At 41.8% G+C, this 46,677-nt stretch carries 41 protein-coding genes and 1 pseudogene; 14 read left to right on the forward strand and 28 right to left on the reverse strand.

The window, feature by feature from the left end:
- Nucleotides 1-35: 35 nt before the first annotated feature.
- Nucleotides 36-458, reverse strand: coding sequence for a hypothetical protein (locus IQ246_RS11190; RefSeq protein WP_194002954.1), 423 nt, complete (start codon nucleotides 456-458; stop codon nucleotides 36-38).
- A 167-nt stretch (nucleotides 459-625) separates the two neighbouring features.
- Nucleotides 626-2,227 carry a CTP synthase gene (locus IQ246_RS11195; protein ID WP_194002956.1) on the reverse strand — a complete coding sequence of 534 codons (1,602 nt, stop codon included), beginning with the start codon at nucleotides 2,225-2,227 and terminating at the stop codon, nucleotides 626-628.
- A gap of 86 nt (nucleotides 2,228-2,313) precedes the next feature.
- Between IQ246_RS11195 and IQ246_RS11200 the strand changes: the two genes are divergently transcribed.
- Nucleotides 2,314-4,131 carry an N-acetylmuramoyl-L-alanine amidase gene (locus IQ246_RS11200; RefSeq protein WP_194002958.1) on the forward strand — a complete coding sequence of 606 codons (1,818 nt, stop codon included), beginning with the start codon at nucleotides 2,314-2,316 and terminating at the stop codon, nucleotides 4,129-4,131.
- 148 nt (nucleotides 4,132-4,279) lie between these two features.
- Here the strand turns inward: IQ246_RS11200 and IQ246_RS11205 are convergent, their stop codons facing one another.
- The 10 genes from IQ246_RS11205 to IQ246_RS11250 all read right to left on the reverse strand — a co-directional run bounded on the left by IQ246_RS11205 (nucleotide 4,280) and on the right by IQ246_RS11250 (nucleotide 19,457).
- Entirely contained in the window at nucleotides 4,280-5,119 is an 840-nt protein-coding gene (locus tag IQ246_RS11205) for an Rpn family recombination-promoting nuclease/putative transposase (RefSeq protein ID WP_194002960.1), read from the reverse strand.
- Nucleotides 5,109-5,624, reverse strand: a complete 516-nt coding sequence (locus IQ246_RS11210) for a DUF2085 domain-containing protein (RefSeq protein ID WP_194002962.1) — start codon at nucleotides 5,622-5,624, stop codon at nucleotides 5,109-5,111. Before IQ246_RS11210 ends, IQ246_RS11205 begins: the two co-directional genes overlap by 11 nt.
- 398 nt (nucleotides 5,625-6,022) lie before the next feature.
- Nucleotides 6,023-8,134 carry a TIGR00300 family protein gene (locus IQ246_RS11215; protein WP_194002964.1) on the reverse strand — a complete coding sequence of 704 codons (2,112 nt, stop codon included), beginning with the start codon at nucleotides 8,132-8,134 and terminating at the stop codon, nucleotides 6,023-6,025.
- A gap of 916 nt (nucleotides 8,135-9,050) precedes the next feature.
- On the reverse strand, nucleotides 9,051-9,410 hold the full coding sequence (locus tag IQ246_RS11220) for a hypothetical protein (protein WP_194002966.1): 360 nt from the start codon (nucleotides 9,408-9,410) through the stop codon (nucleotides 9,051-9,053).
- Nucleotides 9,410-9,559: a DUF5674 family protein gene (locus IQ246_RS11225; protein ID WP_194003026.1), complete on the reverse strand. Its 150-nt coding sequence runs from the start codon at nucleotides 9,557-9,559 to the stop codon at nucleotides 9,410-9,412. Before IQ246_RS11225 ends, IQ246_RS11220 begins: the two co-directional genes overlap by 1 nt.
- A gap of 23 nt (nucleotides 9,560-9,582) precedes the next feature.
- Nucleotides 9,583-10,869, reverse strand: a complete 1,287-nt coding sequence (locus IQ246_RS11230; protein ID WP_244141993.1) for a condensation domain-containing protein — start codon at nucleotides 10,867-10,869, stop codon at nucleotides 9,583-9,585.
- A 468-nt stretch (nucleotides 10,870-11,337) separates the two neighbouring features.
- Nucleotides 11,338-11,889 (reverse strand): hypothetical protein, encoded by a 552-nt coding sequence (locus IQ246_RS11235; RefSeq protein WP_194002968.1) that lies wholly within the window; start codon nucleotides 11,887-11,889, stop codon nucleotides 11,338-11,340.
- A gap of 131 nt (nucleotides 11,890-12,020) precedes the next feature.
- Nucleotides 12,021-17,105 carry a hypothetical protein gene (locus IQ246_RS11240; protein ID WP_194002970.1) on the reverse strand — a complete coding sequence of 1,695 codons (5,085 nt, stop codon included), beginning with the start codon at nucleotides 17,103-17,105 and terminating at the stop codon, nucleotides 12,021-12,023.
- Nucleotides 17,075-18,412 carry a P-loop NTPase fold protein gene (locus IQ246_RS11245; protein WP_194002972.1) on the reverse strand — a complete coding sequence of 446 codons (1,338 nt, stop codon included), beginning with the start codon at nucleotides 18,410-18,412 and terminating at the stop codon, nucleotides 17,075-17,077. Before IQ246_RS11245 ends, IQ246_RS11240 begins: the two co-directional genes overlap by 31 nt.
- 817 nt (nucleotides 18,413-19,229) lie before the next feature.
- On the reverse strand, nucleotides 19,230-19,457 hold the full coding sequence (locus IQ246_RS11250) for a hypothetical protein (protein ID WP_194002974.1): 228 nt from the start codon (nucleotides 19,455-19,457) through the stop codon (nucleotides 19,230-19,232).
- Nucleotides 19,458-19,782: 325 nt separating this feature from the next.
- Here IQ246_RS11250 and tatC point away from each other — a divergent pair, with 325 nt between their 5' ends.
- Nucleotides 19,783-20,577, forward strand: coding sequence for a twin-arginine translocase subunit TatC (gene tatC / locus IQ246_RS11255; RefSeq protein WP_194002976.1), 795 nt, complete (start codon nucleotides 19,783-19,785; stop codon nucleotides 20,575-20,577).
- A 145-nt stretch (nucleotides 20,578-20,722) separates the two neighbouring features.
- Here the strand turns inward: tatC and IQ246_RS11260 are convergent, their stop codons facing one another.
- Nucleotides 20,723-21,031, reverse strand: a complete 309-nt coding sequence (locus IQ246_RS11260) for a DUF3067 family protein (RefSeq protein WP_194002978.1) — start codon at nucleotides 21,029-21,031, stop codon at nucleotides 20,723-20,725.
- A 229-nt stretch (nucleotides 21,032-21,260) separates the two neighbouring features.
- On the opposite strand from IQ246_RS11260, the gene petC reads away from it, so the two are divergent.
- Nucleotides 21,261-21,800 (forward strand): cytochrome b6-f complex iron-sulfur subunit, encoded by a 540-nt coding sequence (gene petC / locus IQ246_RS11265; RefSeq protein WP_194002980.1) that lies wholly within the window; start codon nucleotides 21,261-21,263, stop codon nucleotides 21,798-21,800.
- A gap of 148 nt (nucleotides 21,801-21,948) precedes the next feature.
- The gene (gene petA, locus IQ246_RS11270) at nucleotides 21,949-22,950 is read left to right on the forward strand and encodes a cytochrome f (RefSeq protein WP_194003024.1); all 1,002 of its coding nucleotides are present in this window, start codon (nucleotides 21,949-21,951) and stop codon (nucleotides 22,948-22,950) included.
- A 774-nt stretch (nucleotides 22,951-23,724) separates the two neighbouring features.
- Here petA and IQ246_RS11275 read toward each other — a convergent pair.
- The 3 genes from IQ246_RS11275 to IQ246_RS11285 form a co-directional block, all read right to left on the reverse strand.
- On the reverse strand, nucleotides 23,725-24,642 hold the full coding sequence (locus tag IQ246_RS11275; RefSeq protein WP_194002982.1) for an NAD(+) kinase: 918 nt from the start codon (nucleotides 24,640-24,642) through the stop codon (nucleotides 23,725-23,727).
- A gap of 88 nt (nucleotides 24,643-24,730) precedes the next feature.
- On the reverse strand, nucleotides 24,731-25,714 hold the full coding sequence (locus IQ246_RS11280; protein ID WP_194002984.1) for an SDR family oxidoreductase: 984 nt from the start codon (nucleotides 25,712-25,714) through the stop codon (nucleotides 24,731-24,733).
- 189 nt (nucleotides 25,715-25,903) lie between these two features.
- On the reverse strand, nucleotides 25,904-26,008 hold the full coding sequence (locus IQ246_RS11285) for a PetM family cytochrome b6-f complex subunit 7 (protein ID WP_194002986.1): 105 nt from the start codon (nucleotides 26,006-26,008) through the stop codon (nucleotides 25,904-25,906).
- A 295-nt stretch (nucleotides 26,009-26,303) separates the two neighbouring features.
- Between IQ246_RS11285 and pdxA the strand changes: the two genes are divergently transcribed.
- Entirely contained in the window at nucleotides 26,304-27,386 is a 1,083-nt protein-coding gene (gene pdxA, locus IQ246_RS11290) for a 4-hydroxythreonine-4-phosphate dehydrogenase PdxA (protein ID WP_194002988.1), read from the forward strand.
- Nucleotides 27,387-27,628: 242 nt separating this feature from the next.
- Here pdxA and IQ246_RS11295 read toward each other — a convergent pair whose 3' ends face one another.
- Nucleotides 27,629-28,351, reverse strand: coding sequence for a response regulator transcription factor (locus IQ246_RS11295; RefSeq protein WP_194002990.1), 723 nt, complete (start codon nucleotides 28,349-28,351; stop codon nucleotides 27,629-27,631).
- A gap of 391 nt (nucleotides 28,352-28,742) precedes the next feature.
- Here IQ246_RS11295 and IQ246_RS11300 point away from each other — a divergent pair, with 391 nt between their 5' ends.
- Together IQ246_RS11300 and IQ246_RS11305 are read left to right on the forward strand one after the other, a co-directional pair.
- Nucleotides 28,743-31,115, forward strand: a complete 2,373-nt coding sequence (locus IQ246_RS11300) for an NACHT domain-containing NTPase (RefSeq protein WP_194002992.1) — start codon at nucleotides 28,743-28,745, stop codon at nucleotides 31,113-31,115.
- 280 nt (nucleotides 31,116-31,395) lie between these two features.
- Nucleotides 31,396-31,842: pseudogene (locus IQ246_RS11305) on the forward strand (rhodanese-like domain-containing protein); the annotation flags it as partial.
- A gap of 523 nt (nucleotides 31,843-32,365) precedes the next feature.
- On the opposite strand, the gene IQ246_RS11310 reads toward IQ246_RS11305, so the two are convergent.
- The 6 genes from IQ246_RS11310 to trpB form a co-directional block, all read right to left on the reverse strand.
- On the reverse strand, nucleotides 32,366-32,995 hold the full coding sequence (locus IQ246_RS11310) for a ribonuclease D (RefSeq protein ID WP_194002994.1): 630 nt from the start codon (nucleotides 32,993-32,995) through the stop codon (nucleotides 32,366-32,368).
- An 86-nt stretch (nucleotides 32,996-33,081) separates the two neighbouring features.
- Nucleotides 33,082-33,630, reverse strand: a complete 549-nt coding sequence (locus tag IQ246_RS11315; RefSeq protein ID WP_194002996.1) for a CAP domain-containing protein — start codon at nucleotides 33,628-33,630, stop codon at nucleotides 33,082-33,084.
- A 311-nt stretch (nucleotides 33,631-33,941) separates the two neighbouring features.
- A complete protein-coding gene (locus IQ246_RS11320; RefSeq protein WP_194002998.1) occupies nucleotides 33,942-34,472 on the reverse strand; it encodes a CAP domain-containing protein in 531 nt (176 codons plus the stop codon).
- Nucleotides 34,473-34,921: 449 nt separating this feature from the next.
- Complete coding sequence (locus IQ246_RS11325; protein WP_194003000.1) at nucleotides 34,922-35,200, reverse strand: hypothetical protein; 279 nt, start codon at nucleotides 35,198-35,200, stop codon at nucleotides 34,922-34,924.
- Between the two features lie 15 nt (nucleotides 35,201-35,215).
- Nucleotides 35,216-36,358 (reverse strand): class I SAM-dependent methyltransferase, encoded by a 1,143-nt coding sequence (locus tag IQ246_RS11330; RefSeq protein WP_194003002.1) that lies wholly within the window; start codon nucleotides 36,356-36,358, stop codon nucleotides 35,216-35,218.
- Between the two features lie 32 nt (nucleotides 36,359-36,390).
- A complete protein-coding gene (gene trpB / locus IQ246_RS11335; protein ID WP_194003004.1) occupies nucleotides 36,391-37,632 on the reverse strand; it encodes a tryptophan synthase subunit beta in 1,242 nt (413 codons plus the stop codon).
- Nucleotides 37,633-38,049: 417 nt separating this feature from the next.
- Here trpB and IQ246_RS11340 point away from each other — a divergent pair, with 417 nt between their 5' ends.
- The 3 genes from IQ246_RS11340 to IQ246_RS11350 all read left to right on the forward strand — a co-directional run bounded on the left by IQ246_RS11340 (nucleotide 38,050) and on the right by IQ246_RS11350 (nucleotide 39,442).
- The gene (locus IQ246_RS11340; protein ID WP_194003006.1) at nucleotides 38,050-38,397 is read left to right on the forward strand and encodes a translation initiation factor; all 348 of its coding nucleotides are present in this window, start codon (nucleotides 38,050-38,052) and stop codon (nucleotides 38,395-38,397) included.
- Between the two features lie 144 nt (nucleotides 38,398-38,541).
- Nucleotides 38,542-38,700 (forward strand): YqaE/Pmp3 family membrane protein, encoded by a 159-nt coding sequence (locus IQ246_RS11345; protein ID WP_194003008.1) that lies wholly within the window; start codon nucleotides 38,542-38,544, stop codon nucleotides 38,698-38,700.
- Between the two features lie 70 nt (nucleotides 38,701-38,770).
- Nucleotides 38,771-39,442, forward strand: a complete 672-nt coding sequence (locus IQ246_RS11350; protein ID WP_194003010.1) for a class I SAM-dependent methyltransferase — start codon at nucleotides 38,771-38,773, stop codon at nucleotides 39,440-39,442.
- Here the strand turns inward: IQ246_RS11350 and IQ246_RS30315 are convergent.
- Together IQ246_RS30315 and IQ246_RS11355 are read right to left on the reverse strand one after the other, a co-directional pair.
- Nucleotides 39,405-39,776 carry a transposase gene (locus IQ246_RS30315; protein ID WP_244141994.1) on the reverse strand — a complete coding sequence of 124 codons (372 nt, stop codon included), beginning with the start codon at nucleotides 39,774-39,776 and terminating at the stop codon, nucleotides 39,405-39,407. The genes IQ246_RS11350 and IQ246_RS30315 overlap by 38 nt on opposite strands.
- Nucleotides 39,769-40,734 carry a transposase gene (locus IQ246_RS11355; protein WP_339379256.1) on the reverse strand — a complete coding sequence of 322 codons (966 nt, stop codon included), beginning with the start codon at nucleotides 40,732-40,734 and terminating at the stop codon, nucleotides 39,769-39,771. Before IQ246_RS11355 ends, IQ246_RS30315 begins: the two co-directional genes overlap by 8 nt.
- A gap of 118 nt (nucleotides 40,735-40,852) precedes the next feature.
- Between IQ246_RS11355 and IQ246_RS30320 the strand changes: the two genes are divergently transcribed.
- The 3 genes from IQ246_RS30320 (at nucleotide 40,853) to tnpA (ending at nucleotide 42,367) form a co-directional block, all read left to right on the forward strand.
- Nucleotides 40,853-41,194, forward strand: a complete 342-nt coding sequence (locus tag IQ246_RS30320; protein WP_244141995.1) for a transposase family protein — start codon at nucleotides 40,853-40,855, stop codon at nucleotides 41,192-41,194.
- Nucleotides 41,195-41,224: 30 nt separating this feature from the next.
- A complete protein-coding gene (locus IQ246_RS30325) occupies nucleotides 41,225-41,755 on the forward strand; it encodes a transposase family protein (protein WP_244141996.1) in 531 nt (176 codons plus the stop codon).
- A gap of 204 nt (nucleotides 41,756-41,959) precedes the next feature.
- Nucleotides 41,960-42,367, forward strand: coding sequence for an IS200/IS605 family transposase (gene tnpA / locus IQ246_RS11365; RefSeq protein WP_194003012.1), 408 nt, complete (start codon nucleotides 41,960-41,962; stop codon nucleotides 42,365-42,367).
- 213 nt (nucleotides 42,368-42,580) lie between these two features.
- On the opposite strand, the gene IQ246_RS11370 is transcribed toward tnpA, so the two are convergent.
- Nucleotides 42,581-42,793 carry a hypothetical protein gene (locus tag IQ246_RS11370; RefSeq protein WP_194003014.1) on the reverse strand — a complete coding sequence of 71 codons (213 nt, stop codon included), beginning with the start codon at nucleotides 42,791-42,793 and terminating at the stop codon, nucleotides 42,581-42,583.
- A gap of 101 nt (nucleotides 42,794-42,894) precedes the next feature.
- On the opposite strand from IQ246_RS11370, the gene IQ246_RS11375 reads away from it, so the two are divergent.
- The gene (locus IQ246_RS11375; RefSeq protein ID WP_194003016.1) at nucleotides 42,895-43,074 is read left to right on the forward strand and encodes a high light inducible protein; all 180 of its coding nucleotides are present in this window, start codon (nucleotides 42,895-42,897) and stop codon (nucleotides 43,072-43,074) included.
- A gap of 230 nt (nucleotides 43,075-43,304) precedes the next feature.
- On the opposite strand, the gene IQ246_RS11380 is transcribed toward IQ246_RS11375, so the two are convergent.
- Both IQ246_RS11380 and nifJ read right to left on the reverse strand, forming a co-directional pair.
- Nucleotides 43,305-44,012 carry a Uma2 family endonuclease gene (locus IQ246_RS11380; protein ID WP_194003018.1) on the reverse strand — a complete coding sequence of 236 codons (708 nt, stop codon included), beginning with the start codon at nucleotides 44,010-44,012 and terminating at the stop codon, nucleotides 43,305-43,307.
- Between the two features lie 157 nt (nucleotides 44,013-44,169).
- A partial coding sequence (gene nifJ, locus IQ246_RS11385; RefSeq protein WP_194003020.1) for a pyruvate:ferredoxin (flavodoxin) oxidoreductase occupies nucleotides 44,170-46,677 on the reverse strand: 2,508 nt, incomplete at its 5' end.

Below are 46,677 nucleotides of genomic sequence, written 5' to 3' on the forward strand. Positions count from 1 at the left end.
CCCATGCCCCATGCCCAATGCCCCATGCCCAATTATCATGACAAAGAATATCCAGTTGTTTTATTAATGAATTGCAAAACTTTTTGATAGGATTCAGGATTACTAACAGGGTTGATGATGATGGGGATAGTGCCATCTGGCAACCAAAAGGTGATCCTGCCATTCGCTTCCTGACAAAAAGAACTGATGCAGTTGAGGTTAATTACGTATTCATTTTTCTCGTAATTGATTTTCACCCAGTGGGCATGATCTATTTCTAAATCCGTAACGCATCCTAGATAATCCAGAACTTTTTGGTAGTCTTCCAGATTACTTTGTGGGTTAATCACTATGGGAATAGCACTGTCGGGTAGCCAAAAAGTTACCCTGCCGTTGCGTTCATAACAAAAAGCATGGACACGCTCGAAATTTACTACATATTCTTTCCTCTCGTAAAGGATTTTCACCCAGTACGCCACAGAATCTCCTCAAGTCCGAAGTTGACGAATGATTTTCACTCAGTAAGTCATAACATTTCCTCATTAATATTGCTTTGATGATTACAAAATAAATTTTTTAAAATTTGTAATTTTGCATTTTGTATTATTTGTAAGGCACTTCTAATGGCTTTAGCGTGCCATTCGGTTTAGAGAGTAAGGGCGATCGCGGCTTGAATAAACCCTTTAAATAGAGGATGAGGGGTACTTGGGCGAGATTGAAATTCTGGATGAAATTGGCAAGCAATAAAGAATGGGTGGTTAGGTAATTCCACAATTTCGACTAAGCGTCCATCGGGAGAAGTGCCACTAATAACGTAGCCAGACTTTAACAACAGATCGCGATAAGCATTGTTAAACTCATATCGATGCCGATGTCGTTCATAAATCACATCATCTTGATAGAGCTTAAAAGCCAAAGTATCAGGTAGCACACGGCAAGGATAAAGTCCCAAACGCATTGTACCGCCCAAATCAACCACATCCTGTTGTTCTGGCAATAGGTTAATTACCGGATCCGTGGTGTAAGTATCAAATTCAGCGCTGTTAGCATCTGCTAATCCTGCTACATGCCTTGCCCATTCAATTACGGAACATTGCATTCCCAAGCATAAACCTAAGAAGGGAATTTGGCGATCGCGGGCATATTGAATAGCGGCAATTTTACCGTCTACTCCCCGGATGCCGAAACCTCCTGGTACAATGACGCCATCAACACCTTTAAGATGGGTTTCAGCTGATTCAGTTTCCAAATTTTCTGAATTTACCCAACGCAGTTTCAATTTGCCACAAGTGGAGATTGCCGCATGGTGCAGGGCTTCTACTACAGATAAATAAGCATCACCTAACTGCACATATTTACCAACGATGGCAATTTCTACCTCGTATTTGGGACTATGTAGACGTTGTACCAGGGTTTGCCACTGCGTCAGATCTGGTTGGCATTGTTCCATTTGCAGCAATTTTAACACTTGCTCTGCCATTCCTTCCTTTTCCAGATTCAGCGGTACTTCATAGATGCTTTTAGCATCTTGGGAGGTGATGACGCATTCTTCTGGGACATCGCAAAATCCCGACAATTTCTGCTTTAATCCTTTGGGTAGGGGGCGATCGCTCCGACAAACTAAAATATCCGGTTGAATACCAATGGATCTCAGTTCCTTCACCGAATGCTGTGTCGGTTTAGTTTTCATCTCACCCGCAGAAGCAATCCACGGTACTAGGGTTACGTGCATGTACAACACATTTTGCCGTCCCACTTCCTTGCGGAACTGCCGAATCGCCTCCAAAAACGGCAGTGATTCAATATCTCCTACCGTACCGCCTATTTCTGTAATTACTACTGATGGATTTGTACTTTTAGCGACTCTCAAAATCCGTTCTTTAATTTCGTTGGTGATGTGAGGAATCACCTGCACAGTGCCGCCATTGTAGTCGCCGCGCCGCTCTCTATTGATTACTGCCTGGTAAATCGCCCCAGTAGTAACGCAGTTCAATCGCGACATTGAGGTATCGGTAAAGCGTTCGTAATGCCCCAAGTCCAAATCTGTTTCCGCGCCATCCTGGGTAACAAACACTTCCCCATGCTGGAAAGGACTCATTGTACCTGGATCGATATTGATATAAGGGTCGAGTTTGAGAATCGATACCGAATAATCGCGCGATTTGAGCAAACGCCCCAGACTTGCTGCTACAATGCCTTTGCCTATACTGGAAACTACACCTCCAGTTACAAAGATAAACTTAGTCATAATAGTTTTAATTTCTAGCGACTTCTAAAAATACATCTCGTCATTGTGCCACAGTCATTGTGGTGAAATCTTCATGTGATTTGGCTGTGAAAAACATTTTAGGATTAGTAGTATTAGGCTGTGTTGTCACTTCCTCCGTAGCATTGGCAGAGCCATCTGTTTTAGTTGTTTTTCCCCAAAATAACTACCAGACAAGTGCGGAACAAATCTTCTTTCTTGGAACAGCACCACCTGATGGACAAGTTTTGTTCAATGGTAAGCCAATTACCCGCAGCAAGACTGGTCATTTTTCCCCAAGTTTCCCCTTGCAGTTGGGAGAGAATCTGTTTACTGTACGTCACCAAAATCAAGAACTTCAAATTAAGGTGATAAGGCTTACCAATCAGCCTGAGCTTCCGCATGGGTTAGCCTTTGCCAAAGATTCCCTAACTCCAGCAGCTGACATTGCCAGACTACCAGGGGAACTAATTTGTTTTAGCGCGATCGCACCCCCCAATGCCAGTGTATCTGTCAAGCTGGCTCATCAAACTGTAGCCCTTTCGCCACAACCCCAACAGGCGCAACTGCCAAGTAATTTGGCGGCCCTCACGGGGCGGAATCAGCCTACTGCCCAGTCTACCGTAGGAAAGTACGAAGGTTGCACTACTGCACAACAGCTTGGTTCCCTAATTTACGGTAACAATACCATCTCCGGTGCTGTTGTTCAGGATTCCGGCAAAAATGTAGATTTGGGTAAACCGGAATTTCAACTAACCCTCAATGGCAAGACGATAACTCAACCAGGCTCTGGCAAGGTTCAAATCCTCTCACCTGCACAGTTACCAGTTTCTGAGGTGATAGCAGAGTCAGGCGTTGCTCGCACTGGCCCCAGTACCGATTATTCTCGACTTACACCACTGCCGAAAGGGGCAAGGGCAACAGTTACAGGTAAGGAAGGTGAATGGTTACGCCTAGACTATGGCGCTTGGATTAACAGCAAGGAAACCCGCTTTTTACCAGGTGCGATTCCGCCACGGACAGTAATTCGCAGTATCGGATATCGTCAACTTCCTGGTGTAACAGAGATGATTTTCCCGTTACAAGTTCCTGTACCCGTGAGCGTGCAACAAGATGACCGTACTTTCACTCTCACTCTCTACAATACCACTGCCCAAACAGACATTATTCGCCTGGATGATAACCCTCTAATTTCTCGCCTAGACTGGCAGCAGGTAACTCCAGAACAAGTCAAATATACTTTCAACCTCAAAAAAGCTCAACAGTGGGGATATAAGCTGACATACAACGGTACAACCCTGGTTTTGGCTTTGCGTCACGGCCCTGCAATTGGGCACAATAGACGAAGGCCTTTAGCTGGCATTAAGATTGTACTTGATCCAGGGCATGGAGGTAAAGAGTCGGGTGCCAGTGGCCCGACTGGATATTTAGAAAAAGATGTCAATTTAGTCGTATCCAAGTTGCTGCGCGACGAGTTGGTGAAGCGAGGGGCAACTGTGGTGATGACGCGGGAAGATGATCAAGATCTTTCTCTGGTAGAACGTCAAGAAATTATCAGTAAAGAAGAACCTGCGATCGCTCTTTCCATACACCACAACTCCCTACCTGATGATGGCGATGCCGAAAAGACTAAGGGATTTGGAGCTTTTTGGTATCATCCCCAAGCCAATAACCTAGCAATATTTTTGCACAATTATGTAGTTAAAAAACTAAACAAACCTTCTTATGGTGTGTTTTGGAATAACTTAGCGTTAACACGTCCAGCAGCAGCGCCATCGGTGTTGCTGGAATTAGGTTTTATGAGCAATCCCGATGAATTTGAGCAAGTGGTGAACTCAGAAGAACAGAAGAGAATGGCAAAGGCGATCGCTAAAGGAATTACTGAGTGGTTTGGCAGTGTGCGGTAAAACTTATAGATATATTTTACAAAAACGTCTGTAATTTAAAACTCCATAAGCCAAAACTTGAGCCGTCAATTCCAAATGATAAGCCATCATTAGTAATATTAGGGTGGGGTGTAGTAGTTGCTCAACAAAACAAATTAATAGGGCTGCATCAATTAGAACTTTTTTTATTTCTCGCTTGCTCTACTTGTTCAACCGACAAACTCAAAGCTTCTGCTACCTGTTCAGTAGTCAACCCCAATCCTAGCAATCGCGGTATTGCTTCTGATAGAACTTCTTCTTTGATTTCCTCTTTGATTTCCTCTTTGATTTCCTCTTTGATTTCCTCTTTGGCTTCTTCTCGGACTTCTTGATATGCTCTGGTTTGCTTTAAGTCACTTAATCCAAACATTGCTGCTATCTCCTGACGAGTCATTTGGGGTAATTTGTACCAAACTATTGTCTCTATCAATTCTATAATTTGCTTTTTGACCGTTTCATCAACAATTTCTTGCCTAGCTTTGTTGATTAATCGTCGTGCTTCTTCAGTTGCTCTCTGTTTTGATTCTACAACTAATTTTACTACACCTATCCCTAGCGAAGAGTCTGCGTCTTCTCCTAATTCATCTAAATAAATGCGTTGTACTTGCTGAGTCAATAGCAGACCGCGATAGTGTATGTGCACTTCTGGGTCTATACTGCGTTTAGGATACAGCACAACTGCACGCCAATCATTAGGTAATTCATATTGACGCAGGTAAAGAAATATTTCACTAAAAAAGCGTGAATAAAATCTCGAATCAGATTGAAATTGAACTTCTACAAAATATATTGGTTGGTTGGAAGAATCAATGGAAGGTAAAAATAAACCATCAATGCGAAACGCAGTTTGCTTAATTTCAACTGATGTGAATTTATAAGCATTACCAGTTGTTGCAGATTCACCAATTAACTCAAAAAATATGCTGGGGAAGTTTTGAAATAGCTGATAAAAAATAGAGTCAGTTTTCATGCCAACCATGTAAAATCGGCATCGTAAACAAACCCCAGGCTAAACCCGTAATTAACCCAAAAGGCGTAACCACGTAATTATTAAAACTCCATAAACCTAAAACCTGCGCTGCCAACTCCAGAGGATAAGCCATCATCAATACAATAGCTAACGCTGTTCCACTCCAGCCATAATGCTTTAACCAGTAAAAACCTCTACCACCAGTTGCAGCATACAGCAGACGAGTAATCAGCAAACCCGTGACAGTGCCGTAACAACGCATACATACAGCCATTATAAATGGGGGTGCTAAATCTAACCCCATATCTGGTTGCGGACATACATGATTACCCATGAAGTAAATGATGTTCGCAATACCCGGTAGCAAAAACACCCCAGACGCAGCCAGAAAGGGAGCTATAGGCGGGCCAAAAACCATCCCCGCTAGCATAAAATCGGCAATCAAACTCACCCAGTTCAGATTTTTGGAAGATTGCAACTGCATGGCACAAACAATTCTCTGCATAAAATGCTCTCGAAAAATTAAAATCTCTGGACTGTGTATAAGTTTATTTTATATTTAATAGTAAATGCTGTATCCACAAATCAGCCCGCTCCTTCTTTACACTGACTTTTTTGGGCAAGAATAAATAATGGTTTTTAACGCTCTTTTATTACTCTAATGAGAGATTTTTTAAAGCCTTATCAGGATTTTATTTTTTCTCTATTCAGATATATATAATAGCGTTAACTATGATGCGATCGCTAATCCAAAAATTGTGTTTTTGAGCACGATTCTCGGCAAACCTTTCAGCCTTATTGTTTTTTGAAAAAGTTAACTGAATTATACAAAATAAAAAACACTAGGGTGGGCATTTCCCACCCCAATTATTTCTGAGATCTGCTGCTTTGCGTGAGATTTTCTTAACCTACCTTAGCAATATACGGACTTGTCAACTTATCTAACTGCTGAATCAACAGACTGAGGAATAATCCCACATCTGTAACTACACCCACCGATTCCACAGAACCGCGATCGCTTAACTTTGTCACCACAGCTGGATTAATATCCACACACACCATTTTCACACCAGCCGGAGTCATATTTCCTACTCCAATGGAGTGCAACATTGATGACAGCATCAAAATCATCTCTGTACCTTCTAGGTGTTTGGCATATTCCTCCTGTGCTTTAATTAAATCCATTTGGGTATCAGGTAAAGGCCCGTCATCCCGAATAGAACCGGCAAGCACAAAAGGCACGTTATTGTGAACACACTCATACATCACGCCACTTTTAATTGCTCCCGCCTCCACAGCTTTGGGAATGCTGCCATAACGGCGGATACTATTAATTACCTTGAGGTGATGGCGGTGTCCACCACGGACAGCTACACCCCGCTTCATATCTACACCCAAGGAAGTCCCCATGATATTTTGCTCGATGTCGTGGACAGCGATCGCATTACCACCTAGCAATGCCTGTACATAGCCTTCACGAATTAGTTGCGCTAGGTGTTCGCCGCCACCTGTGTGAATGACTACGGGCCCAGCCGTGACAACTACTTTACCACCAGCATCACGTATTTTACGTAATTCCCATGCCACTTGTTCAACGACTAATTCCACACGCCGCTCGCTGGAAACCCCCGCCGACATAAAGCTGAATTCTTGAGTATTGCGTAGTTCTCGTGATTCAGTTTTGCGGATGGTGCGGATACCTAAAACGTCTACAATGACCTCTTCGCCAACTTCTAAATCCCGTAAGATTTTACACCTTGCCACTATCCCATTGGGAGTTTGGGTAATAGCGATCGCGCCATCCATGCGTTGATTTTCCACCTTCACCCACTGACCACAAATCCGGACTTCGGTGGGATAAATTGTACTAACGTAGAAATCATCGGGAGCTACGCCAGCTTGGATCACAGGCTCAAGTTTGGCATCTCGCTCATCTTGGGGTAAATTTACTGCGCCTAAATCAATCAACCGGGAGATGATTTCTTCCATCACTTCATGAGATGGTGCTGACACCTTTACCTCGGCTGCTGAGGTACTTTGCCGCTGTTCTCCCAAGTTGAAATTCAGGACTTGGAAGCTTCCGCCAGCGTCCACAATTAGATCCAGGGCGCGGTTAATCAAACCAGCATCCAGCAAGTGTCCTTCCATGCGAATGACGCGGCTTTCTACCGAGACATTGGCATGAACTTCATCCCTAACTGGTTCCGTCACCCGCAAGGTGAGGCATTTAGCCGCGCCACCAGCTTTGAGAAATTCGGTAAGCGGCGTTTCCATCACTTGGAAACCTACATCTCCAAGGCGTGCTTTCAAAGCATCACTGGCCTTGTTCATAATGATAATGCCGTCTACATTCACAGCATTACAAGCGAAGTTGACTGCATCAGCTTCTTCAATTGCGATGCGCTTTTCTGGTGCGACTCGCATTTCAATTAAGCGGTTGGAGTAGGAATCAAAAGCGCCTGGATAGTAGAGCAAATAGCCGTTTGCTAAGGGACAAAAGCAGGTATCTAGGTGATAGAAACGTTCATCTATTAGTCGCAGAGATAGCACTTCAATATCCAGCCATTTGGCTAGATAGGGGTGAGAATCTAATTCTGAGCGGAAACCGTATCCCGCCCATAGCCAGCGTCCTTCCCGATCCAATAGTGCGTCACCTGCTCCCTCAAAAGGCAGATCTTTGGGAAGTTCATGTACTGTGTAATTATTTGCCTCAAACCATTGTTTAAAGTAAGGTTCTTCTCCCTGACGTTCTTTGTGTAAAAAGCGACTGAGGACGACGTTCTTTCCTAGTACCAAGCCAGCATTAGCGGTAAAAACTAAATCAGGCAAACCTTTCTGGGCTGTTACTAAGTCTACAATGGCGTGTTGCTTGAGGATGTAGTGTAGTCCTTGCCACTGTTCGACGGCGCGATCGCGCGATGACTTGTGAATATTCCCTTCCATCCAAGGATTAATCACATAGTCCACATCATAGTGGTCAGGAGGACACATTAAAAAGCGAATCAGGGAAGTCATAAAAATTTTACGAGCGTTTAGATGCTACAAGGTTGTTTTGAATACAGATTTTTGTTTTTCCAATTTGTAAAATCTGCTACTAAACCTCTACCTCTTGATAGTTGAAGGCTTTACAAAGGCTTTGTTCTTAATTCTATTACTGTTAAGAGACAAACTGAAGGGAACAAATAAACTAGCTGGCGAAATGGCAAGAGGGGTAACAGGCATAGGTCTGAAAGTACAATTTCGTGTTATTCTAATGCCGTTTAGTTTTCATAACTCAGATAGCAAAGCTAACAATAACGATTGAAGATAACCCTGATCCAGAGGAGATTCATCCTGTTATCAGCCAACTTGTAGAATATCCTGTAAAAATTCCGGCGTTCCATAAATGCGGGATAAATTGTTTCTCATGCTGTGGCTGGACGGGGGAAAATGGCTAAGAATCATATAGAACTTAGAAAAAAGAGATACTTCAAGCTCAGTTCACAAATCGCTCAGTTAGACAATGCACAATTGCGTTCTGTGTTTGACAATAGTGAGTCGAATGAGTCGAGCACGGGTTGGGGGCTAAATCATGCCATAATTCTTGGACAATCTAAGGTCTTTGTAAAACGTGTTCCGGTTACAAATATCGAATTTGACAACCCGTTCTCTACCAGAAACCTTTATAACCTGCCGACTTACTGTAACTATGGCTTCGGTTCCACAGGTTTTGGGGTCTTCCGTGAACTCGTGACCCATATTAAGACAACCAACTGGGTATTAGAGGGGGCGATCGCCACTTTCCCACTGATGTACCATTATCGGATTATTCCGTTCTTTGGGCAGCGTGCGAATGTGGATAGGTCGCGTCTAAAAGATTATGTAGAGTACTGGGGTAATAGTGCGAACGCCGGGAATTATGTGTTAGATAGAGCGATCGCCTTGTTCAAAGCTATGCACTCATCGATTGAGAGGTCAGCAAACCAGACATACCCAAAACTTTCTTTGACCAAGCAGACGCGACATCTGCAATATTTGCCGTTTCTGTTGAGTTGCCCCAAATATTGACCCAGTTCCGTTTCCAATCTTGCAGTAAGCCTTGAAGTTGATCTAATTCACTGTTAATTTGGCTTTCACCTTGTATTAAAGACAAATATAACAAGCCCTCTTCTAATAACACTGGAACCACTTCCCGGTTAGCGCTATTGTGTAACCAGGATTTAAGGCGTGCCAAACTAGATGCCAATTCTCCCAACTGTTGTGCATGGGGTATCTGTGAAAAATTAGCTTCAATTGTACTCCAGTTGGGCATTACAATCCTCCTAGCAATTGCTTGGTAATCTGGCTAACTCGCTCTCGAATTTGGGGAGATTGTATTATCATACTACGGTTATTTTCACTGGGGCGGATGTTGATAATTTTAATTTTTTCGTCAATATCCTTATCCAGTAAGGGTTTCATAAATAACGTGTGTTCGCCCTGGGTCAAATAATTCGTCGCTCTACAGCAGTAAGCAATTGTTCCATAGCTGTGTTTTTTATGTTGTAGGCGTTTGCATCAGGCACAAGAGACTCTTGGTAACGACAAATAAAACACATCTTATCCTTGAGTGTTGCTACACCTATTAAAAGTGGTAGAGATTTTGACCCCGTAGCCATCAAATAAAGTTCCTGTAGCTGTATTTTTCCAAACTGCTGTTTAATATTTAAATTTCCCAAATTAGTAATTGTAATATCTATTATCTCCCCTAGCTTTCTGAAATCTGAAGTTTCTCCACCTTTGTTAGAGTTGCTAGATAATAAGGCTCTTGCTTTTAGTACATCGTCAAATAATTTTCCGTCTGCTACCACTTGATTGAGCTTATATTTAACTTCACGTGCTAAGTCCCAAAAATCGGTCTTCTGGCTTAATCGATGAGCGGTGGCTGGTCGAGCAATGTACTCACCTAGATTTTCGTTGACGGGTATTGTCAAATAATTGCGGATATTTACTGGTGTTTGACACCTAAGAATAATTTCAGTAGAGGATTTGACTTCAGCAGCAATCGCTAAAAGAAATGCAGCACACAAAGCCCCGTGAACAGAGGTTTGTTCTACTCGACAACGAGCTACAACTTTAGTAGTTTCCACTGAAGATAACGTCCAATGAAACTGGCGAATTGCTAAGGAAGGTGAAATATTTTTTGACTGCTTATTTAGATAAGTTTTTGTTAAAATAGATTTGGTATCTCTGGACTCATTTAGGTTTTCAAAAACTACATCTTTTGTAATATCAGGGATAATTTCATCAACAGGAGGCAAGTCTGGTAAAAGCTCACGAGGGTTGTCTGGTTCACCAATAAATTGCAAGATATCTCGGATCAGATAAGCTCCTGATAGACCATCACCAATGCAATGATGAAAAGTAATTATTAGGTTAGAAATATCAGATGAGTACAGCAACAATACGCGCAGCAGGGGTTCTTTACTCCAATTCAAAGGGTGACGTAATTCTTCTACCATCTCCCGACACCAATGTTCTTCTCCTTGTCGCTCAATTACTCGTAGTGGAATAGGCGGAACATTTTCTAAAGAAAATTGTGGCTGATTTTGACTGTTAGTGACTATTTTTACTCTTAACCGAGAATGCCTCAGTTGTAGCCAAGCCAGAGCTTCAGTTAATAAATCAATGGTAAATAAGCCTTTAATAGTCACTGACAAGGTAACATTTTCCGGGCTGTTGTTGTATGATAACCACATCAACTGTTCTGATGCTGTAAGAATGCGATTCATGGCAATTACAAGGATTGTAGTGTCTTATCTATCGCTCTTTTGTAACTTTCAAAAAACAATAATCGAAGCAAGATTCTGAAACTTTGATGTAGTCGAATTTTGAGCCTTTATTTTCTAACAGTAACTGAAGTTTGTAGCCAAAACATGGAGATGCAGTCTCTGAAAGGCTTTCATCGATTGGGTTCTACCAAAGTGACAAAAAAAAAAGAGGGCTATAAATGTCTTAGTGTGCAACACCCCTCAAACGTAGGCTAATCAATCCTACTAGAGTTGTTGACCGACTTTGCTACCACCTTCGGTTACGCTTAACTCCCCATTAACCCCGTGTTGGTTAATTTGATGGCTGGTTTAGCTGCTTATACCTATTTGCCTAAAAAACCTTCGATTGATATTTACCCAAAAGACTTATCTGTACTACCTCCTGCCATTTTTTAGTTCCGTCGAACTCACGTCAAGCTTAAATAGAAATTATTTAAAGTCAATGAATGGCCATAGAACTATGCCCATAACAAACATCAAAAAAAGCGCAATAAAAACAATTAAAGGATTAGGTAACAATCTTCCTATCCACATCCAAACTACTCCACCAAGGAATGGAAAAGCTAAACTACAGATCATGCCTATTATATTTGTGACACGTCGTCCAATCGGATTCGGAAAAGTTTTTGGAGCAGATTTATAGTTATCTTGCCCACGGCGTAAGGTACGCTCATCATCACGAATTGCTCGATGAGCAGCAATCACACCCAGTAATGTAGCAAAAGATGATCCAACACCCACTGCAACCATCGCCTGACGTAGTGTTGTTAATGTCGAAATAAACGACATTTTATCGGAGCTTGAAACAGATAATGAAGTGGCTTCAGCACTAAGGGAAAAGCCGTAGGCAGTAAATAATAGCCCCTGTAAAGTAATCATCCACATTATTCTTTGATTGACAAGGTTGTCTTCGTGTTCAATCTTGGCTCGAATGCGATCGTAAAGACGTTCAACTTCCTCTTTTATCCAATTCTCAGCCATTTTTTAACTCATATGCTTGACTCTAACGTTAATAAACCTACAAAAGTAAAAATGGCGATTTCGGAAAAATGCTATTGAAGAAGTAATTTCTGGCGTTGCTGAATCACAGTATGAATTATGCAATAAGTCTATTATCTACTTGGGCACAATGCGCGATCGCTTTTTGTCACCTTTGGATTTGTCTGCAAATATTCTTGTAATAAATTACAACCTCGTGCTAGTAAATTCTCTAGCCTGAGATCTGCCAAATTCTGGAAAATCACCGTACCTTTACCACTACCGACAGCCAGAGTCTTGCCATCATGGCTAAAACTGACACTGGTTAACTCACCTTTATCACCTTTCAAAACAATTAGTAACGTCCCTTCGCGGTTCCAAAGCTTCACTTTGTCATCACTGCTGGCTACCAAAGTCTTCCCATCGGGGCTGAAACTGACACTGATAAGACTATCACCATCTCCCGCGAGATTGTTGAGCAACTGACCGTCCCGACTCCAAAGTTTCACCATGCTATCAGTACTAACTGAAGCAATAGTTTGACTATCAGGCGACCATGCTACCCCATTAACCCGACGGCTATGACCAGTTAAGGTATATAGAAGTTTCCCTTCCCGATTCCAAAGCTTGACTGTTTTGTCATCGCTGGCTGATGCTAGTAATTTACCATCAGGGCTGAAGCTTACCCAATTCACTGCATCTTTATGACCTTGCAAAGTATTGAGCAATTTACCATCTCGACTCCAGAGCTTTACCGTTGTATCTTTACTCGCTGAGGCGATAGTTTGACCATCAGCTGACCATGCTACACCCAAGACCGCATCATTATGACCTTTGAGGGTGTTGAGCAGTTTACCGTTTTGGCTCCAAAGCTTGACTGTTTTATCTTTACTAGCCGAAGCGGCGATCGCCTGTTTATTGGGGCTAAAACTAACACCCCAAACTTCACCTTGATGATCCTTTAAGGTGTTGAGCAGTTTACCATCACGGCTCCAAAGCTTCACCGTTTTATCTCGACTAGCTGCGGCTAAGATGCGATCGTCAGGACTAAAACTAATGCTAGTTACCCAAGCATTATTATCGGCTCTTGGTCGGAGCAACACATCGTCCCAACGCCAGAGTTTAATAGTTTTGTCTCGACTAGCAGAAGCCAGAGTGTGACCATCCTGGCTCAAGCTAACACTATTGACCCAATTGTTATGTCCCCGCAGGGTTCCCAGTAGCACACCCTCAGAACTCCAAAGTTTGAGCGTCTCGTCGGTACTTGCTGAAGCAATGGTGTTACCATCGCGGCTAAAAGCTACACTGGTGACGCCAGCACTGTGTCCCGACAAAGTTCTTAGTAGCTTACCTTTGAAACTCCATAGTTTGATAGTCTGATCCAAACTAGCGGAAGCGATTATTTTACCATCAGGCGACCAAGCCACGCTTTTAACCGCGTCATCATGCCCTTGTAAGGTTGTGAGCAATTTACCATCTCGGCTCCACAGTTGCACAGTTTTGTCGGTACTCGCTGAAGCAATGGTTTGACCATCAGGCGACCAGGCTACACCTAAAACTGCATTATTATGTCCCTGTAAAGTTTTGAGCAATTTACCGTCTCGACTCCACAGTTTTACCGTTTTGTCGCTACTTGCCGAAGCAATGATTTGACCATCAGGGCTGAAACTGACACTATTCACTACAGCTTCATGACCTGGTAAAGTGGTGAGTAATTGACCCTCCCGACTCCAAAGTTTCACCGTTTTGTCTTGACTAGCAGAAGCAATGATCTGACCATCAGGGCTGAAACTGACACTATTTACTACAGCCTCATGACCTGACAACGTTTTGACTAAACTGCCATCAAGACGCCAGAGTTTAATTGTAGTATCAGCACTAGCCGAGGCAATCAAAGAGCGATCAAGGCTGAATGTCGCGTTGTTCACCCCAGACAAATGTCCCTCCAGGCGGTTATATTCTCTCACCGCATAAACTGACTGGTATAAAGCCGTCTGTACCTGCTCTCTTGTATGGGAATCTACCCAAACCGTATGTTGCAGTTTTCTCCCTGCTCTTAAACCTTCCTTTAAGGCATCGATACCTTTTTGTGACGCAAACAGGGCTTCGCTAGATGCACTGAGGGTTTTAATCTCGCTATCTACTGCTGTAACTATAGAGACACTTAATCCCAGTATGGCTAGAACGGAAGCAGTGAGAGCGATTTTTAAAGAACGATTTAATTTAACTTCACTGAGCCTTTGTTTTTCTTGACTTTCTGCTAGTTGAGTTGTTAATTCTTTTTCTTTTAATTCAGCTCGCAATTGTTCAATTTCTAACTGGCTCAATTCTTCTCGCTTGCGTAGCTCACGTAATTCTGTGAATAAATCTAATCCCTGTTGGGGGTGAGTGTCTACCAGTTTAGCTTGCTGCTTTTTTTGTCTGAGTTCACTTTTGAGTCTCTCAATCTCAGATTGACTTTGTTCGACTTTATAACGTAGCTGGTTAAGTTGTACTTGTAAGCTCGATTCTTGTTGTTGCAGATAGCGAATCAAGTCTACTAAATAATCATGAATCAGTTGATAACGTTCAGGAACATCGGGAAAGAGAACCACTAATCCAGAGCGCACTAAAATATCTAATACCAACTCTAATTTAGCTGCATCTTCTAAGTCTGACAGTTGTGCTGCTAACTCAGCACGAGTTTTAAAAGGTCGTTGATTGCTTTCATCTGTTAATAAGTACAAAACTAGTAAAGCGGCTCTTTCATTTTCTGGGCCGCAATCTCTAATGAGTTCTTTGATATATCGCTCGATGAGTTTGTTGGGTCTATATGGCTGATATTCTTCTAGCTTGGTAATTCGCTCATCTTGGATTTGCGCTCCGACAACCTGCAATTCAATGGGGCGGACTTCTCCAAATTCTGTAGATAAATCCTCAACTAAAGCATCAATTAAAGCAGGCTCTAAATTAAACTGAGAACGTTCTGTTAATTTGCGGATAATTGCTTTAGCATATTCTGGTGAAAAATTATTTAGCTGATAACGGATATGTTTATCGAGAATATTATTGTTAATTGCTTCCAGTGCCGAGAGATGTTTAAACTCTAATAAGCGATGCAAATAATCTTCTCGTAAAGAGAGAATAACTTTGACAAAGGGGATCTTGAGGCAGTAGCTAATAAATTTATCAAATTCTTGTTTTTGATGGCGATCGCTATAACCAAAGAAAAATTCTTCAAACTGGTCAAAAATTAAAACTGTGATCAGATGGTCATCAGCGTTTTCGCGTAATTGTTGCAAAATCCCGGCGATCGCAGTATGTGTAGTTGAGTCTGGTAAAGCTTCCGATTCAATGGCTGCTTTTCCCTTGATATGAGACATCACCTCACTTAAAGATTTCCCTAATTCCTGTATCCAATCGGTATAAACTTGTAATACCACAGGTACGGCTATTTGATCGCCAATCGCGCGATTTTGTAGTGCTGGAACTAAGCCCGCAGTCACAGTAGAACTCTTACCTACTCCTGACTGACCGTGAATCACTGTTAGCTTTTGATCAGCGCGGCTAATTCTGCCAATTAAGTTATTAATATCTCGCTCGCGCCCAGAAGCAGCAATTTCTAAAGCAACGCTACTATTCCCAGAAGGTGACATCAATGCTGGATTTGTCGCCTGTCTTTGAGGTTGCAGGCGACCTGCGCCAATAAAAGCTCGAAAACCATACTGCTGCTCAACAGAACGTCGTTTTTGTCGAATGCAATAGGCTTCCAGATAGCGGCCTTCTTCAAAATAAAGCGATCGCAACCTCCGCAATAGTCGAATATAACGATGGGCATCGTATTGAGGTGCGCTACTTTCTAAAGCCTCTGGGAGTTCTTTTGTCGCCTTTTCCAGATATTCACCAGCGACTTCTTGCTCACCTAGATTTCGTTGGGCTTTCGCCAAAACTAAATAATAAATTTGTCCCAAAAGCAATGGAAATAAGCATTTATAAGGATCGTTGTGGTTTTGTGCTTCGGCTAATTTCAATAGCGATACATGTGCCAATATACTCGCCTGTCCCCACCGAGAATGCTGTACAGCCACCTGAGCGAGCAAACCGTAGTCACAAGCAAGTTGGATTTGACTACCATAGGTTTGATGCAACTCCAAAGACTTTTGAGCAACAATCTGTAATTCTTCCCACTCTTGCAGATGTTGTAAAACTTCAGCGAGTTGACCAATAAACTGAGCGACTATATCTGGACGTCCAGCCACCTGCAAAACATCTAAGCATTGCTGAAAATAAGATTTAGCAACAGACCAATGGCGGCGATTTTCTGTCTGATTTTGTTCCGCTAAGCGACAATAACATAGCCCAATATAAAACAGTAACACTCCCTGTCGCAGCAGATAAGGCGACGGTGGAATAGGAGGATAGGAGGATTGAAAAAACTCCCCTTCCCCCCCTCTCGCCTTCTGGCCCTCTTCCTGTTGCCAAAACTGCAAGCTTTGCTGAAAATGGCTTAAAGCTGTATCGATTCGGTCACTAACATAATCATCTAGACCGAAAACAAATTCCAAACTAGCGTGTAATTCTGGCTCTAAGCCAATACCACGATTTTGCAAATCTCTAATGGCAAAGTGGAGTTCATAGCTATGTTCCCAAGCTTGCTCTAAAGTAGAGTAATGGGCTGAAACTTGAGGTTCTTGCTCTTGTGTAGTATCGCTGTGCAAAACTGTGGCGAACAAAAAGTCAGTTTCCTGTTTCAGAAATTGCAGCAACTCCGAGGTAGTCATTTCAAACCGAATCGGTGTAGCCGCCCAACTCGCAAAATCTGGTGCTAAACGTACCACCTTCTGCAATACTTCTTCATTTACCCATAAAATCATCGGAAATGGGTGACGTTTGCGAAATTCATCGCGAATATGATTGATTGACCTAAGTAAGTCATCAATTCCATCCACTGAATCTAAACCATAAACCATCATTGCTGATGGCTGTTGCTCTGTAAGCTGTAAATGGATAGTTGTGTAAAGACTTCTGACATTGTGGGGCAAAACTACCTTTTGAATCTGGTACGCTCCCAAAGAAAGTTCTTCAAGTCGTTGCAACATGCGCTCTTGCAAGACTCTATAGTTACAGCACACCAAAACTACGGAGAATTGACCGCTAGAAAGAGCCACAGCCCTTCCCAAACTCCGCAAAGCACGCTCATTAGTTGCTTTTACATCTGCTTGTGGGTGTCGTTCAACCATAATTTAAATTTTTGCGTCTCTGCTATGACTGGGTTGACGGCAAACCAAGCGCCTCGATGGTCACGGTATTCAAATATAAACAAACTCCGCAATAAGGTGTGATATGCTATGTCACCACCGACCCTTTGCTGTTGCACCACCTGAAAGATTAATTCCCATTCATGGGGATCAATGGCGTTGCTTCGGTAATCTCGCTGCCTTTGGATCACCAGTTCGATACAGTCCCGCTCAAAGGGTGGATCTTGTTCTCGCAGACAGTCAAACAGTAATCCCAGTAAGTCGCGCACATGACCACCGCTAATTAGGCACAACCGATCTAAGCTTTCTAGACTATCAAACAGCTCTGTAATTAAGCCTAACCGATCGCTAGGTAGAATGTCTGGGAAGGCTCTAGCTAACACCATTTGTCGCATCATTGCTAGTCCTTGGGGGAAAATCTCCCCAGAGCGTAAACGTACTGGGATCATTGGCAATACTTTAGGTGCTACGCCACCACCTAAGCGATGTTGGAGTTCAGCACTATCGTTAGAGAAAGTCAGGGCTAGGGGAATAGTGTAGACTACATGACAATGCAGTTTACGTAACTGCTCACCCCGCTCAATAAATAAGTATTCTGGCAGCGATCGCCCAGATGGTAAAGGTCGAATTGCTACTCGATCTAGGTTATCAACAATTACCACCAATCCTTGTTTGCCTAAAGCTTTCAATTGTTTGTTGGCATGTTCTAGTAGTTCTTGATTAATTGAGTGCAAAATATTTGCCGTTCGCGGTTCTAGGTAGTCTCTTAACCGCCTTCGTAACTGTGGGCTTTCTTTAGTTTTAGCCGTAATTTTGGCAATCCCAACAGATAACTCTGCTTCTAATCCAAGTTCAATTGGCGCTTGCAGAAAATCAATAATTTCAGCAAACAACTTAGTAAAATATTTCGGCTTTAGCCCAATTTTCATCGCTTCCAGGCTTTCACTTACCTGACCGGCGATCGCTAATAAAATATCAGTCACATCCACATCCGCCATTTCAAGGACATGGGTAGACTCAAAGTAAACTACATGAAATTTTTGCTCCTCTAACTCGGCTTTGAGTCGCAACAATTCTGTTGATTTTCCACAGCCAAGATGCCCTGTAAATAGCTGACAGGTAGGAACATCCGGCGATATCCGAGTAATTGTGCGCTGCAAAGCTTCAATGATTTTGCCACCTCGCACCGCAGCAAAATCGATATAGTATCGGCGATCGCGCAGATTTCCCATCATTAGCGGTCTGCTCGGATTGCAAGCCTGATAAAATCTTTCTAAATCTAGGAGCATAACTAATCGACTTCACTCAGGAAACGGTGGAGATTATAAAATCTGCTAACTATATTTACTTTTGGGAATTTATGCTTTACTGTAAAACATCTCACTCCAATTACAAACTAAAATAACAGCATTTCGGATGGTTTCGCATATCTGTGTACCATTCGATAATGCTTTCATTTATTAAAAAATAAGTACAAATACTGCTAATAAGACGAACTAAAAACCGCTTATAGAAAAAATATATTTCTCTGAATTGTAAAAATATCCAGCCCAAAAAAAGGTACTGTTGAGTACAATTTGAATGTGTCCCTGAAGATTAAATTATTTTCCGTGCTCAGAATCAAAACCTCAGCCCATCATCACTTTCAGCTATAAATATAGGCATACAACTAAACGCGATCGCATCTCCTAATACACTAACCAAAAAACTATTTGTAGCTTCGAGGAATTTCTGAATTACTATTGTGGTATTTTAGTTGACCAAAAAATGCTAGCTCCAGCTTTTTGATCAGGCGATCGCGTGCTTAATGATAATTAATAAAAATTCGGCTCTTTATTCTCTTGAATTGCTCTTTCACGGATGAGTAATTTATTCTAAGTAGATAAAATTATCTAAAAATAAAATATACTATAGTAATCCGATTTGATTCGTGAACTGACTCGTAGAGACAGGGAATGGGCAATAGGGAACAGGAAAGAAGGGAGTTAAAGGTGTACGCAGTTTTTTCAAAAATCAAATAGGAATCCTCTAGTAAGTGAAAAGATCAAATTCACCAAACTAGCCTAAAAAAAGTACTATTTACTCATAACTGAAAATTATTTCCCATCAATCTTTGCAGATGCCTGCGCGAAGACAATCTTCCGTTTGGTCATCTCTAGCTGATATTTGCCACGGTACTATGTGCAACTTAGCATTTGTGCTAACAGCAATTAGAGCAGTTGTTATCGGAACCTTGTAGTTGAATATTGGCACGTCAGTACTAGCAAAGCTAGAACAGACATTGTATAAATAAACAGGCAATGCCATCAATCCAATATAAATTGTCCTATTCATACAAAACCTCAGATCACAATTTCCGATTGCGCCATAGCAAACACCACCTTAGATGAACCGGAGTTTAAAAACTGAGCATTGTATGTTAAAGATTTTGTATCAATTTACTAAATGCTGCTTTATTTATTAAAAATAGACGTAATTTGCAAATTATCGGTTCCACCCTATTTAGAGGGCAGGTATTGGCTAAAAGATAGCTTCCTACTTAACTTATACAGATGCAACGCCAAAAAACCGGACAAAAATCCTCAAGCAGCCAAAAACATATTTTGGTAGCTGCTGCCCCGGATAAAATAGTTAACAAATGTTGCCTACTAGCTGACTCATGACGCCTTCACAAGATGTAGATACTGTAACCACTCCCGATATCGACCAAGAAGGATCTGGGAACTCAGAAACTGATCCTCTTGATGATTTACCAGGTGAAGTCGAAATGTCTCTTTTCGACCACCTAGAAGAATTGCGACAGCGGATTTTTTATTCGCTGATTGTTGTAGCAGTGGGTATTATTGGCTGTTTCTTTGCCGTCAAGCCGATTGTCCAGCTACTGGAAGTCCCAGCCCAAGGAGTAAAATTTCTTCAGCTTGCTCCTGGAGAATATTTTTTTGTCTCCTTCAAAGTTGCAGCTTACACAGGTTTGGTACTTTCTAGTCCCTATATTCTTTACCAAATTATCCAGTTTGTCCTCCCAGGATTGACTCGCCGCGAACGCCGCTTGCTGGGGCCTGTGGTTTTGGGGTCGAGTGTGCTGTTTGCAGCGGGGTTAGTGTTTGCTTATTTACTTCTGATCCCAGCAGCTTTAAAATTCTTTATTAGCTATGGAGCAGATGTAGTAGAACAACTGTGGTCAATTGAGAAATATTTTGAATTTGTGCTGCTGCTGTTATTTAGTACTGGCTTAGCATTCCAAATTCCTATTATCCAACTCTTGCTCGGTAATTTGGGAATTGTCTCTTCTGAAAAAATGCTTGCTGGTTGGCGTTACGTGATTATGGGAGCAGTAGTTTTAGGAGCCATCCTTACACCTTCGACTGACCCCCTTACCCAAAGTCTTCTAGCAGGAGCAGTACTTGGGCTTTACTTTGGTGGTGTTGGGTTGGTTAAGCTCACAGGCAAATGACAGGCGCTACCCTGCGAGCAGCAGGGTGAGCTGTAATTAGTCTGGCGCAAGCGCTTAACATTAAATTAACAAAATTGCTATTTAAAGATATTACTAACAAATCGCAAATACAAGTGTAATAAAATACTATATTTTAAGTAATAAGTCATAATATCCATTCTGAAGAACGTTCGCCCAAATCTAGAGGAATGCTAACAGCTTTGCCGAGTCGGGGGCGATCGCGTGTTTCAATGATAAATGTTTGTACTTGTGTTGTCCCACCCAAGGCGTGAAGATAATTGGCGATGCTATCAAGATGCTCTTGGTACTCTGCTTCACTTAATGGAAAAGAAGCCTGCTCTAAGTATTTCCACATTACTTGCAGAAATATTTTCCCTTGTGTCCGTCGTAACTGGACATCATAAGAATATCCCCACTTATCAAGTAACATTTGGCGTAATTCCTGTCCTGTCATAGCTTTTCTCAATTAGATTTTACATTTAGTTATGATGTTAAGTTCCGTAACTCAAGTATGATAGGGATATAAAGAAATGTAATGCTAACAGAAAAGATGCTAGATATATCTTGGAACAGAGAAGTATGGCATCGTTGTGGGCGTTAGCATTTCGACTTAGACAAGAGTTGCTCAAGTACTAGTACTCCTGTCAAAATGCTTAGCAAAATATATAAAGAGCGCGTAGATTATGGCTCAATTTTCTGAATCAGCAGACGTGCCCGATATGGGGCGTCGTCAATTCATGAATCTGCTCACTTTTGGAACTGTCACTGGAGTGGCTCTGGGTGCATTGTATCCCGTAGTCAAGTACTTTATTCCACCTAGTGCTGGTGGTGTCGGTGGTGGTGCAACAGCGAAAGATGAGTTAGGCAACGATGTCAGCGTCAGTAAATTTCTCGCAAGCCGGAACCCAGGCGATCGCAATCTAGTTCAAGGACTAAAAGGCGACCCCACCTATATTGTGGTGGAAAGCAAAGAAGCGATCGCTGATTACGGCATTAATGCTATCTGCACCCACTTAGGTTGTGTTGTCCCTTGGAATGTCGCTGAAAACAAGTTTAAATGTCCTTGTCACGGTTCCCAATACGATGCAACTGGTAAGGTCGTCCGGGGCCCAGCACCACTGTCTTTAGCTTTGGCCCATACCAATGTAAACGACGACAAAATCGTCTTGACACCTTGGACTGAAACCGACTTCCGCACCGGTGAAGAACCTTGGTGGAGTTAATCAGTGCTGAGTGTTGAGTTATTAGTTTAAAGTCCAGAGTCAAAAGTCAAAAGTCAAAAGTATTGACCCTTGACCCTTGACCCTTGACTGATGACTAATGACTAATGACCAATGACCAATGACTAATTCAATCGTTGTCCTTATAGAGATGAGAAATGTTTTTCTAACAGCGAGGTTAACTCGCAGTGCTAGAGCGATTGTCAAAACATTGCTCATAGCGATCGCTACCGTGACATTTTACTTCACCAGCGATTTAGCCCTTCCCCAAGCTGCTGCTGCCTATCCTTTTTGGGCACAGCAAACCTACCCCGAAACCCCCCGCGAGCCAACTGGGCGGATTGTTTGCGCCAATTGCCACCTAGCGGCTAAGCCGACAGAAGTGGAAGTGCCTCAATCGGTACTACCTGACACTGTTTTTAAAGCTGTGGTGAAAATTCCTTACGATACCAGCTTGCAGCAGGTTGGTGCTGATGGTTCTAAAGCTGGCCTGAATGTTGGTGCTGTACTGATGCTACCCGAAGGCTTTAAGATTGCTCCTGAAGACCGTATTTCTGAGGAACTTAAAGAAGAAGTCGGCGACACTTACTTCCAACCCTACAGCGAAGAGAAAGATAACGTTGTTATCGTTGGCCCCTTACCCGGTGAACAGTATCAGGAAATTGTCTTCCCAATTCTTTCTCCTAACCCCGCAACCGATAAAAACATCCACTTCGGTAAATATTCGGTTCACGTAGGTGGTAATCGAGGACGCGGACAAGTTTACCCCACTGGCGAAAAGAGCAACAACACGGTTTATAACGCTTCCGCTACTGGCACAATTAGCAAAATTGCCAAAGAAGAAGATGGAGACGGTAACGTCAAATATGTTGTAAGCATTCAAAGCGAATCTGGTGAAGTTGTCACGGAGACGATTCCTCTAGGCCCAGAACTGATTGTTTCCGAAGGACAAGCAGTCAAGTCTGGTGATGCTTTAACCAGCAACCCGAACGTTGGTGGATTCGGTCAAATAGATGCAGAAATCGTACTGCAAGATTCCTCTAGAGTCCAATGGATGATTGCGTTCATCGCTCTTGTGATGTTGGCTCAAGTTATGCTAGTGCTCAAGAAGAAGCAGGTTGAAAAAGTTCAAGCTGCTGAGATGAATTTCTAAATTCTCTGCTAAATCATTACTTACGAGACAGGCATTTTGCCTGTCTTTTTTAATGTTAGTTACACGAAGCCTGAAAATTTGGGGCTTAACTGTTAGTAAACTTTGAGCGTAAATGTTTTAAGATCACTAGGGCTTACGCACTGTACAAATAAAACATTATGTGTACCAACGGGATTTGGTCGTTCCAGACTTTTGACAATTACCACCACATGGATAGCGATCGCTAAAAGACAATTGAAAAATCACGTTTTCACGCCTGAAACCCATACCTCATATCTAGTATTTACTGTCAATGCGTAAGTCCTAATCACAAACAAAATAGACCTTTTTCAAAAATAATTTATGGAATAATAAGTGTATCCACACAGTGATTTAGTAGCAATATATACAAAAACATAACCTCCAGCTTGAAGAGATACCAAGCCAAAAAAAGATTGTCGAAAAACGTCGCCTTCCCGGTAAACTCAAGGTGTTTGCTTCTTGGTATGTGATCTGGAACACTATACATCAGATAACTTTGGATCTGTTTCTCGCCATTGTGATTTGCAATATTCTCACTGTATGTACTAGCAACAATCTACCGCTACTTCGGAGTGGCACAATATTGCTTGCTGTTTGTACGTCAATCGCTCATATACTTACATAATGCGAGTTAGAAGAGTCTGGTAATGAAAACATCCTCTTAGGTCACACACCGCCAACATAGCTAAACAGGAAGCAGACACCAAATAATTAACAAAGAAACTGCCGAGTATTATGTATGTGACTTCTAAACTATGGCAACTCTACAGAGGTAGGTTTAGCGATATGTGGCAAACCCCAACCTAATTTTTCTCGCAAAATTCGGAAAAACTCTGGTGGTTGTAGACGAATAAATCGGGCAATATATTGCGATCGCTCTAGATACACCCGATCCTCTGGTAAGATATAGCACCCACCATTACCATCAACCACCATCACCAGCCGAGGAATATTTACTGGGTAGATATTCACTGGTTCAGTGTCTGGAAAAACTAATGCCCTCGAAGCTAAAGAATGGGGACATATAGGTACTAGCTGCAAAACAGGTACACCAGGGGACACTACTGGCCCACCTGCACTCAACGAATAAGCTGTAGAACCAGTTGGCGTAGAAACAATTACACCATCCGCTGCAATATCTACTGGCGCATGACGCCCTATGGCAATTTCAAAATGGCACATAGAGGTCAAAGGTTCTCGATGCAGCACCATTTCATTCAAGCAGAGGGCTTCCCACAGCACCGAATCTCCCCGAAATACTTTGACGGTGAGCATCGCTCGTTCTTCAATTTCATACTTACCAGTTATCGCCTGTTCTATTGCTTGAGGCAATTGATTCAGGTAAGCCTCTGTCAAAAACCCCATGTGGCCAGTATTCACTGTTAATAGTGGAATACCACAGGGGGCGACCTGACGAGACGCTGCTAAAACAGTGCCATCCCCCCCTAACACTACCGCAAACTTCATGTCTGAGTCAAAACCAGGGGGCGTCAGACCGTTAATTGGGGTGTGGCGTACAGGACTCTCTGGGTTAGAGTAGCCCAGTATTCCACCGATGCTCGTAGTGATACACACATTCCAACCGGCAGCGGTTAGCTTGTCTTTGAGTTCGATAGCGACACGACCCGCTATCGGTTTAACGTCATTGTAGATAATGCCTGCTTTCGGCACATTCAAATATCCAATTTTAGGCGATGCTTTGTCTTATGTAATCCTTACACATTTTTGACACTGTAGTCATTAGTCAAAGATGTATTCACTATGATGACTGCTTAAAGGGCGTCTTTTTAGATTTCTGTTTTTTGGTTTTATTTTTCTCATAGTCTAATTCTTTAAGTTTTTTCATAATTCGGCTGAAGTACTCTTGTAGATAGCTTTCTAAAGTTGTGGTTTGTTGTTGCTCTAACCCAAAGACTGTATACACTTGATCCATTGAGGCATTTAACGGTTGACCACTGGCTAATACTTCTGTAAATGCCAGTCTGTCTGACACGTTCCATCCCCACTGAAAGAACCGCATCAGACGCCGCACGGTACGTAGCAAGTTTATTGGCATTCGCGTTACTCTGGCATCTTTTCCAGATAAACGTTCGCACAGACTAATGATTTCCTCTGCACTCCATGCACGAGTTCCTACTACAGGAAAAGCTTGGTTTTCCGTTGCTGGCAGACTTAATGCACGTATAGCAAACTTAGCGACATCCTGAGTGTCCATGTAAGCAACGGGAGAGGAATCACCAGTTACCCAAACTGGTTGTCCTTCCAAAATGGGAATCCCGTATTGACCGATTAAACCTTGCATAAAGCCAGCCAGGCGCAAGATGGTGTAATTTAAGCCAGACTCAGCTAAAAAGAGTTCTGTACACCTTTTAATTTCCATCAATGGCACTTCTGGGTACTTATCAGCATCCAGAACTGAGAAGAAGATAAAACGTTCCACGCCTGCGGCTTTTGCCGCTTGAATCAATGATACTTTGCCGTCCCAGTCCACTTGTTTGATACTCAATGAATCTGTAGGACGAGATGTTGCGGCATCAATGACTGCGGTTACACCTTCTAATGCTCCTGCTAGAGTTTGAGGGTAAGACAAATCGCCCGGTACGAGTTCCGCGCCCCACTCTTTGAGAAATGCGGCTTTTCTGGCACTCCTGACAAGACAGCGTACCTTATACCCCTCATCGAGCGCACGACGAGCTACTTGTCTTCCCAAGGTGCCAGTGGCACCGACAATTAATAATGTCATGAGGATTGTTATAAATCTTAATGTTTTATGAAAAGAATCTTATCAGAATAGCCTAGGTAAACAAAAGTTTACATTATTTTTAAGAAAATTAATTAATATACCGAAAAAAGCATTGTCCGGTTGCCGGACAAGCTATTTTTCTAGACAGAGAGAATCCTCTGGCCTCACAAAAGTAGATGATTGCAAGGATTATTCTTCCGATCCTTGAATTTTAAGTAATAACGCGCCTAGACCCCAGCCCACGAAGATTAAACCGAAGGACAACAAAGCCGCATTCCAAATTTCGCCGCCCATTGATGTGATTCTCCTTTGCAAATTGGTTTGTGTAAACATTAGGTCTACCAGAAGCTTTTCAATAGTTGCTGTAGGATTAGACCTGTGTAAATAATTCTAAACTAGTTTAGCAGGTAATCCCTACTGGTTTGATAGGCAATCCCTACTCTACGGGAAGAGGGAGTCGGAGAGATAGGGAATAAATAGTAATCCGATTTGATTCGTGAACTGACTCGTAGAGATAGGGAATGGGGGATAGGAAAAAAGGGAGTTAGAGGTGTACGCAGTTTTTTCAAAAATCAAATAGGAATCTTATATGTATCAAATTAATCAATCTAGTCTAGTAAAGTTTCCTCAAGAGAACCGTCCGCGCTTGGTGCTGACGCTGGGCGATCCGGCGGGGATAGGCCCAGAAGTGATTTTGAAAGCTCTAGCAAAGCCGGAAATAAGTAAAAAATGTGATGTAAAGGTTGTGGGTAGTTGGGATTTGCTGAGACAGACTTATGACAAACTCAACTTAACTGAGAATTTAGCACCTTTGGCAAATCCAGCCCAATTGTCAGTTATTGATGTGCAGTTAGACAGAGAGATTGAAAGTCAAATTCTCTTAGGAACAGGTAATGCAGCAAGCGGTGCAGCTAGCTTTGCTTACATGGAATACGCGATCGCCAAAACACTTGCTGGTGAATTTGATGGAATAGTCACAGGCCCCATAGCTAAATCTGCTTGGAAAGCTGCGGGGTACAATTATCCAGGGCAAACAGAACTTTTGGCACAAAAGTCAGGTGTTGACCATTTTGGGATGTTATTTGTGGCGCGATCGCCCCATACTGGCTGGACACTACGTACCTTACTAGCTACCACACATATTCCCTTACGTCAAGTAGCAGATGTATTGACACCACAATTGCTGACAAAGAAATTAGATTTGCTAGTGGAGTGTTTAGAGAGAGATTTTGGCATAGAACAGGCGAGAATTGCGATCGCAGGATTAAATCCCCACAGTGGCGAACAGGGACAATTAGGACATGAAGAACAAGATTGGCTAATTCCGTGGTTAGAACAAGAGCGGCAAAACAGACCACAGTTAGTGTTAGATGGGCCCATACCACCAGATACGATGTGGGTTAAACCGGGTCAAGCTTGGTACGGAAACTCTGTTATACAAAATTCATCTGATGCCTATTTAGCACTTTACCATGATCAAGGTCTAATTCCGGTAAAGCTGATGGCGTTTGACCGAGCAGTTAATACTTCTATCGGCCTTCCTTTCGTTCGCACCTCACCAGATCACGGAACAGCTTTTGATATTGCGGGTAAGGGAATTGCTGATGCTACGAGTATGAAAGCTGCGATAGAGTTAGCGGTTGAATTAGTTAGTCAAAGGCTATTAGTATGAATTCTAACAATATCGCTCAATTTAAAGCAGTATTATTACGGTTATTTTAACAGTTCGCGGCGAGGAGTCCCCCACCATATCGTTCGCGCAGCGTCTCGTAGAGAAGGTTGATGGCGGGAGTAACGCCGCTCCTCTCCCTGCCTACTGGGAAAACATTCCCAAATAAAATATGTTTGGGGTTAGAGCAAATTCCATAATTTCTCATCTATATACTACCACCCCAATCCCTTTTACGTGAAAGTTTAAGCTTGGGTGTTTTCAGGTGGTTCAAACTTATAACCATAGCCTCGAACAGTTTTAATAAATTCAGGTACGCTAGCATCGACTTCCATCTTCTTGCGAAGCTGACCAATATGCACATCAACCACCCGTCCATCTCCTACGTAGTCGCAACCCCAGATTTTTTGAATTAGCTGTGGGCGACTCCAAGCCTGACCAGGATGGCTTGCCAAAAAATGTAAGATATTAAATTCTAAGGCTGTTAAGGTGAGGGGTTTATCGTTAAGTGTTACCTCCCGACCTTCAGGGTTAATTGCTAACTGCTTGAAGATCAGACGTTGTGTTGGAGAGGGATTGATATAGCGTATACGCCTCAAAAGGGCTTCTACTCTAACTTCTACCTCTGCAAGACTAAATGGTTTAGTTAGAAAATCATCGGCACCTGCGGCCAGAATTTTAATTTTATCAGCCTCGTCAGTCCGGCTAGTCAGTATCATCACTAAAACATTAGTGCGACTCTGCATTTCTTGGCAGAGGCTATAGCCATTGGCATCTGGCAAATTCCAATCCAGAATTACTAGGGCCGGGTTAAATTGCTCAAACAATGAAAGGGCAGTCTTACCGTCTGCTGCGGACTCTATTTGATATTTCCGACTTAGAAAACGATAGACGAGATTTCTGACGCCGAAGTCATCATCGACGATCATAATTTTGGGATTGGGAGTAGTGGCGGGAGACATAACCATAATGCAGCCTACTTTTGATTTGGCGATTTGCTATTGCGGCAGCTTCGCTTTACGTGTTGCTGTTGAGAGTGTATTTACGCCCATCTCAATTGAGTATGAGCTGTGTAGTACTTGTGTACACCTAATTTTCCATGAAGTTTGTGAAAACTTCAGCCATCATAATGCTTACACAATGTATGATTATTGTATAATTTTGGTATATTTTTAGAATTAAGCAGTATAAACTTAACTCTACACACTTAAAAAAAGCTGTAAATAAACTAAATACTTTACTTTACTTTAACTAACGGGTGTGACTTTTAGAAAGAGCCTATGAGAATTTACCCACAACGCATCAATGCGTGGTTAACTTCTTAAGCATATACGATACTACAAGTTTCAGACTGAGACTATGGCAAGCCAAGGACTGAGAGCGTCACCAGAAGGTATTAGAGCAGCAAAAACAGCTTTAATAGACAAGACTTGGAGTCAGCACAAATTAGCAGCAGCTTTAGGCATTACACGCCAACCAGTTTCTAAATTTTTCGCAGGTGAGTCAGTTTCTCGCACTTGTTTTGTGCAAATTTGTCAACAACTAGGATTATCTTGGCAACAAGTTGCAGGCATACCTGAAAATGTAATATCGGAGGCAACTGCTAAAGTACAGTCTAACAAAGTAGATGTGGATGCATTAGTGCGGGAAATTCGCCAAAAACGTCAAGGCAAAATTCAAGACCAGTGCGGTACTTTGCAAATGTTAGATATTGCCCACACAGTGAAATTGACGGACATTTACACTGATATCAATGTTTTAGAGAAAATAAACAGCCAGCAATGGCGAGAGATTTCTGATTTGTTGAAAGACTTCAAATCTGAATCTAACTTTAACCGACTCGGAGGATATAAGCATCAGAAAAGATTAGGAGGATTAGAAGCTGTATTACAGTACTCGAAACTGATGGTGCTAGGCAAACCAGGGTCAGGTAAAACTACATTTTTACAATATCTAGCGATTGAGTGTAACAAAGGTGAGTTTCAGCCAAATCGTATAGTAATTTTTATCAGTATAAAAGAATTTATTGAAGATACTAAAGGTGAGAGTGAATTCAATCTATTTAACTACATTAGCCAAGAATTTATCAGCTGTGGTATTAAAGAAGAAACTACAAACCTTTTTACTCAGGGCAAGCTGCTGATTTTGCTAGATGGATTAGATGAAATTCCATCAAAAAATGCAGATAAAGTTAGAATAGAAATTCGCAGATTTGCTCAGATTTTTTACAGAAATCAGTTTGTTATTAGCTGTCGAGTTGCTGCCCAACAATATAGATTTCCGGGTTTTAGCGAAGTTGAAGTAGCAGACTTTGATTATACTCAAGTTGAAGTTTATGCCAAAAACTGGTTTGTTGCAGTAGCTCGTAAATCTAGGGAAGATGGGGAAGCTTTAGGAAATTTATTTATTAATCAACTCAATCTGCCAGAAAATCAGCATATCCGGGAATTGGCAGTCACACCAATACTACTCCATTTAATCTGTCTAGTATTCCATGTGAAAGAGGAATTTCCATCTAATCCAGCTAAGCTATATGAGCAAGCACTAAATATTTTGTTGGTTAGATGGGATGAAATAAGAGGCATTAAACGCGATCGCATCACTTATAATTTAACTTTGGCAAGCAAGAAAAACCTGCTTTTTCAGCTTGCTGCTATCAACTTTGAGCAAGGAAATTACTTTTTTGAAAAAGAAAAAACACAACAACTGATCGCTGAATTACACGCATCAGGAGACATTAATTTAGAGGTAAGCCAGTTTCAGATAGATAGTGAGGAACTGCTAAAAGCAATTGAGGCACAAGATGGCTTATTAGTAGAAAGGGCACGAGGAATCTACTCATTTTCTCATTTAACATTTCAAGAGTATTTTACTGCTAGAAAAATTGTAGAAGCTTCTCAATTAGAAACTTTGCTTAATCTAGTTAATCATATTACTGAAAAACGCTGGCATGATATATTTTTGCTAACTGTTAATATCTTAGCCAATGCTGATGAAGTGCTACAGTTAATGAAGCAAAAGATTGATTTGCTATTGGCTGGCGATGAAAAATTGCAGTATTTTCTTACCTGGCTACATCAAAAATCTAGTTCTGTCTTTACTCATTACAAAGCAGTAGCTGTCCGTGCCTTTTACCTGGTTTGTGTTGAGCGAAGCTCTCGCCATAGATATCGCGCTTTCGCTCATACTCCTGGTTATAACCTTGAGTACGCCCTTGTTGGTAACATCGCCTTTGACCCTGATCTTGCTCTTGATGAGTTTTTATCTAGTACTGTTGCTTGTATGAACGAGCTAGACTTTGCCTTTGAACATCCCCTCAATGATGCCCTGGCCCTAGATCATGCTCATGCCCTTACCATTGCCTTTGACGAAGCTGTTGACCTTGTTATTGAGCCTGAATTAAAGCAAGTGCTACAAAAACTCAAAAAACAACTGCCATATATAGATAGTGATCAAAATAAATTTAGGGACTGGTGGCAAGCTAAAGGTCAAAGCTGGGGTGAGCAATTAAGAAACGTGCTAATTAAGCATCGCAATATTGGTCACAATTGGCAGTTCAATGAACAGCAAAAAGAATTACTTCAGCAATATTACGATGCCAACAAATTGCTGGTAGATTGCCTAAATAGCGCTTTTTTTGTAAGCTCAGCAGTGCGACAGAAGATTGAGGAGACATTATTGTTAGCGATCGCTGATATTGAAAATGTGAGTATTTCTTGTGGTCAAGGCTGATAATTGACGACACTGATAATTTTTATTTCTGGGGATCAAGTCTTAACTGAACTATATTGAGTGAGTTTTAGAGCTTAAATTTATTCAAGTTGATTGATCCAAAATATTAGATTTTTTGCAATATGTATTGATTATATTTAAAACTCATTAATTAGTAAGAATTATTTAGATAAGTCCGTCTATCTGAAGAGGGAGATTAAGAAGATTCACACCAGAGAAAGAGCAATTAAGTTTGTCTAGTTCGTTAAATTGCTATTACCGTAATTAGCAAACGATAATCATGGATAAAAATTTAGTAGGTGGGATTATTCCTCCACAACCACCCATAGAAGCACAATCTGACGTTCATGCACTAAAATCACGTCTAGAATGGGGCGAACCAGCTTTTACAATATTGGATGTGCGCGATCGCATGACCTATAATGAGGGTCACATCATGGGAGCAATGCCGATGCCCATAGATCAATTAGAAGAACGCGCAGTATCTTCTTTAGATAAAAGCCGTGATATCTATGTTTACGGCGCAAATGAAGAACAAAGTGCCCAAGCAGCACAAATACTTCGCTCTGCTAAGTTTGTACATGTATCTGAACTTAAAGGTGGTCTTGGTGCATGGAAGGCAATCGGTGGCCCAACAGAAGGCATTATTGAATCCAGAACCCCCGCAGGCGCAGATGAATATAATGTGGTATCTCGGATGCAAAATCACTTAGAAAATCAGCCAAAGGGAGGCACTAGCCCGACGCAAGGCATTCAAAAAGCAGCCAGTAACCTTAAAGAAGACATTCAAGAGGGAGCCAGTAACCTTAAAGAAGGCATTCAAGAAGGAGCCAGTAACCTCAAGGAAGGCATTCAAAAAGGAGTTAGTAACGTGAAGGAAGACATTAGTGAGTCTCAGGCAAAAAATAACCCAGAAAATCATTAATAAAAAGGCATAGCTTCTTGTGGCGAAGCCTTACGGTTTTATCCTCCGCACACAGTTAATGATTTGTGTGCCTGGAATCAAGGGGGGTCAGATTTCCCACTTGATTCCTCCTCCTTTATGCCTCCACCTTGCTTATAGTTGTTCAATCTTGAATGTTGACTAGTTTGATTAATTAGAACTTACGCATTGACAAGAAATACCAAATATGAACCAAGTAAGGGCACAGCATGGTCTATTGACCATCGCAGGATAATTAAGAAAAGCCCGAAACAACCTATTTTAGTTAATTCACATTACGATGCATTTGTACAGTGCGTAAGTCTTATTAATGTTCAAATAAATCCTTAAATTGTAATAAATCTAAAGAAATTATCGTCGGTAAAAAACTAAAGCATTCTTGAGCAAGTTGCCAACGTTCTTCTCGTTTAAGCATTTCTATTAGCTTTTGCTGCACATTGAGTAAGTAGCGCACATCATTAGCTGCATAACTTAGTTGAGCTTCAGATAAATTAGTAGCATTACCCCAATCAGAACTTTGAGCACTTTTATCTAGTTCTACTTTTTCTAATTCTTGCACCACATCTTTGAGTCCGTGGCGATTAGTGTAAGTACGGGCTAGTTTACTGGCAATCTTGGTGCAAAAAACAGGCTGAACCTGAATTCCGAGATTGTATCGCAAGGTAGCAAGGTCAAAACGAGCAAAGTGAAACACTTTCTGGATATTAGCTGCTTCCAAGAGCTTTTTTAAATTTGGGGCGTCAGCTTGTCCTTTAGCTATGCGGATTGCAGTTACTTTGCCTTCGGGGTTGCATAGCTGCACAAGACATAAGCGATCGCGCATTGGCAATAATCCCATGGTTTCTGTATCTACTGCGATCGCTACAGATTCTAAATACTGTCCAAGAGCGGTGTCACTAAGATCGCGATCGCTAACCTGAAAATCTTGTAATGTCATGAATCACTCGATAATAAATGCAGTGTCCATCAGAAAAAAATCTTAGACACTACATTATTATTGTGCAAAAAAATCAGAAATTAAATCTATTTGGCGTGAACGAAAATTTGGGTAAGATAGACTTCGCCTTGCTTATTCGCAGCAACACCAACCCCTGTAAAGTTGTAATTTCCTTTAAGATTCTTCAGATGTCCCGGACTATTAACCCAACCAATCACAGCTTCAGCAGCAGGGTTGCTATATCCCTGATTGAAAGCGACATTTTCAGCCGCACTATTGTAAATAAGAGGGATAGCTTTGACTCGCCGTTCAAATCCATGATGGCTAAACGGAACTCTCCCCTTGGCCATATTTTGACTATGAATCCTTGCCTGTTTAGTGATATTTGCATTTAGGATCAATTTTGATAGACCTTTAGAAGCTCGATATCGATTAATTTGGTCAAAAACTGATTTTTCTAGAGCAGTAGTTTTAAAAGTAGTAGTTGATAATGCAACTTGACTGGAAAGAAGTGACAACGGCTGATTATTAGTCGATTGGTTACTAGAAGTATGACCTGGTATAGGAGTGGTCGTTAATCCACTAGTAAGGACAAGCGTACTTAAAGCGATGCCAAAAGCAGTTTGTCGGAACATGGAGAATTAGGTAAGGTTGTAGAGATGTAAGACTTATACTCTATCTTATTGTTCTTAAGATATATGCCAGGATACTGTTAAGAATTCAGGAACTTAGAAACTCTTTGCACATCCTTCATAGAAAATACAAATTCTCATTTCTAATTGTCAATCTTGAGATCAGTCATCTTCATGATAGTTACGTTCACTTTTGCTAAGAATCTAACATTTTCATGAATTACTAGAAAAATAATATAGTATCAATTAGATAAATGTTATTGATACTACATTATTCATCATAAACTTTAGGTTTTTTCCTAAATCATGCAAAACTACACGCGAAGGAAAATTTGCGTCACGTAAATTTTGCCGTTGGGACCGCTAGCAACACCAATCCCCGTTAGATTGTAATTTCCTCTGATGTTGGCAAGATGCCCTGGACTTTGGAGCCAGCTTTGAACAGCTTGCTTAGCAGGATCACTATATCCCTGGTTGTAAGCGACATTTTCACCAGCGGATATGTAGGGAATACCAATCGCTTGAACTCGCTGTTTAAATCCGCTATGTCCAAATGGGACTCTACCGCTTGCCATGTTCTGACTGTGAATCTTTGCTTGATTGTCGGCGGCAGAATTTTTTAACAACACTGGCAGATTTTGGGAACCTCTGTAGTTATTAATTTGCTGGAAAACTGATTGCTCTATAGTAGTGGTGTTAATGCTAGATTGTGCAATGATTTGACGATTACGACTTGATACATCTGAAGACTTGGGGGTAGGAGTTTGATTTGGCACAGAAATAGCGATCGCTCCACTGCTGAGAACAAGAGTCCCTACAATGCCATAGATTAGTGTTCGGCTCATGTGCTAAAAGTAAATTTTGAAATCATCTAAGCACACTACTGTCCATTGAACAACTTATATACACGCTTATATATCTCCTACTAATGCTGTACATACAGAGGAATAAGTAAAGCTGAGAGGTTTGCAAAATTTGTTAGCTCCACAGTAATTCCTGACAAGTGGCTAAGTAACAAAGTCGATTTTTAAACGCATAGGTAAAAGCCGAGTAACGAACATAATAAATATTTTTAATTAGGTGGAATATAGGAATATTATCAGGGCGCATAAATCTTTTTACCCTACAGCGTGTTTGACCCAAAAGAAAACCACTATAGCTATAATAATTTTGGATTTTCATAGTTCAACACTTCTAAGACACTTCGCAAGAATAAGTTAAACAAATTCTAGTGAGAATGTATCTTTAGAGATAATTGTTTGGCTGAAATATTCAACTTATGTTCATCTAAAGTCTAAGGAATGTTCAACTGCTCCTGCAACACGCGCAGTACCCGCGCAATATATTCTGCACGCCAATGTTCACGTTCCTTGACTACTTCTTCATCTGGCTCGTAAGCGTCAATCTCAGTAGCAGATAAAATACCTTTAGCTGCGAGCAAACATTCAATGGTATCCAACCGATCATGCAGGACGGATACCTCACCTGTTAAAGCCATAACGATCGCCAGGAGCTTATCAATTTGCGGGTCATCTAAGTAAACAGGTCGTTTACCTTTGGCTGTCTTCAACATCCCAACTACCTCTGTTTACTTAGTTGCTGCAACTACAAACCAAGTACCCCGACTGCTTGAATTGTCATTGGCTACTTTTGCTTTCCATGCCCCATTAGGCACAAACTTCTCAAATACTTTATCTGCTGCAAAACCAGCTTCAGCAGCTAGCGCCACCAAATCCAGATCGCGCACAGCACTCCAAAATGGTTCGTTATTGTTAACAGTTTCCCCATCGTACATGAACTGGCTATAAGCATCCATGTGATGGTACAAAGGTGCTTCAACATGGAGCATCATCCCGCCGGGAGCTAGTAGACGATAACACTCTTGCATCACCTTGCGAACAACTGGCGGAGGAATTTCATGCAACAAAATGTGGGAAACCACCAAGTCAAATGATTCATCTGGAAAGTTGGTGTGTTCAGCATTTTGCTGTGAAAAGTGTACCCGCTTACCCAAGACTTCTGCTCGTGCATGAGCATAACGCAGCATTGGTGCGCCAATATCTACAGCATGAATTTCTGCATCTGGATAACCATCTACGTAGGGTAATGTGCTATTGCCGATAGAACATCCCATATCGAGAATTTTTTGGGGTCGAAAGTCCGGATACTCTGGTATAAGGTAGTTTCGGACTATAGACAGTCCTATGTCATCGTTAAGTGGCCCCAACCAACCGAGTCCATAAACATAAACTCCGCGATCGTAGGTTGCACCCGCAGCTACATCATCAATTGTAAATTCACTGTGATATCCTCCAGGCATACAGTGAATGTCTACAGCCTTTTGATAAATGGGTATTTGAAAATTGGGGTCGAGTTTTAAAGTACCCAGTTCACCACCCTTGTCTTTGGCACGCTCGATCAAGTCTGGTAGATGTCTGTCCACACTTGCGTTGACAGATTCCCACAACATTTCCTGGTTAATCCGCTTGAGGGCATTTAACCAGCGGTAGTGGGGTTCGTGCTGCATCACTTCCCGAATTTCATAACGGTTCTGGGGAGGACGCTGATGTTCTTGTTCAAACTTAGGTTTGACTCGTTTTTCATAAACTACTTTATTCCCAGGAAGAAGATTCTTGAAAATGTGCATTCTCAGACTTTGGACAAAGTTTTGGCGTGCCAACTCGTCGTGAGTGGGTTGCGGTAGCATTGCATGTTGTAATTGTTGATCCATCTATAGTTTCATCTCCGAATTTTTACGTGTATTTATGCAGGATTCAAAAACTTAGCTACCGTTTGTACATCTTTGTCACCACGTCCAGAGCAGTTAATCACAATCCGAGGACTGCCACTTAGTTGAGGACATAGGGTTTCTAGGTAGGCGATCGCATGAGCGGTTTCCAGTGCTGGGATAATTCCCTCCAGCCTAGACAATCGCTGGAATGCCGCCAAAGCATCTTCATCTGTCACACTATAATATTCAGCGCGACCAGTATCTTTCAAATAGCTATGTTCTGGCCCGACACCGGGATAATCTAACCCAGCACTAATTGAGTGTGCCTCAATTATTTGCCCATCTTCATCTTGCAGCAGGTAACTCATTGCCCCGTGCAATACACCAATTTTTCCTTTTGTCAAGGTAGCAGCGTGTTTTTCAGTATTAACACCTTCCCCGGCTGCTTCAACCCCAATTAACCGGATAGAAGGCTCATTCAAAAACTCAAAGAATAGTCCCATAGCATTGGAACCACCACCTACACAAGCCATCAGAATATCAGGCAACACTCCCCATTTTTCTATTGCTTGGGCGCGAGTTTCTTGCCCAATCACTGCATGGAAATCGCGTACCATCATTGGGTAAGGATGCGGCCCTGCTACTGAACCCAGGATGTAGTGAGTTGTCTCTACATTCGTTACCCAATCTCGAATCGCCTCAGAAGTTGCATCCTTGAGTGTACCTGTTCCCGCAGCTACCGGACATACTTCTGCCCCCATCAGCCGCATTCTGAACACATTTAGGGCTTGGCGTTCCATGTCGTGAACGCCCATGTAAATTATGCATTCCAGCCCAAAACGAGCACAAACCGTTGCCGTCGCTACTCCATGTTGTCCAGCACCAGTTTCCGCAATAATTCGCTGTTTACCCATGCGTTTTGCCAACAACACCTGACCGAGGGCATTATTGATTTTATGAGCGCCAGTGTGATTTAAGTCTTCGCGCTTCAAATAGATTTGTGCCCCTGTGCCATCAGGTCGAGCATAATGGCTGGTAAGACGTTCAGCGAAGTACAACGGTGTAGCACGTCCCACATAGTCCCGCAACAACTGTTGTAGTTCTGCCTGAAAACCAGGATCATTACGATATTGCTGATAAGCTGTTTCTAGCTCAGCAAGAGCAGGCATCAGCGTTTCCGGGACGTACTTACCGCCAAAGCGCCCGAAGCGTCCTTGAATATCGGGAACCTGAGCAGTTGATGAAGAACTGGGAGAGAGGGGAGTGGTAGTCACAGGCTGATTTCGATCACAGGAATGACTTAATTATTATAGGAAAGTCTGAAGCATATAGAGTAATATGTCTTACTGATGAAAGAGTTTTGAGTCCTGAGAAATAATTCTTGTAAAAGGGATTGGGCATTGGGCATTGGGCATTGGGCGTTGGGCATTGGGCATTGGGGATGAGCGAGCAGTGTTTCGATTAAGCTTCGGCTACGCTCAGCGCTAGCGCTCAACAACCGGGACAGGGGGAGATGAAAGAGATAAGGGAAAAATTTTTGACTATTGACTTCTCTGCTGATCCGAACTGTATTGCTTGATGTCCAGGATTAGGTGACTTTTTAGTCAACTACGATGGATTTGTAATGTTAACCTAGTAATTGATTTCCCCGCAGAATGGTTGCTGCCTCTGATTTTTCTTAATAAAGATTTATGTCTTCTTCCAATTCCAAATCTTCCGACAAAAGCTTTGTCTACCGCGAATTTGGCAACGAGAACTCCGCCGCTACAGAAAGACCAATTCCAGAATTACCCCCGCAACAACAAAATCTCAAAGTGCAAGCCTCCCGCAAAGGACGCAAAGGCAAAACTGTTACCGTAATTAGCGGTTTTCAAGCCAAACCAGAAACCTTGGCAGATTTGGTAAAACAGTTGAAAACCCAGTGTGGCACAGGTGGTACAGTCAAAGATAATGAAATAGAGATTCAGGGCGAGCACAAGCAGAAAATTGTTGAGATTTTGACGAAACTAGCTTACAAAGCCAAAATTAGCGGTGGTTGATTCAGTGTGGTTTACCGCATCTTAGCTGTGATATTCATCCAGAGGGGCAATGTTATCTTTAAAAAGTACAAATATGCTGGAACTGTAATCAATCACTGCGGCAGAAATCTGTTCTTTTTGAGATTAATTAGGTAGGAGGTTCAAATGGATTTAGTTCGTCTTCTGTGTGCCATTTTCATACCACCTCTGGGAGTCTTTTTGCAAGTAGGTTTAGGTAAAGATTTTTGGATTAATATACTTTTGACGTTTTTAGGCTATATTCCGGGGATTGTTCATGCAGTGTGGGTAATTGCCAGGAAATAATTATTCATCTGGGTAGGTTGGGTGTCCCGATTATTTCTGCTCAACCTACTGGTAATGGAGTGCAAGATTTATGACAAATGCCTCATTAAAAAAACAACTTCACGAAGAAAATCGTTTGTCTTGGAATGAAGCAACTAAAGCGCATAATAGCCATAAGGGTGATCAGGCAAAGTTTTTTCGTGAAGGAGGCAATACACTTTTTCCAGAAGAAAAAGAACTTTTAGGAGATATTGCTGGTTTATCAGTAGTTCATCTTCAGTGCAATGCCGGTCAAGACACTTTAAGTTTGGCGCAACACGGTGCTGTTGTGGCTGGTGTAGATATTAGTGATGAAGCTATATCCTTTGCTCAACAACTCTCAGAAAAATCTGGTATATTCGCTACTTTTTATCGTGCAGATGTGTTCGATTGGCTGGAAGAGACAGCTAATAAAAATGAACACTTCGATATTGTCTTTTCCTCCTACGGGGCTGTATGCTGGATATCCGATATTAACCTCTGGGCTAAAAGAATTGCAGCTATTCTCAAGCCTGGGGGACGCTTTGTTGTGATAGACTTCCACCCCGTTGCTTCAATGTTTGATGAGGATTGGAGCCGCAAATTTCCTTATTTTAGTAATAGCAAGCCCTTGAGTTGGGAAGATGGTATAAGCGATTACCTCGCTGCTTCTGGTAGGGGATTGACTTTATCAGATTTTGACACTCTCAGGGCTGAAGCCTCTGAGATTCTACAGACAGAGTAAACTTAGATAGTGTCCAAAGTCTAACTCTCGTTACGGTCGTCAAACACCGTCTACCCAGTAAGCCTAAGTCAATGCTTAGATTGCTGGCTACTTTTCGTAATATATTTGCGCTGCCGTTCAAATCTGCATTCACGATTGAACCGTTCGCTGACCGATATAAACCACGTTCAATTCGCTTTCCAGATGCTTTCCAACCAACTGGCTTTTCACCATATTTGGGCAGGGAGTCTCCATCTAAAAAGCTCGACTTGCTCGTGTAGGCTTCTTCTGTTTCAACAAATCTAATGCCGTGTAAATCACACAGTTGTTTTAATCTGTCTTTCAGTTTACCCAAGGGCAGAGTGAACAAACTTTTGATTGTTCACTCTGCCCATATTGGCATTAGACTTGAACCCTTCGTTCCACCCAATTACTAAAGTACCAATACCGTATTTAAGGCAGTGGTCAATAATTAATTTTGCTGCTTTGTTAATGCCGTCGCGCATTTGGTGGTTGCGCTTGCGGGTTACACGGTCTAACCAATTGTCCCAATACGCCTCTGGCTTCCCTTCTTTCCGTGTTGATACTTTTTTATTCCATAGCTGATTCATCGCCTTCATCGCACGAGCATCAATTAACAAGGAATTGCCCAATGTATCAACACAAGCAGCTAAATTATCAGCAGTTCCGAGGTCAATAGACAATGCTTGATTTATATCTAAGTCGTGTTTTTGTTTGACTACAACGTATGACATTTCTAGGTAAAAAGCACCATTCTTAGGCAAAATTGTAAACTCTTTGACCTTAGAATAATCAATGTTTGACGGCATTGGGAGAAAAAACTCAGATACCCCAAACCATCTTCTAATGGTCAATCCCAGAGAAAACCTAAGTTGTCCATTAACAATAAGTGGTTTTTGACCTCCTGAATTTGGGTAGGCGACTTTGAATAACTTTAACCCTTTTAGATAATTAGGTGGTTTTGGTCTGAAATGCAGTTCGCCTTTTAAATACAAATCTCTTAATTGTTTAAAAGACTTAAACGCCTCCGTAACTGACATTAGAGTTTGCTGCATTGGCGTAGATGGAAGAGATTGAGCAAGTTTTGACTTAGCAATTGATCCATCAATTGCTAAGTCAAATTTATTAGTTAATAGCTTATTTCTTTTGAAAAAGGTTTGTCGTGCAAAGTAAACACCCGTATTGTAAAGCTTGCCTGATTGCTCACAAAGATATTCTAGTAGTGCTTTGGTTTCAGCATTCGGAGACAATAAAACTTGCTGCACTCCCATGCTTTTATTGGGTTTTACCACTATTTACCGCTTCAAAAATTAGTTGCTTTGTATATAGTAATTAGACCTGTCCGAAATATAAATACGGTATAAAAAAGTGGTAGAAAAATAAAATGTGTATCTACTACTCAAAGTAAAAATGTGCATTGTACTTGATTATATCGAAAAATATCCACTGCGGACAAAGCAAATATTAGGTATTAGCTATGAACAGTTGCGTTCGCTAACAGAATCATCAGGAATCAAGCATAAAGAATTAGAAAAAATCAAGGAGAATCAAAAAGTAAGAATTAACGCAGCCGGAGGTGGAAGACCACAAAAATTATCATTCTCTGAGCAAATAGTATTATGCTTATTTTATCTCAGACAAATGCCATCATTTGAAATTTTAGGAATGCTGTTTGGTATTTCCAAAACAGAAGCAAATGATAATTTTCATTATTGGAGGAAAATTATTCGGGATATATTGCCGGCAAGCTGACTCGAACAAGTCTCAACAATAGATAGTGATTTGGAAATTGTTCAAGAGATTTTAACCAAATTTCAGCTACTAGTTGATAGTGCAGAACAGCCTATAAATAGACCATCACAGCCAGAAGAGCAAAAAAAATACTATTCAGGAAAGAAAAAACAACATACTAGAAAAAATCAGTTTGTTGGTCTTCCAGAAGCTCAGGATATTGTCGATGTAGAAGTAGGCTTTCCTGGCCCAACTGCGGACATAAATTTATTTCGTACTCAACAAGAAAAATTTCACATCAAACAAGAATTTGGAGGCGACAAGGGATATCAGGGTGGTAAAAATATAAAGACTCCTCACAAGAAAAAAAGAAACCAGGAATTAAGTGATGCACAAAAACAAGAAAATAAAGTATTTTCGAGTAATCGGATATATATTGAGCATCTCATAAGATTGGTGAAAATTTTTCAAATAGCATCACAAAGATTCCGACTAAAAAACGATGTTTACAATGATATAATTTTCACGGTTTGTGGATTGGTAAGGTTGAGAATTGGTAGTTTGATTTTAGCAGTTACTTAAATTAGACAATAATAGCGATCGCCTATAATTATAAAACTGTATTTTGCTTGTCTAAACTATCAGTAACGATATCAAACCCTAATTATTACGTTGACAGAAAATCTGCAAGGTTTAGTCTAAAAGCCTTGTGTGTACTTGCTTTCAAGTTTTAGGACAGGTCTATTGATTATAGTAGATAAGTCAATATCTATCTACTAATCTAGGATGCTAACTCAGGAAGATTACAATACCCACAACCATGTTAAATACTTAATTAACTATCATTTCGTGTTTATACCTAAACGCCGCAAAAAAGTTTTAACAGGAGAGATAGCAACTAGAACTAGACAGATATTTGCTGAATTAGCTATAGAGAAAAAATGGGATATCCTAGCCTTAGAAGTAGCACCTGACCATATCCACTTATTTGTTAGCGTCAAGCCTACAGATACGCCACATTTAGTAATTAAAGCTTTTAAAGGACGGAGTAGTTACCTTCTAAGAAAAGAATTTCCTGTACTTTTAAAGCTTCCTTCGCTATGGACAAGTAGTTATTTTGTAAGTACTGCTGGTAATATAAGTAGCGAGGCGGTTAGAAAGTATATTGAAGATCCTCACCATGCCTCAAATTAAAAAGAAAATACCACGGTGGTTAAAACCACCCGTGCCGCTTCCCTCTCAGGTCTGAAGACGCGCTCGTTTCCCGCATCCCGCGTATTCCTATGAAACGGGAATTGAAAATTTTCAAAACCCCTACCGTTCTCATGAGTTTCAGTGGGGTATCGGCGAGATAGTTACAGTATTGTTGCAAGCTGGACTGACTCTGGAAGTCTTGAAGGAGTACCCTTACTCTAATGGTTGCAAGCAATTTGAAGGAATGCGCGAAACTACAGGACGGCGGTGGTTTCCACCTGAAGATGTGCCGAATATGCCGTTAATGTACAGTGTTGTTGCTTGCAAGCTATGAACGGATTGTATGTAAACCAAGTATTCCTCAAACAGATGAATAAGATTTTGACGCGATCGCCCCAGCTTAATGATTTTGAGATATCCTGGCAAACTATACGGGTGGATTTCACTACTATATTTTCTTAAATATCTGTTGCATTATGTTATCTGACAGTCGTGACTTAGACAACCTAATATACAGGAGCTTTTATATGTCAGGTTTTAAGAATAGTACACCTACTGCTTCACAAGACCCTAATGCTTTGCGTCCTGGGTTTACTCCTCAAAGTGAAAATTGGAATGGTCGCCTAGCAATGATTGGTTTTTTATCTGTTGTTTTGATTGAAGCTCTTTCTGGTCAAGGCTTTCTTCATTTTTGGGGCATCCTGTAAATTGTTGCTCGTGTGACTGAAAAAATTAAAACAGTTATCAAAGTTGAAGATGGGGTCTAAATCCCTAACTCAAACTTACGACTTCCAAAAGTACGGGATTCTGGCTTCCAGATGAAAAACCCTTCACTCATTTATTGAAAGAACTGTCAAAACGTAACTATCACAGCTATGGAAACAACCGTAGTTATTGCTATGACGGTTGACGCAAAGATAAGTAGGCGATCGCCTGCTTATTTTTTTCCCAATTGCTCCACAAACTCTTCATGTTCAGCTGAATCTAATCCCAACTGCAACACCTCCAACACCTGCGCCATCTGATTGTTTAGCAGTGCTTCCACAGCTAACCACAACCCAGGAAACACCTGAGAGCGAATGAGGCCATCTGCACCAGGAGATAACAATCGATAGTCGCCATCGGTGAGGTGAAACCATTCAATTTGATTCTCGTAAGATTGCCAGATTACGTACTCCAGCACCCCATTACGGCGATAAACCTGCTTTTTGCTACCCCTATCAATCGCGGCGCTACTGGCGGCAATTTCCACAATTAACTCAGGTGATCCTTCAATATAACCATCGCTGCTCAATTGAGTTTGTCCACCCATAGCAGATTCAATAAACAGCACCGCGTCCGGCTGGGGTTCGTTATCTAAATCTAGCCTGACTGTCGGTTCAACGCTTAAGTCAACACCGGGAGTCATTGCTTGATAGACTCCTAACCAAGTCATAACTCGACTGTGGGGTTTGCCATGCTGTTCATGTCTTAAGGGAGATGCCACGTAAACGATTCCTTCAATCAGTTCTGCTTTTTTGATCTGGGGAGCAGCCGCATAACGCCGCTCAAATTCAGGACGAGTCAGGCGATCGCCACTTTCAAGCAAAGGCAGATGTTTCTGGGGCGAATCGGATTGTGTTTGGGGTGAGTACTCTCTAACCATTTGCCAATCCTCACAGTTGCCGAATAATTCTCACTGTAACAAACCCTTGTATGTGGGCAGGGGAAGAATAAATACTGACCCTTGACCCTTGACCCTTGACCCTTGACCCTTGACCCTTGACCCTTGACCCTTGACCCTTGACTCAGCACTAAGATAGTTAAAGTACTTTACGCTCTGCCAAATATTGATACATCTGCCAACGAGCATCTACTTCGGTTTGCGCCAGTTCTAACAAGTGCTGGGCATGGTCGGGTTTGCTTTTGGTGAGCATCTTGAAGCGATTTTCTTGGTACATCGATTTCTCTACTGACTGAGTGGGCGATCGCATATCCAGTTGCAAAGGATTCTTACCCTGTTTTTGCAATTCAGGATGATGACGATACAGCAACCACCGACCTGATTCTACCAGTGATTTCTGGTGTTCCATTGCTGTGGTCATGTTGATGCCGTGAGCAATGCAATGGCTGTAAGCAATAATCAATGAAGGGCCATCGTAAGCCTCTGCTTCTAAGAACGCCTTTAGGGTATGTTCATCCTTAGCACCAAGGGCTACACTCGCTACGTAGACATTTCCGTAGGTCATGGCAATTAAACCTAAGTCTTTCTTGGGTGCAGGCTTGCCACTAGCGGCATATTTAGCGACTGCTGCTCGTGGGGTGGCTTTGGAAGATTGACCGCCTGTGTTGGAATATACTTCTGTATCCATCACTAAGATGTTCACATTGCGACCACTGGCTAGCACGTGATCGATACCGCCAAAGTCAATGTCATAAGCCCAACCGTCGCCACCGACAATCCAAACGCTTTTCTTTACCAAATAGTCAGCTAGGGATTTGAGATTTTGGATTTTGGATTGTAGATTGGGGTTGAGAGTCACAATTTGGTTTAATCTCTGCTGCAACAGCGCGACTCTTTCCCGCTGTTCCCAAATATCAGCCTCAGATTTTTGTTCAGCATTGAGGATGGAATAGACTAACTTTTCATCTATTTCACCGCTCAATTGTTGCAGCAGTTCTGCTGCGAATTCAGCTTGTTTATCTAAGGAGAGGCGGAAGCCAAAACCAAATTCGGCGTTATCTTCAAATAGATTATTCGACCAGGCTGGGCCGCGTCCTTCGGCGTTTATTGTCCAAGGTGTAGTAGGGAGATTCCCACCGTAGATTGAGGAACAACCTGTAGCGTTGGCAATTACGGAGCGATCGCCAAACAATTGTGTTAATAATTTTAAATAAGGTGTTTCGCCACAACCCGCACAAGCACCAGAGAATTCAAATAAAGGTTCTTGGAGTTGTTGTTGGCGAATCTGGTTGAGTTTCAACTGTCGTCGATCAGGATTGGGCAAACTCAAGAAGAAATTCCAGTTTTTCCGCTCTTGCTCCCGCAAAGGTAACTGCTGTGCCATGTTAATCGCTCTACGCAATGGCTCAGCTTTATTTTTGGCGGGACAAATATTTACACAGATAGCACAGCCTGTGCAGTCTTCTGGGGCAACTTGAATGGTAAATTTCTGGTTGGCAAAGTCCTTATCTTTTGCACCAGTTGACTTGAAGGTTGGTGGTGCATTGACTAACTCAGTCGGTTGATAAGCCTTAGCGCGGATGGCACTGTGGGGACAAACCATAACACATTTACCACATTGAACGCAGACATCTGTATCCCATACAGGTATCTCTTGTGCCACATTGCGTTTTTCCCATTTGGCTGTACCACTGGGGAAGATACCGTCTACTGGTAAGGTACTCACAGGTAAATCATCACCTTCCCAAGACATGATTTTACCTAAGACATTCCGCACAAATTCTGGAGCGTGAGGGAGGAAAGGGAGAGGGGAGGAGGGGGGAAGTGTTGTAGCTTCTTGTTTGACCTGATGTAAATTTTCTAAGGTGTTGTCTACAGCTTGTTGGTTCATGCGGACAACTTCCGCGCCTTTTTTGCCGTAAGTTTTTTCAATTGCTTGTTTGATTTTAGCGATCGCTTCTTTTTCTGGTAAGACACCTGCTAAGGCAAAGAAGCATACTTGCATAATGGTGTTAATTCTTCCACCCATACCACTTTCGCGGGCAACTTGGCTGGCATTAATGACGTATAATTTCAGCTGCTTATCAATGATTTCCTGCTGCACTTTCAGCGGTAGACTTTCCCAGACGGTATCTGCATTGTATGGACTGTTAAGCAGCAAAGTTGCCCCAGTAACCGCAGCTTTCAAGATATCTATGCGTTCCAGAAATCCCCAATGATGACAACCAATAAAGTTGGCTTTGTCAATTAGGTAAGTAGAGCGAATTGGCTCAGTCCCGAAGCGGAGGTGAGAGACGGTCATCGAGCCAGATTTCTTGGAGTCGTAGACAAAGTAACCTTGAGCGTAGTTGTCGGTTTCTTCCCCAATAATCTTAATCGAGTTTTTGTTAGCACCGACTGTACCATCGGAACCTAACCCGTAAAACATTGCCCGAACAACGTTATCAGCTTCAGTAGAAAAGTTGGGGTCAAAGCTCAAGGAAGTGTGACTAACATCGTCATTAATACCGATAGTAAAATGGTTTTTCGGCTTGGCTTGGGCGAGGTTGTCAAAAATACCCTGTACCATCGCTGGGGTAAATTCTTTGGAAGAAAGACCGTAACGACCACCAACAACTTGAGGAAGGGGAGAGGGGAGGAAGGGGAG

This window comes from aff. Roholtiella sp. LEGE 12411, from assembly GCF_015206995.1.
In the GTDB taxonomy this organism is placed as follows: Bacteria; Cyanobacteriota; Cyanobacteriia; order Cyanobacteriales; family Nostocaceae; genus Komarekiella.

Excerpts from the sequence above, each read along its gene's own strand:
- IQ246_RS11195 (WP_194002956.1), bottom strand. The coding sequence starts at position 2,227 with ATGACTAAGTTTATCTTTGTAACTGGAGGTGTAGTTTCCAGTATAGGC.
- IQ246_RS11205 (WP_194002960.1), bottom strand. The coding sequence starts at position 5,119 with ATGAAAACTGACTCTATTTTTTATCAGCTATTTCAAAACTTCCCCAGC.
- IQ246_RS11210 (WP_194002962.1), bottom strand. The coding sequence starts at position 5,624 with ATGCAGAGAATTGTTTGTGCCATGCAGTTGCAATCTTCCAAAAATCTG.
- IQ246_RS11215 (WP_194002964.1), bottom strand. The coding sequence starts at position 8,134 with ATGACTTCCCTGATTCGCTTTTTAATGTGTCCTCCTGACCACTATGAT.
- IQ246_RS11220 (WP_194002966.1), bottom strand. The coding sequence starts at position 9,410 with ATGCCCAACTGGAGTACAATTGAAGCTAATTTTTCACAGATACCCCAT.
- IQ246_RS11225 (WP_194003026.1), bottom strand. The coding sequence starts at position 9,559 with ATGAAACCCTTACTGGATAAGGATATTGACGAAAAAATTAAAATTATC.
- IQ246_RS11230 (WP_244141993.1), bottom strand. The coding sequence starts at position 10,869 with ATGAATCGCATTCTTACAGCATCAGAACAGTTGATGTGGTTATCATAC.
- IQ246_RS11235 (WP_194002968.1), bottom strand. The coding sequence starts at position 11,889 with ATGGCTGAGAATTGGATAAAAGAGGAAGTTGAACGTCTTTACGATCGC.
- IQ246_RS11240 (WP_194002970.1), bottom strand. The coding sequence starts at position 17,105 with ATGGTTGAACGACACCCACAAGCAGATGTAAAAGCAACTAATGAGCGT.
- IQ246_RS11245 (WP_194002972.1), bottom strand. The coding sequence starts at position 18,412 with ATGCTCCTAGATTTAGAAAGATTTTATCAGGCTTGCAATCCGAGCAGA.
- IQ246_RS11250 (WP_194002974.1), bottom strand. The coding sequence starts at position 19,457 with ATGAATAGGACAATTTATATTGGATTGATGGCATTGCCTGTTTATTTA.
- tatC (WP_194002976.1), top strand. The coding sequence starts at position 19,783 with ATGACGCCTTCACAAGATGTAGATACTGTAACCACTCCCGATATCGAC.
- IQ246_RS11260 (WP_194002978.1), bottom strand. The coding sequence starts at position 21,031 with ATGACAGGACAGGAATTACGCCAAATGTTACTTGATAAGTGGGGATAT.
- petC (WP_194002980.1), top strand. The coding sequence starts at position 21,261 with ATGGCTCAATTTTCTGAATCAGCAGACGTGCCCGATATGGGGCGTCGT.
- petA (WP_194003024.1), top strand. The coding sequence starts at position 21,949 with ATGAGAAATGTTTTTCTAACAGCGAGGTTAACTCGCAGTGCTAGAGCG.
- IQ246_RS11280 (WP_194002984.1), bottom strand. The coding sequence starts at position 25,714 with ATGACATTATTAATTGTCGGTGCCACTGGCACCTTGGGAAGACAAGTA.
- IQ246_RS11285 (WP_194002986.1), bottom strand. The coding sequence starts at position 26,008 with ATGGGCGGCGAAATTTGGAATGCGGCTTTGTTGTCCTTCGGTTTAATC.
- pdxA (WP_194002988.1), top strand. The coding sequence starts at position 26,304 with ATGTATCAAATTAATCAATCTAGTCTAGTAAAGTTTCCTCAAGAGAAC.
- IQ246_RS11295 (WP_194002990.1), bottom strand. The coding sequence starts at position 28,351 with ATGGTTATGTCTCCCGCCACTACTCCCAATCCCAAAATTATGATCGTC.
- IQ246_RS11300 (WP_194002992.1), top strand. The coding sequence starts at position 28,743 with ATGGCAAGCCAAGGACTGAGAGCGTCACCAGAAGGTATTAGAGCAGCA.
- IQ246_RS11310 (WP_194002994.1), bottom strand. The coding sequence starts at position 32,995 with ATGACATTACAAGATTTTCAGGTTAGCGATCGCGATCTTAGTGACACC.
- IQ246_RS11315 (WP_194002996.1), bottom strand. The coding sequence starts at position 33,630 with ATGTTCCGACAAACTGCTTTTGGCATCGCTTTAAGTACGCTTGTCCTT.
- IQ246_RS11320 (WP_194002998.1), bottom strand. The coding sequence starts at position 34,472 with ATGAGCCGAACACTAATCTATGGCATTGTAGGGACTCTTGTTCTCAGC.
- IQ246_RS11325 (WP_194003000.1), bottom strand. The coding sequence starts at position 35,200 with ATGTTGAAGACAGCCAAAGGTAAACGACCTGTTTACTTAGATGACCCG.
- IQ246_RS11330 (WP_194003002.1), bottom strand. The coding sequence starts at position 36,358 with ATGGATCAACAATTACAACATGCAATGCTACCGCAACCCACTCACGAC.
- IQ246_RS11340 (WP_194003006.1), top strand. The coding sequence starts at position 38,050 with ATGTCTTCTTCCAATTCCAAATCTTCCGACAAAAGCTTTGTCTACCGC.
- IQ246_RS11345 (WP_194003008.1), top strand. The coding sequence starts at position 38,542 with ATGGATTTAGTTCGTCTTCTGTGTGCCATTTTCATACCACCTCTGGGA.
- IQ246_RS11350 (WP_194003010.1), top strand. The coding sequence starts at position 38,771 with ATGACAAATGCCTCATTAAAAAAACAACTTCACGAAGAAAATCGTTTG.
- IQ246_RS30320 (WP_244141995.1), top strand. The coding sequence starts at position 40,853 with ATGTGCATTGTACTTGATTATATCGAAAAATATCCACTGCGGACAAAG.
- tnpA (WP_194003012.1), top strand. The coding sequence starts at position 41,960 with ATGCTAACTCAGGAAGATTACAATACCCACAACCATGTTAAATACTTA.
- IQ246_RS11375 (WP_194003016.1), top strand. The coding sequence starts at position 42,895 with ATGTCAGGTTTTAAGAATAGTACACCTACTGCTTCACAAGACCCTAAT.
- IQ246_RS11380 (WP_194003018.1), bottom strand. The coding sequence starts at position 44,012 with ATGGTTAGAGAGTACTCACCCCAAACACAATCCGATTCGCCCCAGAAA.